Here is a 55511-nt window from a genome sequence, read left to right as displayed (position 1 = left end):
GATGACGTCGGGCTCGATGCCGAGGTGGGCCAGGTGCAGCTTGGCGTTCGGCTCGTACTTGGCGGTGACGACCATGGTGCGGCCGCCGCGCTCCCGTATCGCCTCGATCGCCTCGCGGGCGCCGGGCATGGCGAGGGTCGGCTCGATGGCGTACGCGGGGTACATCGCGCGGTAACGGTTCACCATGGCAGGCACGTCGGCGGGCGGGAACCAGTTCGCCAGCTCGTCCTCCAGCGGGGGACCCAGACGGCTCACCACCAGGTCGGTGTCGATCGGGGTGCCCGTCTCGGCGACCAGGGCCTCGTAGACGGCCTTGATGCCGGGGCGGGAGTCGATGAGCGTCATGTCCAGGTCGAAGCCGACCGTGAGGGGTGAGGGGGTCATGCCCCCATTGTGCCGGGCCGGCCGTCGGCCCCGGGGCCCCGGTGCGGCGGCCCGGGGCGGGCTCCGGCCGGCGCCGCCGCTACCTCCGCCGTGCGCGCCACACCAGGAACAGGGCTGACGCCACCGCTGCGGTGCGTACCGTCACCGGCCATACGTCGCCCAGCGCGTCCCGCATGCCGTGCTCCGGGATCGGGGTCCCCCAGCGGCCGTCCATGCGGCCCCAGAGCCAGACCAGGGTCCCCGCCGCGACCGCCCCGGGCAGGCCCATCGCGGCCCACTTCGCTTCGGCGCGGGACAGTTTGCGGGAGCTGTACGCGAGCAGCCAGCCGCCCGCGAGGGCGAGCAGGGAGCCCATCACCGCGCCCACCACGAGAAGGGCCGCCGCCAGCAGCAGTACGGGGTGGCCGAAGCCCCGGCGGGGGGCATCCCGAGGAGCCGCCGGCGCCGGGCGGGCACGGCGGAGCCGCCGGCGCGCCTTCTCCGGGGGCGCCTCCGGCTCCGCCTCTTCCGGGGCCTCGTCCTCCGCTTCCTCTTCCGGCTCCTCGTCCGCCTCCGCCTCCGGCGGCCGGAGCAGCGCCGGGATCTCCACGCCGCCCCGGAACCCCGGCACCTCCGTGCCCGGACCGAACTCGCCGAACGCCCCGGGGCCGGTCTCACCGAACGGCCCGGGTTCGTCACGCCACCAGTCGCCGTCGCCCGCGTCCGGGCCGAGCTCGTCCATGCCCGCCCGGTGCGGGGCGGAGTCGTCCCGGTCCGCCCGGTCCCGGAGGGAGTCGTCCGGGGCCTCGGCGTCCCGGTCCGCCCGGCGCGGGGCGAAGGCCCCCTTGCCTCTCCGGCGCGCGGCCGAAGCGCCCTTGCCCGGGCCGCGCGGGGCGTCGGCGTCCGGGTCCCGGCCGGGAAGACTCGCGCGGCGCGGTTCGGGGATTTCCGGGGGGTCCGGCGGCTCCGACGCCCCCGCCCGGGCCGCCGCCGCGACCAGTTCGTCCGGGGTGCCCAGGGTGCCGATGATGCGGCGGACCTGGCCCGGGGTGTGCGCCCGCTGGGCCGTGCGCCGGCGGTCGATCTCCGTCCGGAGCTCCGCCACCAGCCTCATCCGGGCGCCGGACGGCAACTGTTGCTGCTGGGCCAGGTCGCCGACCCGGCTCAGGTAGTCGTAGACGAGCTGGTCGCTCTCGATCGCCACGCGTCGCTTCCCCTCGGTTCCCCGCCACCGGCCTGCACCGACGGTAGCGCCCTCAGGGCTGTCCGGAGCGGCTACCGTGGGTCGGATGGGGACGACCACACCACCGCGGACGCTCGCCGAGGCACTGCGCGCCCGGGACGACGAGTCACTGGCCGGGCTGCTGCGGGCGCGGCCCGATCTCCTCTCCCCGGTGCCGGGCGACATCACGCAGCTCGCCACGCGCGCGGGCACCCGTGCGTCCGTCGTACGCGCCCTGGAACGCCTGGACCGGTTCGCGCTCCAGGCCGCCGAGGCGCTGGCGGTCGCGCCCGACCCGGCACCGTACGGGACGCTGCTCGGGCTGCTGACCGGGGACGGGCAGGACGACGGCGAGCAGCGCGACGACATGGGCGCCGCGATCGTGGCGGCGCTGCCCGGCGCGGTCGGCACCCTGCGCGAACAGGCGCTCGTCTGGGGCGAGGACGACCGGCTGCGGCTCGTACGCACGGCGCGCGAGCTGTTGTCGCCGTCGCCGCAGCACCCCTCCCCCACCGGGCTCGGGCCGACCGTCGCCGAGGCCACCGCGGGGATGTCCCCCGGCCGGCTCCAGGAGATCCTGGCCGCCGCCGGGCTGCCCGCCACGCACGACCCGGTCTCCGCGGTGGCGGCCCTGACCGGGCTGTTCACCGACCGGGCCCGGATGGGCGAGCTGCTGGACACCGCGCCGACGGAGGCCCTGGCGGTCCTGGACCGGCTGGTGTGGGGGCCGCCGTACGGGGAGGTGACGCCGAATCCGGCGCCGCCCGTGAAGTGGCTGCGGGACCGGGGGCTGCTGCTGCCCGTCTCGACCCGGACCGTCGTACTGCCGCGCGAGGCGGCGCTGCATCTGCGGGCCGGGCGCGCCCACCGGACGCCGGAGCCCCGGCCGCCGGCCGTGGCCGCCGTCGCCGAACGCGATCCACAGGCTGTGGACAGCGCGGCGGCCGGCCAGGCGTTCCTGGCGGTGTCCACCGTCGAGGAGCTGCTGAAGCACTGGGACGGCGGCGGCCCGGCCGTCCTTCGCGCCGGCGGGCTGAGCGTCCGCGAGCTGCGGAAGACGGCCGCCGCGCTGGACGTCCCGGAGCCCGTCGCCGCGTTCTGGGTGGAGCTCGCGTACGCGGCCGGGCTACTGGCGTCCGACGGCGAGGCGGACGAGCGGTACGCGCCGACGCCGGCGTCCGACGAATGGCTGGACCTGCCCGCGCAGGAGCGCTGGGTCTCCCTCGCGACGGCCTGGCTCACCGCCACCCGGACCTCCGGCCTGGTCGGCGGCCAGGACGCGAAGGGGCGGGCGCTGTCCGCCCTCGGCCCGGACCTGGACCGTTCCGCCGCGCCCGAGGTGCGCCGCCGGGTCCTCGCCCTGCTCGACGCGCTGCCGGCCGGCACCGCGCCGGACCCCGAGTCCGTGCTCGCCCGGCTCCGCTGGGAGCGCCCGCTGCGCGGGGCCGCCGCCGAGGGGGCCATGGATCTGCGGTCCCGGATCGCCCTGTGGACGCTGAACGAGTCGGAGCTCCTGGGCGTCACCGGGCGCGGGGCGCTCGCCGCCCAGACCCGCGCCCTGCTCGCCGAGGGGCCCGCGAAGGCCGCCGCCCTGCTCGCCCCGCTGCTGCCGGAACCGCTGGACCACGTCCTGCTCCAGGCCGACCTGACGGCCGTCGCGCCCGGCCCGCTGGAACGCCCGCTGGCCGACCTGCTCGGCACGCTCGCGGACGTCGAGTCCAAGGGCGGGGCGACGGTGTACCGCTTCACGCCCGGGTCCGTCCGCCGCGCCCTGGACGCCGGGCGGACCGCCGCCGACCTGCACGCCTTCCTCGCCACGCACAGCCGTACGCCGGTGCCGCAGCCGCTGAGCTATCTCATCGACGACGTGGCCCGCCGCCACGGGCACCTCCGGATCGGCGCCGCGTCCTCGTACGTACGGTGCGACGACGAGGCGGTGCTCGGCGAGATCCTGGCCGACAAGCGGTCCGCCGCGCTGCGGCTGCGCCGGATCGCGCCCACGGTGCTGGCGGCGTCGGCCGATCCGGCGTCCCTGCTCGACGGGCTGCGCGAGATGGGGTACGCCCCGGCCGCGGAGTCCGCCGACGGCGACGTGCTGATCACCCGGACCGGCGCCCACCGCACCCCGCCCCGCTCCGCGCCCGCCCCGGTCCCCGAGGGCCCGCCCGTGCCGGACACCACGCTGCTCGGCGCGGCGGTCCGGGCGATCCGGGCCGGGGACGACGCGGCGACGGTGGTCAAGGCCCAGCCGGAGAACGGGCCCGCCCGGCCGCCCGGCGCGCTGCCCCGCACCACCGCGGCGGAGACCCTGGTCACCGTCCAGGCCGCCGCGATGACCGGCTCCGCGGTGTGGATCGGCTACGTCAACGCGGAGGGCACGGCGAGCCAGCGCGTGATCGCCCCGGTCCGTGTGGAGGGCGGTTACGTCACGGCGTACGACCACACGGCGGACGAGATCCGCACGTACCCCTTGCACCGCATCACGGGCGTGGCGGAACTGGCGGAGTAGGCCCACCGTCCGCCCCGGCCCGGTCCGCGCGCCCACGAGCCGCCCGCACAAAACCAAGCCCGTCCGGCGCTTGAGGACGGAACCTTCCGCCCCGGACCGGGCGCACCGGTTCCGTCCTCGAACGCCGGACGGGCTGGGTTCGCCGGGCCCGGGGCACCGCGCAAGGCCCCCCGGTCCGCACCGGGCCAACGACACACCCGCCACCGATGCGGCACACTGGAGGTTTCCCCCGAGCCGGAAGGGCCAACGCGCGTGAGCGGACCCCTCATCGTCCAGAGCGACAAAACGCTCCTCCTGGAAGTCGACCACGAGCAGGCCGACGCCTGCCGTCGGGCCATCGCGCCGTTCGCCGAGCTGGAGCGGGCGCCCGAGCACATCCACACGTACCGGCTGACCCCGCTCGGACTGTGGAACGCCCGCGCGGCCGGGCACGACGCCGAGCAGGTCGTGGACGCGCTCGTGACGTACTCCCGCTACCCGGTACCGCACGCGCTGCTCGTCGACATCGCCGAGACGATGGACCGTTACGGCCGCCTCACCCTGTCCAAGCACCCCGTGCACGGGCTCGTCCTGACGACGACGGACCGGCCCGTACTGGAGGAGATCCTCCGGTCGAAGAAGGTCCAGCCCCTGGTCGGCGCCAGGATCGACCCGGACACCGTCGCCGTGCACCCCTCCGAGCGCGGCCAGGTCAAGCAGACGCTGCTCAAGCTCGGCTGGCCCGCCGAGGACCTCGCGGGCTACGTGGACGGCGAGGCACACCCGATCGAGCTGAACGAGGACGGCTGGGCGCTGCGCCCGTACCAGCAGCAGGCCGTCGACGGGTTCTGGCACGGCGGGTCCGGCGTCGTCGTGCTCCCCTGCGGCGCGGGCAAGACGCTCGTCGGCGCGGGCGCGATGGCGCAGGCCAAGGCGACCACCCTGATCCTGGTGACGAACACCGTCTCCGCCCGCCAGTGGAAGCACGAGCTGGTGAAGCGGACCTCGCTGACCGAGGACGAGATCGGCGAGTACAGCGGGACGCGCAAGGAGATCCGGCCGGTCACGATCGCCACCTACCAGGTGCTGACGACCCGCCGGAAGGGCGTCTACCCGCACCTGGAGCTGTTCGACTCCCGCGACTGGGGCCTCGTGGTCTACGACGAGGTGCACCTGCTCCCCGCCCCCGTCTTCAAGTTCACCGCCGACCTCCAGGCCCGTCGCCGCCTCGGCCTGACCGCGACCCTGGTCCGCGAGGACGGCCGCGAGTCGGACGTCTTCTCGCTCATCGGTCCGAAGCGGTTCGACGCCCCGTGGAAGGAGATCGAGGCGCAGGGCTACATCGCCCCGGCGGACTGCGTCGAGGTCCGGGTCAACCTCACGGACTCGGAGCGCCTCGCGTACGCGACCGCCGAGGCCGAGGAGAAGTACCGGTTCTGCGCGACGACCGCGACGAAGCGGAAGGTCACCGAGGCGCTGGTGCGCAAGCACAAGGGAGAGCAGACACTTGTCATCGGGCAGTACATCGACCAGCTGGACGAGCTGGGCGAGCACCTGGACGCCCCGGTGATCAAGGGCGAGACGAGCAACGCGCAGCGCGAGAAGCTGTTCGAGGCGTTCCGGCAGGGCGAGCTGAACGTGCTGGTGGTGTCGAAGGTGGCGAACTTCTCCATCGACCTGCCGGAGGCGACGGTCGCCATCCAGGTGTCGGGGACGTTCGGTTCGCGCCAGGAGGAGGCGCAGCGCCTGGGCCGGGTGCTGCGGCCGAAGGCCGACGGGCACGAGGCGCGGTTCTACTCGGTCGTCGCGCGCGACACGATCGACCAGGACTTCGCGGCGCACCGCCAGCGGTTCCTGGCCGAGCAGGGCTACGCGTACCGCATCGTGGACGCGGACGAGCTGCTGTCGGAGAGCTGAGCGAGGGGCGGGGGTGCGGTCAGCGCCGCCGCACCCCCGCCTCCTCCGCGTACTCGCCGAGGACGACGACGCCGAAGGCGGCCTGCGCGAAGACCTTCACGGCACGCAGGGCGCCGGAGGCGCGGTTGTGGGGGTGACCGGGGGCCGCGGTGGCGCCGGTCCTGCTCGGGTCAAGGGTGACGGTGCTCATGTATCCATGGTGCTCCGGACGGGTGCGCCGGGGCGTCGGCCCGCAGACGGAAGCCGGAAGCGGCCCGCGTACGCCTCCGGTCGCACGGCATCCCCTACGGGAGGGACGGGCGCGGACCCTCGGAGCCGTAAGAAGCGACGCACCCCGGTAAAACCATTCGCGCCCACCCCCCGCCCGCCGGTACACTCCCCGGTCTGCCCGCCTCCCGCACCGTGGTACCGGCGGCCCCGGAGGGGCCCTGCCGGCAGCCGGGGGAGCGCCGCCGACCGGACGGAAACCGGCCGACAACCGTACGCACGATCGATCCCCGAGCGGACCGCACACCCCTGAGGGTGAGACGCGGTCCGCCGTCCTGCGTTGAATGCCGGAGGCAACACCGTGCCCGCGCACGAATTCGAGAGCGACACCACCACCGACCCCCTCGGCCATGAGCGCGCCCATCTCGCGGCCTCGCGCGCCGCGCTGCGCGCCATGCGGGAGGACGCCCAGGCCCTGGACATCCGCGACGTCACCGCGAACTGGGTGAACGCGGCGGTGCTCCAGGCGCAGATCGACGAGCGGATCAAGTCGCTCGCGGACCTGGCGCACACCCCGCTGTTCTTCGGGCGCCTGGACTATCTGCACGTCGTCGGGGCGGAGCAGGCCGAGGGCGCGGAGGGGGAGCAGTTCTACATCGGGCGCCGCCATGTGCACGACGCGCAGGGCGACCCGATGGTGATCGACTGGCGCGCCCCGGTCTCCCAGCCGTTCTACCGCGCGTCCCGCAAGGACCCGATGGACGTCGGCCGCAGGCGCCGCTTCGGCTACACCGGCGGCGACCTCACCGCGTACGAGGACGAACACCTGACCGACCCCGCCGAGGCCGAGCAGACCAGCAAGCTGCTCCAGGCGGAGATCGAGCGCCCCCGCGTCGGCCCGATGCGGGACATCGTCGCCACGATCCAGCCGGAGCAGGACGAGATCGTCCGCAGCGAGCTGGGCGGCACGGTCTGCGTGCAGGGAGGCCCCGGCACCGGGAAGACCGCCGTGGGCCTGCACCGGGTCGCGTATCTGCTGTACGCGCACCGCGAGCGCCTGGCCCGCACCGGCACCCTGGTCGTCGGGCCGAACCGCTCGTTCCTGCACTACATCGAGCAGGTGCTCCCGGCCCTCGGCGAGCTGGAGGTCAAGCAGGCGACCGTCGAGGACCTGGTGACCGCGCAGATCGAGGTCAGGGGCACGGACGAGGCCCCCGCCGCCGTCGTGAAGGGCGACGCCCGCATGGCGGAGGTGCTGCGGCGCGCCCTCCGCTCGCACGTCACACCGCCCACCGAGCCGGTGATGGTGGTGCGCGGCTCGCGGCGCTGGCGCGTCCCGGCGTACGAGATCGAGGAGATGGTCCAGGAACTGCTGGCCCGGGACATGCGGTACGGCGCCGCCCACGAGGCGCTGCCCCAGCGCATCGCGCACGCGGTCCTGGTGCGGATGGAGCAGGCGGGCGAGGCGCCCGACGACCGGGTGCAGAACGCGGTGGCCCGGAACACGGCGGTGAAGGCGGCCGTGAAGGCGATCTGGCCGGCCGTCGAGCCGGCGAAGCTGGTCCTGCGGCTGCTGTCCGACCCGGAGTTCCTGGCGGAACACGCGGACGGGCTGCTCTCCGAGGACGAGCAGAAGGCGATCCTCTGGGCCAAGCCGGCCCGCAGCGTGAAGACCGCCAAGTGGTCGGCGGCGGACGCGGTGCTGATCGACGAGGCGGCCGACCTGGTGTCGCGTACGCACTCGCTCGGCCATGTCGTGATCGATGAGGCGCAGGACCTCTCCCCCATGCAGTACCGCGCGGTCGGCCGCCGCTGCTCGACCGGTTCGGCCACCGTCCTCGGCGACCTGGCGCAGGGCACGACGCCGTGGTCCACGCAGAGCTGGGAGCAGGCGCTGCACCACCTGGGCAAGGCGGACGCGGTCGTGGAGGAGCTGACGGCCGGCTTCCGCGTGCCGCGCGATGTGATCGCGTACGCCTCCCGGCTGCTCCCGGTGATCTCGCCGGGGCTGACGCCGGTGGAGTCGGTGCGTGAGTCGCCGGGCTCGCTGGCCGTGCGCGAGGTGGCGGATGCGGCGGAGCTGGACGCGGCCGTCGTCGCGGCCTGCGAGGAGTCCCTGGCGCACGAGGGGTCGATCGGCCTGATCGCCGCCGACGCGCGCGTCCCGGCCCTGGCCGGCGCGCTGACGGCGGCCGGTCACACGTATCTCTCCCCCGGTCGGGAGACGACCGCCGAGACCCGGCTGACCCTGGTCCCGGCGTCGCTGGCGAAGGGCCTGGAGTACGACTACGTGGTGCTGGACGAACCGGCCGCCGTGGTCGACGGCGAACCGGACGAACGCACGGGCCTGCGCCGCCTGTACGTGGCGCTGACCCGTGCGGTCTCCGGTCTGACGGTGCTTCACTCGGCGCCGCTGCCGGAGGAGTTGGCGTAGGAAGTGAACGGGGGCGGGGGGACCGTTGTCCACCCCCGCCCCCGCCCGGTCATCAGCCGGACGTGCAGGCACGTCCGTTCAGCTTCACCGTGCCCGGGTCGGCAGCCGGGCCCGTGACGCTGCTGTTGAACCCGAAGTCCACGGAGGCCCCGGGCGCGATGGTCCGGTTCCAGGACAGCGGCGCGGCCGTCACCGTCCTGCCGTACTGGTCGATCTCGGCGCTCCACGTGTGGCTGAGCTTCTGGTCACCGGGCAGCAGCCAGGTCAGCGACCACGGGGTGACGGGCTCGGTACCGGTGTTCTTCACCGTGACCGTGGTGGTCGAGCCGGTGCTCCACGGGTGCGAGGAGTACGTCACCTCGCAGGTCCGGTCCGGACCCGTGGCGTCGCCCGCGTCGTCCAGGTAGGAGGCGATGTAGGCCAGCGGGGCGTTCCAGTTGATGGCGACCTCGTTGGTGGCGTACGAGCCGTTGTCGTCCAGGTAGCACATCGCCGCCGCGCACCCCATGAGCTTCGAGGCGGCCTCCGGGTCGCCCGAGGTCGGGGCGGTCAGGTTGGGCCCGCCCGCGAGGGACCCGGCCGGCGGGTGCGGCAGGGACGGGTCGGGCTCGTGGGCCCAGAACCGGTGGTGCTGGTTCTGCGAGTACCGCTCGCCGTAGCCGGTGACGTACGACTGGTTGAGCGGGTTGCGCCCGAACAGGTAGTCCGCGCCGCGCAGGACGGCGTCCCGGTAGCCGGTGTCACCGGTGAGGTCGGCGGCCGTCGCCATCACGATCATGTTGTTCAGGACCTGGCTGTTGGAGCCCCAGGCGTAGTTCTGGCCCTTGGGCGCGTACGGCACGCCGTACAGCTGGTCCTCGGTCTGCGCCCGGTACCGGTCGGCGGCCGTCGTCACGACGCTCCGTACGTCCGCGAGCTGGTCGGCCGTCAGGTCGTTCGGGACCGTGGCCAGGGTCAGCACGCCGAGCCCGGCGGTGCCGCCCCACCAGATGCCGCCGTCGGCGGGGAAGGCCGCGTCCACGTCACCGTGCAGCGGCGAGTCCAGCAGCGCCTGCCGGTACGCGTCCTTGCCCGTGGTGGTGAACAGCTCGGCGGCGGCCCAGTAGAACTCGTCGCGCACGTCGTTGTCCTCGTACGTCCCGCCCCCGACACCGTCCGCCGGGCTGGCGAGCACGTCCGGGTGCGCCTTCGCGGCGGCCCACGCCGTCTCGGCGGCGGTACGGCACTTGGCCGCGAACTCCGCGTCGAACGGGGCGTAGAGCCGGGCGCACTGGGCGGCCGTGGCGGCGAGGTTCAGGGTCGCGGCGGTCGTCGGCGGGTGCAGTTCGCGCTGCTCCGGGTCGAGTTCGGGCCGCATCGGCAGACCGGTCCAGTTGGCGTCGTGCACCTTGTGGTGCGCCATGCCGGCCAGCGGCTCGCCGGCCGGGACCTGCATGCGCATCAGGAAGTCGAGCTCCCAGCGCGCCTCGTCCAGGATGTCCGGCACGTCGTTGCCGTGCTCGGGCACCCGCAGCGCGCCGTCGCCCAGCTCGGCCGCCTCCGCGCCGTCGGCGGTCAGCGTGCGCTCGTAGGTGTCCATCAGCTCGGCGACCGCGATGCCGCCGTTCACGACGTACTTGCCGTGGTCGCCGGCGTCGTACCAGCCGCCGCGCACGTCGAGCCGGTAGTCGCAGACGCCCTCCTGGCACGGCACGTCCGTGTCGCCCTTGTTCGGCGCGACCCCGAGGTGCCCGGCCGGGCGCGCGTACTCCTCGCCGACCAGGTCCGCGTCGATCGCGATGCCGCTGCGGTTCTGGTAGAAGTACGCGAGCGAGTCGGACCGGAGGCTGTCGTACAGGTCCGCCCGGATCGAGAAGGGCTCGCTGACCTGCCCGTCCGCCTCGATCGTGAAGCCGTCGCCGGTGGTGGTGGCGGCGCTGAAGTCGAAGGTGTGCACGTTCTGCCGCGAGGTCGGGTCCTCGCCGCCGGGCGTGGTCGTCCCGCTCGCGACGGTCGCCCCGTCGGCCGCCTTCAGCGTCCACGGCAGCGGATCGGTCGCGTCGGTGACCAGGGTGCCGGTCTTGGGGCCCTTGGGCAGGTAGCCGACCTGGTTGACGCGGACCGGCGACCCGGTGTCGGGCACGTACACGGGCGGCTCGGCGCCCCCGCGCAGCGACACGTCGTCCACGCAGAAGGTCGCCGCCTCCGCGCCCCCGCCGACCTGGAACGCCACCTGCGCGCCGTCCAGGTCCGCGGCGGCGGTGAACACGTGCGTGTAGGCGGTGGCCTCGGCGCCGATGTGATCGGTCGCGGAGAGGTCGGTGGTGTACGGCTCCGTCGCCATCTGCACGTTGGTGTGGATGGACAGCGGTACGGTCGAACTCGCCGTGTACGACAGCGTGTACGCCTCACCGGCGACGAGCGGGATGTCGTTCTGCCCGATGATCGCGTCCCACGGGTTGGCGGTCCCGCCCGGCACGTCGGCGCACAGCCGCCCGTCCACGACGGCGACGGGCGCGTTGGCCGTCGACCACCAGGGCGCGGTCCCCGCGGAGAAGTCGCCGTTGGTGATCTGTTCCGGAGCGGGGTCGCCGTCGGCGGCGACGGCACCGGGGGCGGTGAGGATGCCGCCGCAGAGGGCGGCGACGGCCAGTACACCGAGCGCACGGCGTCTGCGCCGCACGGGGGACGGGGGCGGGGAGGCGTTCACCAGGGGCCTTTCGTCGTGGGGACGGAAGAGGGTGATGGGAGCGCTCCCACGACAGACGGGCATGCCGGGGAGGCGCGCCATGGGAGCGTTCCCATCACCGCGAGGCCATTGTGGGACGAGGGGCGCCGGTTGCGCCAGGGCCATGACAGACGGACGTTCCACCACACCCGATTCCGGCCGCGCCGCCGGTCCATTCCGGACGCACCGGCCCTTCCAGCCCCTCCGGCGTTTGAGGAGCGGGAGTACGGGGGCAGCGCCCCCGCGACCACAGCGCGCCTCGGGGCGCGGCAGGCCCCCCGGCAGCGCCCCCGAAACCACGCCGCGCCACGGGGCGCAGCAGGCCCCCGCCCAGAGGCGCTACGCGTCCAGCACCCCCCGCCACTCCCGCACCGCATCCGCGGAAACCGGCCCCGCCCAGCCGCCGGGCCGCGCCGCACCCCCGATGTGGACGGCGTCGATCCCCGCATCCAGGAGCGCCGGCAGGTGCTCCAGCCGCAACCCGCCCCCCACGAGAATCCGCGGCTCGTACCCCGGCTCGCCCGACCGCCCCGCCTCGGCCACCAACGTCGGTATCCCCGCGTCCACCCCGGCCGCCGCCCCGGCCGTCAGATACGTGTCGAGCCCCGGCAGATCCGCCAGCGCCTTGCGGAGCCCGTCCCGGTCCGCCGCCCGGTCGATCGCCCGGTGGAACGTCCACCGGCAGCCGTCCAGCACGGCGACGAGCCGCTCGACCGCGACCAGATCGGGGTGCCCGTCCGCGTCCAGGAAGCCGAGCACGAACTCGTCCGCACCCTCCGCCCGCAGCTCACGCGCCTTGCGTACGAGTATCTCGATGTCACCGGCCGCGAAGCCGTCGGCGACCCTGAGCATCACGCGCAGCGGAATGTCCACCGCGGCGCGGATCGCCGCGAACGTCGCACAGGACGGGGTGAGGCCGTCCGCCGCCATGTCGGTGACCAGCTCAAGCCGGTCCGCACCACCCGCCTGGGCGGCGACCGCGTCCTCCGCGTCGAGAGCGATCACCTCCAGGACTGCACGGTTGCTCATGGGAACCCAATCCTCCAGGAAGCAGCTATAGGTCTAGTCCAATGGCCAGCCTACGGGGCGGTAGGCCGAGGGCGCAGCCCTGACCGTGAACGTGAAGATACGCGAGGCCGAACGGACGCCGGGCGACCGACCGGCGCGCCCCACGCGCCCGCAAAGGACCACCCTTGCTTCGACATAGGGGGTGGGGGTATACATGACCGTAGAAGAGATACCCCCAGGGGGTACCTGGAGCCCGGTACCCGGGACGGGGTACCCCGGACCACGAGGAGGGCCCCGTGTCAGCGCACACCGCGCACACCACACACACCGCAGAGGCCGAGGTCGAGCTGGCCATCGGGGGCATGACCTGCGCCTCCTGCGCGGCCCGCATCGAGAAGAAGCTCAACCGGATGGACGGCGTGACGGCCGGCGTCAACTACGCCACGGAGAAGGCCCACGTGACCTACGACGGCGCCGCCGTCTCCGTACAGGACCTCATCGCCACGGTCGAGAAGACCGGCTACACCGCGCACGAACCCGCACCCCTGGCGCGTAAGGCCGAGGACGGCGCCGAGCAGGCGGCCGTGCCCGCCGCGCGGGAGGCGGACACCCTGCGGCAGCGGCTGGTCACCGCCGTGCTCCTCGCCGTGCCGGTGATCGCCATGTCGATGGTCCCGGCGCTCCAGTTCGACAACTGGCAGTGGCTCGCCCTCACCCTCACCGCGCCCGTCGTCACGTACGCGGGCTGGCCGTTCCACCGGGCCGCGTGGACCAACGCCCGGCACGGCGCGGCGACGATGGACACGCTCATCTCCCTCGGCACCTCGGCCGCGTTCCTGTGGTCACTGTGGGCGCTGTTCTTCGGCACCGCCGGGATGACCGGCATGACGCACCCGTTCGAGCTGACCATCGGCCGCACCGACGGCGCGGGGAACATCTATCTGGAGGCGGCGGCCGGCGTCACCGCGTTCATCCTCGCCGGGCGCTACTTCGAAGCCCGGTCGAAGCGGAAGGCGGGCGCCGCGCTGAAGGCCCTCCTCGAACTGGGCGCCAAGGAGGTCACCGTCCTGCGCGACGGGCGCGAGGTGACCGTGGACACGGCGGACCTCCACGTCGGCGACCGCTTCCTGGTGCGCCCCGGCGAGAAGATCGCCACGGACGGCACGGTGGTCGAGGGCTCCTCGGCGGTGGACGCGTCCATGCTCACCGGCGAGTCCGTCCCGGTGGAGGTCGGCGTCGGCGACACGGTGACCGGCGCGACGCTCAACGCGGGCGGCCGCCTCGTGGTCGAGGCGACCCGCGTCGGCGCGGACACCCAGCTGGCCCGGATGGCGAAGCTGGTCGAGGACGCGCAGAACGGCAAGGCGGCGGCGCAGCGCCTCGCGGACCGGATCTCGGCGGTGTTCGTCCCCGTGGTCATCGCGCTCGCCCTCGGCACCCTGGGCTTCTGGCTGGCGGACGGCGCGGGGCTCACGGCAGCGTTCACGGCGGCGGTGGCCGTCCTGATCATCGCCTGCCCCTGCGCGCTGGGCCTCGCCACACCGACCGCGCTGATGGTCGGCACCGGACGCGGCGCCCAGCTCGGCATCCTGATCAAGGGCCCCGAGGTCCTGGAATCCACCCGCCGCGTCGACACCATCGTCCTGGACAAGACCGGCACCGTCACCACCGGCCGGATGACCCTCCAGGCCGTCCACACCGCCCCCGGCACCACCGAAACCGACGCCCTCCGCCTCGCCGGCGCCCTGGAACACGCCTCCGAACACCCCATCGCCCAGGCGGTGGCGACCGGGGCCGCCGAACGCACCGGCGCACCCCTCCCCACGCCGGAAGACTTCGTCAACGTCCCCGGGCTCGGCGTCCAGGGCGTGGTCGACGGCCACGCGGTCCTCGTCGGCCGTGAACAGCTGCTCGCGGAGTGGGAGATCCGCCTCCCGGCCGGCCTGGCCGCCCGCAAGGCCGAGGCGGAGGCCGCCGGCCGCACGGCGATCGCGGTCGCCTGGGACGGCGAGGCGCGCGCGGTGGTCGAGGTGGCCGACGCGGTGAAGGACACCAGCGCGGAGGCGATCACCCGCCTGCGCCGCCTGGGCCTGACGCCCATCCTGCTGACCGGCGACAACCGGGCGGTGGCGGAGTCGGTCGCGGCCGAGGTCGGGATCGGCGAGGTGTACGCGGAGGTCATGCCGCAGGACAAGGTGGACGTCGTCAAGCGCCTCCAGGCGGAGGGCCGCTCGGTGGCGATGGTCGGCGACGGCGTGAACGACGCCGCCGCGCTGGCCCAGGCCGACCTGGGCCTGGCGATGGGCACCGGCACGGACGCGGCCATCGAGGCGGGCGACCTGACCCTGGTCCGGGGCGACCTGCGGGCGGCGTCGGACGCGATCCGCCTGGCCCGCCGGACGCTGAGCACCATCCGGACGAACCTGTTCTGGGCGTTCGCGTACAACGTGGCGGCGCTCCCGCTGGCCGCGGCGGGCCTGCTGAACCCTATGATCGCGGGCGCGGCGATGGCGTTCTCGTCGGTGTTCGTGGTCGGCAACTCGCTGCGCCTGCGCGGGTTCGCCCCCAGCCGGACCGCCACCCCCAGCCCGTCCGGCGTTTGAGGACGGAACCGTGCACGGGGCGTCCCCGAACTCACGGGGGCGCCCCGTGAAGCCGCCTACGCACCCCCCACCCGCGCCTCCAGGCGCCCCCGCACCTCCGGCCACTCCTCGGCCGTGATGGAGAAGATCGCCGAATCCCTCAGCCGCCCCTCCTCACCGGGCACATACGACCGGGACCAGTTCCGCAGGACGCCTTCCAGCGTGGCGCCCACCGACTCGATGGCGGCCCGCGAACGCCGGTTGCGCGCATCGGTCTTGAGGTCCACCCGCGAGACACCCCACTCCTCGAACGCGTGCCGGAAGAGCAGGTACTTGGACTCGGTGTTCACCCCGGTGCCCTGCGCGGACGCGGCGAGCCAGGTGAAGCCGACCTCGATGGCGGTGAGGCTGCCGTCGTCCGCCCAGTAGCGCGGCTCCCAGTACGCCGTGGCCCCGATGACCTGCCCGGACGCCCGGTCCACCTGCACGTAGGGCACCAGCTTCCCGTCGGCGGCCCTTCCCAACTGGGCGTCGATGTAGCCCTCGACCTCCCCGGGCCCGGGCACCCAGGTGTATCCGTACGAGGTCCGGTTCTCCTGCCCCGCGCGCAACAGCCCCTCCGCATGGTGGTGTCCGAGCGGTTCGAGCCGCACCCGGGAACCTTCCAGAACCGGTCCTGCCAGCACGAAAGTCATCGCTCACCCATCCAGTCGGAAGCAGGGAATCAACGGGCCCGGGCCCGCACGCAGATTCCCAGAGCCCCGCCCCGATGTCGCGCGAATTTGGCCGCCCGGACCCACCGCCCCGGCCCCGACCCCCGGCCCCGACCCCGTGTCAGTCCCCCCGTCTACGCTCGCCGCATGACGTTCATCGACAGTGCGTGCGCATTCCCCCAGCACGAGGTCAACCTCGTGTTCGCCCGGGGCCTGTCCCGGTCCACGCTCGTCTCGGGCCTGCGCGAGCAGCGGCGGGAGCCGCTGGCTGACGGAGAGGCGGGGGGCTGGGCCTGGGCGGTGCATGACATGGCCAACTGGGAGATCGAGGACTACGACAACATCGATTACACGCGCCTCTGCGCCTCCGGGGGCGAGATCGTGGTCATCGTGACCGAGCCGTGCAGCGCCAAGGCGCACGGCCCGGACTTCACGTACCTGCGCGACGGGAAGTGGATCGTCCACTTCAGCTTCGAGGACGTGGAGCAGCGCGTCGGCGACAACCCCGATCACATGTCGGCCGAACTGCTCGCCGCGAACCTCATAGGCCCCGACGCGGAATGCCTCGCCTGGGAGACCGATCCGGGCCACGACTGCTACGAGCAGCACGACTCCGACAAGGAGGAGCGGATCGTGCGCGCGATAGCCGCGTGCTTCGGTCTGCCCTCGCCGCCGCTCGCCCGGGAGGTGGCGGCGCTGTGACCGCGTCCTTCATCGCCCCGGACACGTTCGTCACGTACGCCAGGGGCCTCGACCTTCCCGCCCTGAGCGGGATCTACGCGGACTTGGGCCTCCCCGCCCGTACGGAGGGCGCGGCCGACGGCTGGGTCTGGCTGACGCACGACGCGGCCACGCACGCCGGCGGCGACCTCGCGACCCGGGCGGGCGACCTCACCGGATTCCGCTACGAGGAACGCTTCGGCAGCCCCAACCCGCTGGAAACCGTGTTCCTGGCCTCCACCCCGGCCTGCGAGTGCCCGCACGGGCAGCACTACCTGGTCCCGCACTGCGAGGCGCACCCGTTCCACTTCATCCACAGCAGGCGCGGCTTCCCGACCACGTACTTCAACATCGGCGCCCGCCGCGAGTCCCGCCGCCACGGCGACCTGCTGGTGCGCGAGCTGCTGGCGGCCGGGATCGTCGGCCGGGAGACCCCGCGTGATGAGGCCGAGCCCGGGTTCAACGCGGACGGCGCCGTGACGCTGCGGATCATCGCGGACCGTTTCGGCCTACCCTCGTCGGCATGACGGACGACCGCGCGCAGGACGAGGAAGCGCTCCGCACCCGCTGGCACGACGCCCTCGTCGCGGCCCGGGGCGGTGCGGACGGCCCCGATCCGCTTCCGTACGCCGACAACCTCCTCGCCCGTTGGGCCGAGCCGCAGCGCAAGTACCACACGACCGCCCACCTCGCGGCGGTCCTGGACCGCGTCGACACGCTCGCCGGGCACGCCGCGGACGCGGACGCCGTACGGCTGGCGGCCTGGTTCCACGACGCCGTGTACCGGCCCGACCGGTCGGAGAACGAGGAGCGCAGCGCGGTGCTCGCCGAGCGGGCGCTCCCGGAGGCCGGGGTGCCGGACGCGGTGACCGAGGAGGTCGCGCGGCTCGTCCGGCTCACCGTCACGCACGACCCGGCCGCCGGCGACACCAACGGCGAGGTGCTGTGCGACGCCGACCTGGCCATCCTGGCGGCGCCGCCGAAGGAGTACGGGGAGTACGCGGCGCAGGTCCGCGAGGAGTACGGGTTCGTGCCGGAGGAGGCGTTCCGGGAGGGCCGGGCGGCGGTGCTGCGGCAGCTCCTGGGGTTGCCGCAGCTGTTCCGTACGCCGTACGGGATGAGGGAGTGGGAACCGAGGGCACGGCAGAACCTGCTGACCGAGCTGGAACTGCTCGCGCGCTGACCTGGGAATGTCAGGAACGTTTCCGCTGTTGCCACCTGTCATGCCTGACTCCGCCGTGCGCGCCCCTTCCCGTATGCCCCTGGCCGTCTACATCCTCGGCCTCTCGGTCTTCGCCCTGGGCACGAGCGAGTTCATGCTCTCCGGGCTGCTGCCCCCGATCGCCGACGACATGGACGTGTCGATTCCGCGCGCCGGACTCCTCATATCCGCGTTCGCCATCGGCATGGTGGTCGGCGCCCCGCTGCTCGCCGTGGCGACGCTGCGGCTGCCGCGCCGCACCACGCTCATCTCGCTGATCTCGGTCTTCGGCCTCGGTCAGGTCGCGGGCGCGCTCGCGCCGACGTACGAGGTGCTGTTCGCGTCCCGCGTGGTCAGCGCGTTCGCGTGCGCCGGTTTCTGGGCGGTCGGGGCGGCCGTCGCCATCGCGATGGTGCCGGTGAACGCGCGCGCCCGCGCCATGGCCGTGATGATCGGCGGGCTGTCGATCGCGAACGTGCTGGGCGTGCCGCTGGGCGCGTTCCTCGGTGAGAACCTGGGCTGGCGGTCGGCGTTCTGGGCGGTCGGCGCGGCCTCGGCGGTGGCCCTGGTCGGGGTGGTGACGCTGATCCCGCGCATCCCGCTGCCCGAGGAGAAGCCGCAGCTCAAGCGGGAGATGGGCATCTACCGCGACCGCCAGGTGTGGCTGTCGATCGTGATCACCGCGCTCGCGGCGGGCGGCGTCTTCTGCGCGTTCAGCTATCTCGCGCCGTTGCTGACGGACGTCGCCGGGCTCGACTCCGGCTGGGTGCCGACCGTGCTGGCGCTGTTCGGTGTGGGCGCCCTGGTCGGTACGACGATCGGCGGCCGGGTCGCGGACGCGCACCTCTTCGGGGTGCTGCTGAGCGGCATCACCGCGTCCACGGTCTTCCTGGCGGCGCTGGCGCTGTTCGCGTCGAACCAGGCGGCCGTGATCACGCTGTCGTTCCTGCTGGGCCTCTCGGCGTTCTACACCGCGCCCGCGCTCAACGCCCGGATGTTCAACGTGGCGGGCGCCGCGCCGACGCTGGCGGGGGCGACGACGACCGCCGCGTTCAACCTGGGCAACACGGGCGGGCCCTGGCTGGGCGGCACGGTGATCGACGCGGACTTCGGCTTCGCGGCGACGGCCTGGGCCGGGGCGGCGATGACCGTGGCGGCGGTGGTGGCCGTGGTCTTCTCGCTGCGGCTCCAGCGGGCGCACGGCTCGGCGGCCTCCCGGCTGGTGGCGCGGGGGGCCGCGGCGCCCAAGGGGGCGCCGGCGGAGTCGACGGAGTGCGCGACGGGCTGAGCCGTACGGCCGGTGCGCGACGGCCGGGGGCGCGACGGCTGGGGGCGTGCGGCTAAGGCTTCGGCGCCGGTCGCCCCTTGGGCCTCCGCAGGCCCGCTTCCGTGAGCCGCCGGACCAGCTCCTTCGAACCGATCTCCCGGGCCCCGGCCCGCACCGCGTCCTCGTACCGCGCGGCCGGGATGTCGTAGTGGTCGCGCTCGAACGCCCGCGCCGGGGCGCCGATGGACGCCGCGAAGGCGTGCAGCTCCTCGAAGGACACATCGCTGACCAGGTGCGACCAGAGACGCCCGTGTCCGGGCCAGGTCGGCGGGTCGATGTAGAGCGTCATCGCCTCACCGCCGGAGTATCCCGCCGAGCGCGCCGACCGGGGCGACCGCCACCGCGGACTTCGCGCAGACCCAGTGCGGGTGCGGCCCGAGCTCCGGCTCGACCTCCAGCGCGTGCGGGTCGCCCGCGTCGCAGACCGGGCAGAGCGGCCAGCGGCCGTACCGCTCCAGGAGCGCGTCCTGCACGTCCTGGGCGACCAGGCCGGTGACGAACTCCGCGCCCTCCGGCCACTGCTCCACCCACCAGCGGCGGTGCGTCACGGCGTCCTCGACCATGGACACGATCTGCGCCTCCGCGACGTTTCCGGCGGCGAGATCGGCCATGACGAGGGCGCGGGCGGTGTGCAGCGCCTGCTCCAGGCGGTCGGGCCGGTCGGACTCCGGCGGATAGTGCTCCATGCAGCCATTGTCCACCCGTCCGACGACGTCAACGGCTTCCGCCAAAGGTCACACCAAAGAGGGTTGACGGGCCCAAGGCTTGAAAATATCTTTCAAGGGTGACCAATGACCTGAAGGAAAGTTTCAGTACGGACTCGCCGCCGGCCCCCGCGGCCCTCGCCGCCAAGGTGCGGACGCTGTCGCCGTCCATGACCCGCTCGATGCAGCGCGTCGCCGAGGCCGTCGCCGGCGACCCGGCGGGCTGCGCCGCCCTGACGGTCACCGGTCTCGCCGAGCTGACGGGCACCAGCGAGGCGACGGTGGTCCGCACCGCCCGCCTCCTGGGGTATCCGGGCTATCGGGACCTGCGCCTCGCGCTCGCCGGTCTCGCCGCCCACCAGGAGTCCGGCCGCGCCCCCGCCGTCACCGCGGACATAGCGGTGGACGACCCCATCGCCGACGTGGTCGCCAAGCTGGCCTACGACGAGCAGCAGACCCTCGCCGACACCGCCGCCGGGCTCGACACGGTGCAGCTGGGCGCCGCGGTGGCCGCCGCCGCCACGGCCCGCCGGATCGACATCTACGGGGTGGGCGCGTCCTCCCTCGTCGGCCAGGACCTGGCCCAGAAGCTGTCCCGGATCGGCCTCATCGCCCACTCCCACACGGACCCGCACCTCGCGGTGACCAACGCCGTGCAGCTCCGCTCGGGCGACATGGCCATCGCGATCACGCACTCCGGCTCGACGGGCGACGTCATAGAGCCGCTGCGCGTCGCCTTCGACCGGGGCGCGACGACGGTCGCGATCACCGGCCGCCCCGACGGCCCCGTCACGCAGTACGCGGACCACGTGCTGACGACGTCCACGGCGCGCGAGAGCGAGCTGCGCCCGGCCGCCATGTCCAGCCGCACCAGCCAGCTCCTGGTGGTCGACTGCCTGTTCATAGGGGTCGCCCAGCGTACGTACGAGACGGCCGCCCCGGCCCTCGCCGCCTCCTACGAGGCGCTGGCCCACCGCCACACCCCGCGCACCCGCTGACCGTCACCCGGACGCCCTCCGGCAGCGCCCCGCTCCCGCCCCGCACCCGCACGCCGTACGAGAAAGCAGAGCCGCCCTCCATGACCTCCCTCACCGACGCCGACGCCACTCCCGACGGATACGGCGAGCTGCGCGCCCAGCTCGCGACCCTCACCACCGAGGCGTTCCGCCCGGAGCTCGCCGAGATCGACCGGCTCGCCACCGCGGAGATCGCCCGGATCATGAACGGCGAGGACCAGACCGTCCCGGTCGCCGTCACCGAGCGGCTGCCCGAGATCGCCGCCGCGATCGACGCCACCGCCGAGCGCATGGCCCGCGGCGGCCGGCTGATCTACGCGGGCGCGGGCACCGCGGGACGGCTGGGCGTGCTGGACGCCAGCGAGTGCCCGCCCACGTTCAACACGGACCCGGCCGACGTCATCGGCCTGATCGCGGGCGGCCCGTCCGCCATGGTCACCGCCGTCGAGGGCGCGGAGGACAGCAAGGAGCTGGCCACCGCCGACCTGGAGGCGCTGGAGCTCACCGCCGACGACACGGTGGTCGGCATCTCCGCCTCGGGCCGCACGCCGTACGCGATCGGGGCCGTGGAGCACGCCCGGGCGAAGGGCGCCCTGACCCTCGGCCTGTCGTGCAACGCGGCCTCCGCGCTGGGCGCCGCCGCCGAGCACCCGCTGGAGGTCGTCGTCGGCCCGGAGCTGCTGACCGGCTCCACCCGGCTCAAGGCCGGCACGGCGCAGAAGCTCGTGCTCAACATGATCTCGACCATCACGATGATCCGCCTCGGCAAGACGTACGGGAACCTCATGGTCGACGTGCGCGCCTCCAACGAGAAGCTGCGGGCCCGCTCCCGGCGCATCGTCGCGCTGGCCACCGGCGCGCCCGACGAGGAGATCGAGGCGGCGCTCGCCGCCACGGACGGCGAGGTGAAGAACGCCATCCTGACGATCCTCGGCCAGGTCGACGGCCCCACGGCCGCCACGCTCCTGTCCGAGTCGGACGGCCACCTCCGCGCCGCGCTCGCCGCCGCTCCCCGCACCACCTGACCCACCCCTGCACCACCTCCCCCGCACAGCAAGGCACCACGCACCATGGCTACAGAAGACAAGAACCGCGCCACTGCCGCCGCGATCCTTCCGCTCGTCGGTGGCGCCGCGAACGTCAGCTCGATCGCCCACTGCATGACCCGGCTCCGGCTCGGGCTGCACGACCGTTCGCTCGTCCAGGACGACGCGCTGAAGGCCGTCCCCGCGGTCATGGGCGTGGTCGAGGACGACACGTACCAGATCGTCCTCGGTCCCGGTACGGTCGCCCGCGTCACGCCGGAGTTCGAGAAACTGGTCGAGGAGGGCCGGGCCGAGGCCCCCGCCCCCGCTCCGGCCGGCGCCGCCCCGCTCACGGCGGAGGAGCTGGCCGCGCAGGGCGCCGAGATGAAGGCGGCCCGCAAGGCGAAGAACGCGACGCCGTTCAAGCTGTTCCTGCGCAGGATCGCCAACATCTTCGTGCCGCTGATCCCGGCCCTGATCGGCTGCGGCATCATCGCCGGGCTCAACGGCCTGCTGGTCAACCTGGAGTGGCTGCCCTCGGTCACCCCCGCGCTCGCCGCGATGGCCTCCGGCTTCATGGCCCTGATCGCGGTCTTCGTCGGGTACAACACGGCGAAGGAGTTCGGGGGCACGCCGATCCTGGGCGGTGCGGTGGCGGCGATCATCGTCTTCCCGGGCGTCGCGAACATCGAGGCGTTCGGCCAGAAGCTCTCCCCCGGCCAGGGCGGCGTCCTCGGCGCCCTGGGCGCGGCGGTGCTCGCGGTGTACGTCGAGAAGTGGTGCCGCCGCTGGGTGCCCGAGGCGCTGGACGTGCTGGTCACGCCGACGCTGACGGTCCTCGTCTCCGGCCTGGTCACGATCTTCGGTCTGATGTACGTGGCGGGTGAGGTCTCCACCGCGATCGGCGACTTCGCCGACTGGCTGCTGTCCAACGGCGGCGCGGGCGCGGGCCTGATCCTGGGCGGCTTCTTCCTCCCGCTGGTCATGCTGGGCCTGCACCAGGCCCTGATCCCGATCCACACCACGCTGATCGAGCAGCAGGGCTACACGGTCCTGCTCCCGATCCTCGCCATGGCCGGTGCCGGGCAGGTCGGCGCGGCCATCGCCACGTACGTCCGCCTCCCGCGCAACGAGTCGATCCGCAAGACCATCAAGTCCGCCCTGCCCGCCGGTTTCCTGGGCGTCGGCGAACCCCTGATCTACGGCGTCTCGCTCCCGCTGGGCCGCCCGTTCATCACGGCCTGCGTGGGCGGTGCGTTCGGCGGCGCGTTCGTCGGCTTCTTCAACCAGCTGGGCGACGCGGTCGGCTCCACCGCGATCGGCCCGTCCGGCTGGGCCCTGTTCCCCCTGCTCGACGGCAACCACGGCCTGGGCGCCACGATCGCGATCTACGCGGGCGGCCTCGTCGTCGGCTACCTCGCGGGCTTCCTGGCGACGTACTTCTTCGGTTTCAGCAAGGAGCTCCTGGCGGAGTTCAACGTGAGCCAGGAGAAGGCCGCCCCGACGGCGACCCCGGACCCGGCCACGCCTTCCGAAACGGCGAAGGCGCCGGCGACGGTCTGAGACACGCGCGGAACGCAGCGGCGGCCCCCTCGGGTGAGGGGAGCCGCCGCTTTGCCGTATGCCTCAGACCGGAAAGCCGTCCGTGGGCAGCGTGACGTCGAAGGGCGCGGGAAGCGCGAGCGGCTTACCGAACGGCACCGCGTCCGCGTGCTTGTACGTGCCGTGCTCGCCCGGCTCCGTGAACAGGGTGGCCATGGCACCCCGGGTGTCGAACCGGTCGATCAGCAGGTACATCGGCACACCGGCGCGGGCATAGGCGCGGTACTTCTTCGTACGGTCCTCGCGGGCGTTGCCCTTCGAGGTGATCTCCACGACGAGGAGGGCCTCGGAGGCGTCCATGGGGGCGCTGACGTCGGGATCGGCGGCGTCGATCAACTCGGACGGCATGACCACGAGGTCGGGGACGTAGAGCTTGTCGAGCGGGGCGACGTGCACGCCCAGCGTCTGGTAGATCTCCAGTACGTCGGGCAGGTTCCCGTAGAGGCAGCGCTGCACCTTGGCGGCGATCCCGTTGTGATGTGCGTGCGGCGGCGGTACCAAGACGATCTGCCCTTCGTCGATCTCGGCGCGCCATCCCTCGGGCACGTCCAGTTCCTGCCAGGTGCGCAGGAGGTAGTCCCACTGGCGGCCTTCAGGGTCCTGCTGGTGTTCGACCATCGCGGCGGTCATCGCGGGTCCCTTCTTCTGAAGCCTGTCCGGGGAGCGTAGATCGACGGTTTCGCGGCGCGAGCCCGCTTTCCTCAGCGTCCCACGTTCGTGTGAGCGACGCACCGAGCGCCGCTCACCGTTGCTCCTGAGCCAGCCCCAACAGCACCCCGTGCGTCTCCCGGTCCGCAGCCACCACCAAGCCGCCCGCACCCTGGTCCACCGGCAGCCCGTCGATCCCGGTCACCACGCAGCCCGCCGCCTCGCAGAGCGCGATGCCCGCCGCGAAGTGGACGCTGTCCAGCCGCAGGCCGGGCCCGCCGTCGGTGACGTACGCGGCCCTGCGCCCCGCCGCCACCCACGCGACGGCCACCGTGCTGGACACGACGCGCGGCCGGAACCCGGCGACGAACTCCGGCGCGGCCATGAGCTCCACCGCCCGGAACGCCGGCGCGTGCGGGAACGGCGGGTCCAGGTTGACGTCCACCAGCCGGGAGCCGGCCGAGGGTATGAGCCGTTCGTCCCGCCCGTCCTCCCGCCGCACCCAAGCCCCCGCACCGTCCGTCCAGAAGACCTCGCCGCTGAACGGATCGGCCGAGGCCGCCGCCGTGACGCGGGAGGCGTCCCGCAACGCGACGTTCACCGCGACGAGCATGTTGCCCACCGCGTAGTTGAGCGTCCCGCACAGCGGGTCCACCAGCCACCGCCGCCCCGCCCCGGCCGCCCCCGTGGCCCCGCTCTCCTCACCCGTCACCGCGTCCTCGGGCCGGGCCGCGCGCAGTACGTCGAGCACGGCCTCCTCCGCCGCGATGTCGGCGGCCGTCGCGAAGTCACCGCCGCCCTTCTCGTACCGCGCCAGCGACGCCCCGTACATCTCGCGCACGACGGCCGCCCCCGCCGACGCCGCCCGAAGGGCCACCTGCGCGTCGCTTTCCATGTCCATGGTCACCATCCACGCAGGCTAACGGTCACTCCGCGAGGCCCCGGCGGCTTTGCGCGGAACGGCGCCGAGCCGCCGCCCCCGGGGCAGTGACCGACGCGCACCCGTGCCCGCCCGACGGCACGTCATCGCGGCAACTGCCCTTCCCGGTTGATCTCCGTCACCCGCGCCCGCAGCACCGCCCCCGGCGGCGCCTGGCGTACGGACTCCGCCGGGCAGTCCCACGCCGGCCCGCCGCCCGGCGGCCGAAGCCGCACGTACGGCCCGACGCGCCCCATCACCCGGCCGATCCGGCCGTCCCGTACATCCACGGCGAACGACCCCGGCTCCGGCGTACAAGCCTCCAGGCCGTCCCCGCCCGTCATGAGGCCGCCGCCTTCTCGTCCAGCACCCTGCTGAGCTGCTGCGCCGCCGCGAGGTTGCAGCGCCCCAGGTCCACCAGCACCGCCGGGTCGTCACCCGCGCACGAGGCCAGGTCGATGCGCAGCGAGGGCAGCTTCACCCCGGCCCGCGCGAAGCCCTCCTTCAGCAACGCCACCACCTCCTCGGCCTCCCGAATCTTCGCCACCGCAGCCCTGCGCCGTTCCGTTGTCGTCATGATCCATTCCTTCCACACTGAGTAACGACGATGCATACCCAGAGTGGTGATTCTCTCGCTAGCCTGGAAGGGGCGCAGGCCCAACAAGCGCACGTGTGTAACAGGGAGTTGTCATGCCAGGTCCCAGAAAGCTCGACCCCTCGTCCTCCCCCCGAGCCCTCCTGGGCGCCGAACTCCGCCACCGAAGAGAACGCGCGGGCCTCTCCCAGACCGAATTGGGCGCCCCGATGTTCGTCAGCGGCTCGTTCATCGGCCAGCTGGAGTCCGGGGTCCGGCGCATGCAGATGGACCAGGCGGTCAAGTTCGACGAGATCCTGAGCGCGGACGGCTTCTTCAAGCGCAACTGCGCGGCGCTGAAGAAGTCGAAGTACCCGGATCACTTCGCGGAGGCGGCCGAGGCGGAGGCCCGCGCGACGGAGATCAAGCAGTACGCGCCGCAGCTCATCCCGGGCCTCTTGCAGACGGAGTCGTACGCGCGAGCCGTGTTCCGGGAGTACCAGCCCACGGCGGTCGAGTGCGTGATCGATGAACTCGTGGCAGCCCGTCTCGACCGAACACGACTCCTCGCCGATCCAACACTGCCGATGTTGTGGGTCGTTCTGGACGAAGCTGTGTTACGTCGGAGGGTGGGCGGACCCGCATGCATGGCAGGGGGCCTCCGCCACATCGCCGACCTGATGAGACAGCACCGAATCATCGTGCAAGTGCTGCCCTTTTCCGCAGGTGCCCATGCCGCCCTGACCGGCTCTCTGAAGCTGATGTCGTTCGCCGACGAGCCACCACTCGCCTACGTGGACGGCATGGGCATCGGCCATCTGCAAGACGATCCGGCAACGGTCCGTCAGTGCGAACTGACCTACGATCTGGTCGTGGCCAGCGCGCTCTCACCGGCAGCGTCCCTGGCGTTGATCGAGTCGGTGGCGGAGGATTACGAGCATGAAGCGCAGCGGTTCTGACTACGACCTGTCCACGGCCACTTGGCGGAAGTCCTCGTACAGCGGCGGCGACGGCGGCAACTGCGTAGAGGTCGCCACCTGGCGCAAGTCCACGTACAGCGGCGGCGACGGCGGGGACTGCCTCGAAGTCCTCGACGGCATCCCGGACGTCGTCCCCGTCCGCGACTCCAAGGTCACCGACGGCCCGGCGGTCGTCTTCGCATCGGCCGCCTGGCAGCAGTTCGTCACCGACCTCAAGCACGGCTGACGCGACGCGGCGAGAACCGGGCGCCGGTACCAGCGACATGCGCGGTGGTACCGGCGCCCTTGACCTCAACCTCACTTGAGGCCGGACGATCTCGTCCATGCAGACAGCCACAGCCACAGCCACGGAATGGATCAGCAAGAACTCCCACACGCTCACCGCGAGGAAGCCCGACGAGCCGTTGGATGATCTGCGGCCACTCGCCCCTCTGGTGCGCGACGCCAAGATCGTGGCGCTGGGAGCCGCCAGCCGGCAGACACGCGAACTGTCGGAGACGGCGCACCGGATCGTCCGCCTGCTGGTGGAGGAGGAGGAATTCCGGAGCGTCGTCCTGGAGGGCGACGCTCCGGGCCGACTCGGCCTGGCGGCGTACGTCGCCACGGGCGAGGGTGACCCGGCGGCCATGCTGGCGGAGGCGCGGTTGTTCTGGCGGACGGCGGAGATCCTCGCACTCGTACGGTGGATGAGGTCCTACAACGAGCGCCACCCGGACGACCCGGTGCGTCTCGCGCAGCCACCGGCCGAACCGGTGCGCGACGCCACGCGACTCGACGGGCTGGCCCAGGTGGAACGCACACTCGCCGACGGGGCGGCCTGGTGGCAGCGGCACACGGGCGACAAGGTCGTCTACTGGGGCGGCATGGCGCACACCGCAGTCGGCTCCCCGCGCACCGTGTCCGTAGGCCCCGCCGAGCCCCCGCAAACGCACAAGAACATGGGCGGATACCTACGCGAGTGCATGGGCCCGGACTTCCGGTCCGTCGGACTCACCTTGGCTCACGGTTCCATCGGCCTGCCCCTGCCCCTGCCGGTTCCGGGCCCGGACTTCATCGACAACGTGCTGAGCGAGGCCGCCGGGGCCAGACCGGCCTACCTCCTGGACCTGGCCCTCCCCCGCCCCGAGCCGGTGCGCCGCGTCCTCGACGCCCCGACCCGCATCCGACTGATCAGCCCGCTGTACGACCCCCGGCACGACGAGGCCCACCACATGTCGGGTGCCGCCCTCACCACCTGGTTCGACGCGGTCGTCCACACCCAGGAGGTAACGCCTGCCCGGCCCTTGTCCTGAGTGCCGGGCCTCGCCGGTGGGGGGGTGCCGTCAGTGCGCGATGCCGTCGATCACGTCGCGGGCGCCCTGACGGAGGAGGGCGACGGCGACGGACGTGCCGAGCGTGGCCGGGTCGAGCCGGCCCGCCCACTCGTGGGCGTTGAGGACGGTCTTGCCGTCCGGCGAGAACACGCTGGCACGGAGGGACAGTTCGCCGTTGCCCTCGGCCCGGGCGAAACCGGCGATCGGGCTGTTGCAGTGGCCTTGCAGGACGTGCAGCAGCGTCCGCTCGGCCTGCGTCTCCCGGTAGGCGTCGTGGTCGCCGAGCGGGCTGACGACGTCGATCAGCTCGTCGTCGCCTTCGCGGCACTGGAGCGCGAGGACCCCGGCGCCGATCGGCGGCATCATCGTCTCGGTCGAGAGGATCTCGGTGATGACGTCGGTCCGGCCGATCCGGGCGAGGCCGGCGGCGGCCAGGAGCAGCGCGTCGGCGTCGCCCGCGTCGAGCTTCGCCAGGCGCCGGTTCGCGTTCCCGCGCATCGGTACGCAGGTGAGGTGCGGGTGCGAGGCGCCGAGCTGGGCGACGCGGCGCACCGACGAGGTGCCGATCCGCGTACCGGCCGGGAGCGCGTCGAGGGTGAGGCCGCCGGGGTGGATGAGCGCGTCCCGGATGTCGTCCCGCTTGAGGAAGGCCGCGAAGGTCGTGCCGGCCGGGAGGGGCCGGTCCGCCGGGACGTCCTTGACGCAGTGCACGGCCAGGTCGGCCTCCCCGGCGAGGAGGGCGGCGTCGACCTCCTTGGTGAAGGCCCCCTTGCCCTCCACCTGGCTGAGGTCGCCCATCCACTTGTCACCGGTCGTCTTCACCGGAAGGACGGCGGTCCGGATGCCGGGATGGAGCACGGCCAGCTCGGCACGTACGCGCTCCACCTGAGCGAGTGCCATCGGAGAGTCACGGGAAACGATGCGAATCAGTTCAACCGGCATAAGGGCACGATAGGCCCGGCAGATCCGGCAACTCCATCTTCCAACGCGCCTTCTCGGGGCTCAAGCCGCGAGTTCCGAGCGCTCTTTGAGTGGATTGGTTGGGCGGGCCTGTACCCGCCCACCCGCCCCCGCTACCCGCAAGGGTTCACTTTTCGCGATCAAGTTGCGACGGAGGGTAGGCACGCTTTAGCTTCAGCACGGACATAGACCACAAGACGGCCCCCGTCGGTGCGCGAACACCGCCAGGGGCCTGACCACCTCGATCGAAAGCTGAGGAGACGATCAGATGGCTGACGCCCAGTCTAGTAGCGCACCCTTCCCCGGCCACCCCATGGCGAACCCCGGTTACGGCAAGCGTTCCGCCCCGGACCAACGCCCGCGTACGGGTCAGGACTTCACGCACCTCAACCCCCGTGACGCGGCCATCGCGGCCTACATCGACGGACTGTGCGACGGCGCGGACATCTCCGTGAAGACGCTGGCCAAGACGCTCCCGTACGGGCAGTGCGCGATCCGCACATCGCTGAACCGCCTTCAGGAGGCGGGGCACCTGCGCCGGGGCAGCGAGTGCGTGGCGAGCGGGGAAAACCTGCTGTGGGTGACCCGGACGTTCTTTTCCCGCACCGCGCGCGACGACACCTGGTGGGCGGGCTTCAGCCGGGGCGACGTACCCGAGGAGAGCAAGCGGGAAACGCGCTCGCGGGCGTTCATCCTGCTCGCGGCGCTGGGCCGCGAGGCCCCCGTGCTGTCGCTGTCGCACCGGGAGTGCGTGGCGCTGGAACCGCAGGTGACGGAGTGGCTGCGCCGGGGTGCCACGGAGACCGAGGTCTTCCGGGCCCTCACCTCCGGGCTCCCGGACCCCGTCCACCACCCGGCGGCCTTCGTGGCCAAGCGCCTCCAGACGAAGCTGCCCCCGGACCGCGAACCCCGCCCGGTCCTGCGCACCCTGGAATGCAGCGAGTGCCGCGCCCCCGGCACCGCCGACGCGCTCCCGGGCGGCAAGTGCCGCCCCTGCTCGGGCAGGCCCGCCCGCGACACCCCCACTCTCCCCGCCCAGCAGGTCAGGGCCCAGGCCCGGGCCGTACGGGCGGGCCTGATCCCGAAATCGGACCGCCCGGGCCGCTGACGCGCCCGCAGGCGGCCGCTACGCCGTACGCACCTCCGCGAACACCCCCCGCACCTCCACGTCCTCCGGCGTGCGCCACGGGCCGGACACGTGGCCCGTCGCACCCGCCGGGGCCTCGGCGGCCGGTCGCAGGACGCGGTTCACGTGGAGGGTGGTGCCGGTGGCGGGCAGGTCCGTGCCCTCCGGGGTGTCCGACGCACGGGGGACCGCGGCGCCGAAGGGGGCGCCCGTGTGGGAGTGCGTGATCGTCGGGTCAGGGGCGTCGCTGACGCTCTGGGCCTGGGGTTCCGCACGGCCGTCCAGCAGGGCGAACAGCTGCGCCACCAGGACCGGGTCGTGGCACCCGTCATACACCCAGCGCTGCCCGAGCACGCCGTGCGTGGTCGTGCCGATGAGGGCGTCCTCCGCGCCTTCGAGCGCGGCGCCCCGGTAGGTGAGCGGCACGAAATACGGCACCGGCTCGGCGCCCGAGGCGTCGGTGACCACCATGAACTCGATGCCCACCTCGCCCTGCGGGTCGTCCAGGCGGAAGCCGCCGGACCTGACGAGGGACGGGCCGGCGGAGCCCGCGTACCAGGGGCGGGTCGGAAGCCAGGTGGCGAGCAGTTCGAGCTTGGTCGGCGACAGGGTGGTGCGGTGGATGACGGCCATGCCGGATGACTCCCGTGGGTCGCGTGAACAGCTGGTTTCCCCGCGCACAGGGGCCGTTGTCGGACCCGCGCGCTACGTTGAGCCTATGACTTCGGGAACCGGCACCACCGTGCGCATCAGGCCGCAGCAATTCCACGAGACCGCCGGCCTGAACGACTGGCGCGTCGTCGGCGAGGGCGCGTGCGCCCACTTCCGCACCGGCGGATCGTTCGCGACCGGTACGCGCTTCGTCCGGGCCATCGGCGAACTGCCGGACCTCGGCGACGACCACCCGGACATCGACGTGCGGCGCGACGGCGTGACCGTACGGCTGATCGCGCTCACCGATGACTACTTCGGGATGACCGGCCGGCATGTCGAGGTGGCCCGGCGGATATCGGAGACGGCCCGCGCCCTCGGCCTCACCGCCGACCCGTCCTTCGTGCAGACCGTGCAGGTCACCGTCGACGCGCTCGACGGCCCCGCCGTGGTCGCGTTCTGGCGCGCCCTGCTCGGCTACGAGCACCGCGCCGGCAGCCCCGAGGACCTGGTCGACCCGCGCCGGCGCGGCGCCCCCTTCTACTTCCAGCGGATGGACGCCCCGCGCCCCCAGCGCAACCGCGTCCACGTCGACGTATGGGTGCCGTACGACCAGGCCGGGGCCCGGATAGCCGCGGCCCTGGCCGCCGGGGGACGGCTGCTGAACGACGCGGACGCCCCGCACAACTGGGTCCTCGCCGACCCCGAGGGCAACGAGGCGTGCGTCGGGGTGGCCGGCCCGCCCGGACCGGCCACCGACTAGGAGCCGCGCCTCACCACGTGGAGGGCGCCGGGGGCGGGACCACCTCCGGGCGGTCGTCGCAGGTGATCGTGTTGGGCAGCAGCCACGGCGCGAGCCAGCCGCCGTCGTTGCCGCCCAGGTCCGTCAGACCGAACTCCGAACCGGTCGACGGGAAGTGGAACGAGCCGCAGTTGTTGACGCCCACCGCGCCCACGTTGCGCGCGTCCACGTTTTCGAAGGTGGCCCCGCCCGCCGCGCGGGCGCTCAGCACGGAGGTGCCGGTGCCGTCGACCCGGACGTCCTTGAAGTGGATGTTCTCGATGACGTACCGGTCCTTCACCGCCCAGTCCGAGACCAGCATGATCGCGTTGTACGTGCTGTCCAGGAAGTCGTTGCCCGTGACCCGGATGTCCGCGCCGTCGATGCTCCGGTCCAGGGCGAAGACCCACAGCGCCCCGAGCCCGATCTTCCAGTTGAGCTCGAACGTGCCCGCGCGGACCGTGGTGTTGCGGGCGACGTCCACCTTCCCGGCGAAGGGCTCGGCGCCGAAGCGGGAGCCGAGGTGCAGAGCGCTGCCCTCGCGGACCGGGTCGGCGACGAGGTTGTCGGAGACGGTGATGTCGCTGCCGCCGTAGATCGCGATGCCGTTGGCGAGGACCGGGGTCTGCACCGTGTTGTGGTCGAAGGTGTTGCGGGCGTTCGTGGTCTTCTCCGCCCACATGGCGAGGCCGTCGTCGCCGGAGTTGCGTACGAAGGTGTTCGTGACGCGCGAATCCGTCACACCGGTGTGGAAGTTGATGGCGTCCGCGATCTGGTCCACGATCACGGTGTCGGAGACCTTCAGGTTCCGCATCGGGCCGTCGAACCACATGCCGACCTTGGTGTGGCTGATGTGCAGGCCCTTGATGGTCGAATCGCTCATCGCGCCGCCGATCGCGTTGACCTGGTCGGTGTCGATGCGCTCACGCACGTCGCCCTCGATGGCGAAGCCGGAGAGATGGACGTTGCGGCTGCCGCCCTCGGCCGCGGACTTCCCGTAGAAGCCGACGCCGGTGTGCGTGGACCCGTCGGCGGCGGGCTCGGCGAGCGCGACCTCACGGCCCTTGATCTTCGTGTACCAGTTGCCCGCGCCGACGATCGTGACGTCGTCCACGAGGATGTGCCGGTCCACCCGGTACGTCCCCGGCGGGATGTACACCTTCAGATGGGCGCGCCGGGCGAACGCGATCGCCTTCTCGATCGCCCCCGCCGCGTCCCGCCGCCCGGTCGGATCGGCCCCGAACGCAAGGACGTTGGCGGCGAACAGCTCGATGTGCGGCAGCCCCACCCGCTCGGAGTCCAGCAGGTCGATCGCCGTCCACGCGGCCCGGCTCCCGGCCGGCACGGTCAGCCGCACGGTGGCGCCCGCGCGGTACGTGCGGCCGAGCAGGAGCCGCTGCTCGTCGTAGAAGTGGCTGGGCCGGAACGGCTTGTCCACGACCGGGGCGGGCGTCGTGTCGGCGGGCACGCAGCCGCACTCGGTGATCCACCAGTCGGGGTGGAGGAGCCCGGCCCCCGGGTCGTTGGAGAACGGGTACTGGTTGTACAGCCAGGAGTACTGCGAGGTCAGCGTCATCGTGGACCGCTTGGAGCCGTTCACCGAGACGTCGAGCGGCGCCGTGATCCCGCCGCCGCCCGGCGCGTCCGGGATGCTGTAGCGCACGGTGATCGCGTCGGCCGCCGCGGGCAGCGTGAACTCCACGTGCTGCCCGGGCGCCAGCTTGACCGCCCGACGCCCCGACGCCTCGGACGGCAGCGTGTACGCGTCCCGGTCCGGCCCGATCACGGTCCCGTCGGTCACCGCGTTCTCGGCCTCCTGCTCCGCGAACGCCACCTTCGCGCCGCGCCCCTGTACCAGCGCGGGATCGAGGGCGGCGCGCGTGACGACCGGGGCCGGAGCGGCGGCGGGCCGGGGCCCGGCGAGCGCGGGCGCCCCGGCCAGCACCCCGAACCCGACGGCGACCGCGGTCACCGAGGCGACCGCGGACGCGTACAGCCCGGCCCGGCGCGGTCTTCGCACCGCCGCCGCGACGGCGGCGTTCTTCCGTGACATCGCATGCCCGTTTCTCTGAGGGAACGACGGGGCTCAACGGCCGTGCGCGCGTGGGGAGGCCGCCACCGTCATGAGTGAAGCGACAGTAGGGCGCGCGTCACCACTCCCACAAGATGCACGCGGGATGTTTCCACTTTCGCATGGAAGAAGTGCGTCGCGATGTCATGTTTTTGCGCAAGCGACGCAACCGCCACCGCGTCGGTCCTACCCGGTCGTCCCCACCGGCAGCGTCAACTCCGAGTCCGCGTGCACCGTCACCCGTACGGGGACGAACTCCGTCGCGTCGATCCGGGGCTCCCCCGTGCCCGGGTTCAGCGCGTAGCGCGGGTGGGGGGCGGGGCCGATCTGCCAGCGGAGGCGGTGGCCGGGTGCGAAGCGGTGGGCGGTGGGGGTCATCGGGACCGTCACGTGGACGCCGAGGCCCTCGCGACGGCCGGGCGGCCCGTCACCCCCGACGCCGTGTTCGACCGCTTCCTCAACCGCCTCGTGGACGGCCTCGACGCGGGCTGAGCCCGTACCCGTACACACGACGACACCGGCCCCCGGGGACGCATCCCCGGGGGCCGGTGTCTCGGTACTGCTGGAACTGCCGATCCGTCAGGGATCAGAAGTCCATGTCACCGCCCGGCATGCCGCCCGGAGCGGCCGCGGCGGCCTTCTCCGGCTTGTCGGCGATGACGGCCTCGGTGGTGAGGAACAGCGCGGCGATCGACGCGGCGTTCTGCAGCGCGGAGCGCGTCACCTTCGCCGGGTCGAGGATGCCCTCGGCGATCATGTCGACGTACTCGCCGGTCGCGGCGTTCAGGCCGTGGCCGACGGCCAGGTTGCGGACCTTCTCCACGACGACGCCACCCTCGAGACCACCGTTGACGGCGATCTGCTTGAGCGGGGCCTCCAGGGCGAGCTTCACGGCGTTGGCGCCGGTCGCCTCGTCACCCTCGAGCTCCAGCTTCTCGAAGACGGCCGAAGCCTGGAGCAGAGCCACGCCACCACCGGCGACGATGCCCTCCTCGACGGCGGCCTTGGCGTTGCGCACCGCGTCCTCGATGCGGTGCTTGCGCTCCTTCAGCTCGACCTCGGTCGCGGCACCGGCCTTGATGACGGCCACGCCGCCGGCCAGCTTCGCCAGGCGCTCCTGGAGCTTCTCGCGGTCGTAGTCCGAGTCGGAGTTCTCGATCTCGGCACGGATCTGGTTGACGCGGCCCTGGACCTGGTCGCTGTCACCGGCGCCGTCGACGATCGTCGTCTCGTCCTTGGTGATGACGACCTTGCGGGCGCGGCCGAGCAGGTCGAGACCGGCGTTCTCCAGCTTGAGGCCGACCTCCTCGGAGATGACGGTGCCGCCCGTGAGGATGGCGATGTCACCGAGCATGGCCTTGCGGCGGTCGCCGAAGCCCGGGGCCTTGACGGCGACGGACTTGAAGGTGCCGCGGATCTTGTTGACGACCAGGGTCGACAGGGCCTCGCCCTCGACGTCCTCGGCGATGATCAGCAGCGGCTTGCCGGACTGCATGACCTTCTCCAGCAGCGGAAGGAGGTCCTTCACGTTGCTGACCTTGGAGTTCACGATCAGGATGTACGGGTCGTCCAGGGACGACTCCATGCGCTCCATGTCGGTGGCGAAGTACGCCGAGATGTAGCCCTTGTCGAAGCGCATACCCTCGGTGAGCTCCAGCTCCAGACCGAAGGTCTGGGACTCCTCGACGGTGATGACGCCTTCCTTGCCGACCTTGTCCATGGCCTCGGCGATGAGCTCGCCGATCTGGGTGTCGGCGGCGGAGATGGAGGCGGTCGAAGCGATCTGCTCCTTGGTCTCCACGTCCTTGGCCTGCTCCAGGAGGGCGGCGGAGACGGCCTCGACGGCCTTCTCGATGCCCCGCTTGAGAGCCATCGGGTTCGCACCCGCGGCCACGTTGCGCAGGCCCTCGCGGACGAGCGCCTGGGCGAGAACGGTGGCGGTGGTCGTACCGTCGCCGGCGACGTCGTCCGTCTTCTTGGCGACCTCCTTGACCAGCTCCGCACCGATCTTCTCGTACGGGTCCTCCAGCTCGATCTCCTTGGCGATGGACACACCATCGTTGGTGATCGTGGGGGCGCCCCACTTCTTCTCGAGGACGACGTTGCGACCCTTGGGGCCAAGGGTGACCTTGACGGCGTCGGCGAGCTGGTTCATGCCGCGCTCGAGACCGCGCCGGGCCTCCTCGTCGAACGCGATGATCTTGGCCATGTGAAGTGGTCCTCCCGGACAGGGGTGGATTGCTCCGGACCGAGTGGCGCCCGCGACGGACGGCCTGCGTGCCCTGCGGTTCCTTCCCCGCCTGGCCTGCGGGCCTCACCGGCCCGGTCCAAATTCTGTCACTCTCACCTGGAGAGTGCTAAGCCCAATGATTAGCACTCGACCCCCGAGAGTGCAAGCGCCTTCGGCCGGAGTGTGGACATCCCCGGACCGCCCCGGGCACGCGACCGGCACGCCACGGGCACGTACGAAGGGCCCGTACCCCTAGGTACGGACCCTTCGTACGTGCGTGGCGTCGCGGCCGACGTGCCGTGCCGCGCTTCAGCCGACGGCGAGCTTGACCATGTCCGCCTGCGGCCCCTTCTGGCCCTGCGAGATTTCGAACTCGACCCGCTGACCTTCTTCGAGGGTGCGGTACCCGTCCATCTGGATCGCGCTGTAGTGGACGAATACATCCGCACCACCGTCGACCGCGATGAAGCCGTACCCCTTCTCCGCGTTGAACCACTTGACGGTGCCCTGAGCCATGCCTAACTCCCCTGTAACGTGTGTGCGCCGAAGCGCGTCGACCGCGGCTGAATGTATCTGCCCAACTGCCCTGTGCAACAGGTCAATCGGACGACAATTCTGTGCAGCGCCGATCGCCCGAATATGAGGAATTCATGGGTTTGCGGGGCAAGTCGGGCCCGACAAAGGTGACTTAAGGCGCATGAGGCGCAGGCACATTGGCTGCTTCTGATCGTGGCGCGGCGCATTTTCATATGCGGGGCGCACGGGCAGCGAAGGGGACTTCCCACACTCTACCCCGCTCAACCATGCAGAATTGCCCCCTCCGCTTCTCTCGCGGAGGGGGCAACTGGGGTGACGCCGAGGAGTCGTTGACTCAGCAGCCGCCGGCCACGGCGGGGATGATCGAGACGCCGGCACCGTCCGGGGTGGCCGCGTCCAGGCCGCCCTCGAAGCGCACGTCGTCGTCGTTGACGTACACGTTGACGAAGCGGCGCAGCTTGCCCTGGTCGTCCAGCACGCGGGCGGCGATGCCCGGGTGGTCCTTCTCCAGCGAGGCGATGACCTCGGAGAGGGTCGCGCCCTCGGCCGGAACCTCGGCCTGGCCGCCGGTGTAGGTGCGGAGGATGGTGGGAATGCGGACCTTGACGCTCATGGCGGTGCCTTCCTGGAGTCTCGGGTGGTCAGCTGGTGGCGAGTCCGGCGGCGCGGAAGGCGTCCAGGCTCGGGCGGATCGTGGCGGTCGCCTGCGAGGTGTCGGCCACCGCGTCCAGCGTCTTGAGGCCGTCACCCGTGTTCAGGACGACGGTGGTGAGCGCCGGGTCGAGCAGGCCGGCGTCGATCAGCTTCTTGGTCACGCCGACGGTCACCCCGCCCGCCGTCTCGGCGAAGATGCCCTCGGTGCGGGCCAGCAGCTTGATCGCGTCCACGACCTGCTCGTCGTTCACGTCCTCGACGGCGCCACCGGTGCGGCGGGCGATGTCCAGGACGTACGGGCCGTCGGCCGGGTTGCCGATCGCGAGGGACTTGGCGATCGTGTTCGGCTTCTGCGGGCGGACCACGTCGTGACCGGCCTTGAAGGCGGTCGAGACCGGGGAGCAGCCCTCGGCCTGGGCGCCGAAGATCTTGTACGGCTTGTCCTCGACCAGGCCGAGCTTGATCAGCTCCTGGAGGCCCTTGTCGATCTTCGTGAGCTGCGAGCCGGACGCGATCGGGATGACGATCTGGTCGGGCAGCCGCCAGCCGAGCTGCTCGCAGATCTCGTACGCGAGCGTCTTGGAGCCCTCGCCGTAGTACGGACGCAGGTTGACGTTGACGAACCCCCAGCCCTCGCCCAGCGGGTCGCCGATGAGCTCGGAGCAGAAGCGGTTGACGTCGTCGTAGTTGCCCTCGATGCCGACCAGCTCGCCGCCGTACACCGCGGCCATGACGACCTTGCCCTGCTCCAGGTCGTGCGGGATGAACACGCAGGAGCGCAGGCCCGCCCGGGACGCGGCGGCGCCGACCGCGCCGGCCAGGTTGCCGGTCGAGGAGCAGGAGAGCGTGGTGAAGCCGAAGGCGCGGGCGGCCTCGACGGCGATGGCGACGACGCGGTCCTTGAAGGAGTGCGTCGGGTTGCCCGAGTCGTCCTTCACGTACAGGCCGCCGGTCACACCCAGCTCGCGGGCGAGGTTGTCGGCCTTGACGAGCTTGGTGAAGCCGGGGTTGAGGTTGGGCTTGTCGGCCACGTCGGCGGGCACCGGCAGCAGCGGCGCGTAGCGCCAGATGTTGTTCGGACCGGCCTCGATGCGCTTCTTCAGCTCGTCGGGGGAGCCGCTCGGCAGGTCGTACGCCACTTCGAGCGGCCCGAAACAGGACGCGCAGGCGAAAATGGGACCCAGTGCGAACCGTTCACCGCACTCGCGGCAGGAAAGAGCCGCGGCGGGACCCAGGTCCACGGAAGATTCGGTGTTCGCTGCGACAGTCTCAACAGCCATGATGGCGAGGCCCTTTCTCCTCATCTTCCTCACGACGCGTTTCGCCGCGAGACGGAATTGGCACCTTCCCCACCTGACCTCGCGGTCGGCAGGAGGGTTGCCGGGACTTCAACGGGCCGTTCCCTCTGTCCCTCTGGATGAGCGCTGTGGCGACGGATCTTGGATGATCCGCGCATTTGTCGGCGGACCGACCCCGGCATGCGATGGCCGTCCGCGTTGTTCAAGACTGTAACCGAAGGACCGGACGGGTGAGATAGCCGTCCGTACCGCGAGATGGATCACATACAGGGAGTATCGACCGTGCTCGAAGAGGTCGAACGCTGGCTGACCAGGCGTTCCTGGTCGGCCGCCGACCACCCGCCGGCGAGCGTGCGGACCGCCGCGAACGGTACGGGCGTCAGCGTCGTTCTACCGGCCCTCAACGAAGCCGCGACCGTCGGGGACATCGTCGCGACGATCCGGCGGGAGCTGATGGAGCGCGTTCCGCTGGTGGACGAGCTGGTCGTGATCGACTCGGGCTCCACGGACGCCACCGCCGAGGTCGCCCGCCGCGCGGGCGCCCGGGTCGTCCACCGCGACGCGATCCTCCCCCGCCTCCCCGCCGCCCCCGGCAAGGGCGAGGTGCTGTGGCGGTCGCTCCTGGTGACCAGCGGCGACATCCTGTGCTTCGTCGACGCGGACCTGAAGGACTTCTCGGCCGACTTCGTCTCCGGCATCGTCGGCCCGCTGCTCGCCGACCCCGAGGTGCAGTTCGTCAAGGCGATGTACGACCGGCCGCTCGGCGAGCTGCCCGGCCAGGGCGGTCGCGTCACCGAGCTGGTGGCCCGCCCCCTGCTGAACCTGCACTGGCCGCTCCTCGCCGGCTTCGTCCAGCCGCTGGGCGGCGAGTACGCCGTCCGCCGCTCGCTCCTGGAGCGGCTGCCGTTCCCGGTCGGTTACGGGGTCGAGCTCGGCCTGCTCGTGGACGCGCTGCACACCGTGGGCCTCGACGCCCTCGCCCAGGTGGACGTCGGCGTCCGCGTCCACCGCCACCAGGACGGCCAGGCGCTCGGCCGGATGGCCGCCGCGATCTACCGCACCGCGCAGGTGCGGCTCTCCCGGGGCCATCTGGTGCGGCCCTCGCTGACCCAGTTCGAACGGGGCCCGGACGGATTCGTTCCGCGCACCTACCCGGTGGACACGCAGGAGAGGCCGCCGATGTGCGAGATAGAGGAGTACCTGGCACGCCGCGCGGCGTGATCACGACTTCACTCCGTCCGACTTCGTACGTTTGGGCGGATCGGGTTCGGGCTAGATTCCGGCCATGGTCTCCGAGCACGCCCCCCAGCCCGCTGCCCAGGTCCTCGTCGCGTCCAACCGCGGCCCCGTCTCGTACGCCCTGGGCGACGACGGCACCCTCGAAGCGAAACGGGGCGGGGGCGGACTCGTCTCCGGCCTCAGCGCCGTCGACGACAAGATGTGGGTCTGCGCCGCCCTCGGCGACGGCGACCGCGAGGCGGTGCGCCGGGGGGTCGGCGAGCCGGGCGTCCGGATGCTCGACATCGACGCCGGGGTACACGCCGACGCGTACAACGGCATCGCCAACTCCGTGCTGTGGTTCGTCCACCACATGCTGTACCAGACGCCCGTCGAGCCCGTCTTCGACGCGGAGTTCCGCAGGCAGTGGGCGTCCTTCGAGACGTACAACCGCGCCTTCGCCGAGGCGCTGGCCGAGGAGGCGGGCGAGGGCGCGGCCGTCCTCGTGCAGGACTACCACCTCTCGCTGGTCCCCGGCATGCTCCGCGAGCTCCGCCCCGACCTGCGGATCGGCCACTTCTCGCACACCCCGTGGGCGCCCGTCGACTACTTCCGGCTGCTGCCCGACGACATCGCCGAACAGCTGCTGCGCGGCATCCTCGGCGCCGACCGCGCCGCCTTCCTGACCCGCCGCTGGGCGGACGCCTTCATCGGCTGCTGCACGGAGATCCTGGGCGGCACCGGCCGGACCCGCGTCGGCGTCCACGGCCTGGGCGCCGACGCCGGATTCCTGCGGTGCCGGTCGCACGAGGCGGACGTGGACGAGCGGATGGCGGCCCTGCGCGAGCAGATCGGACCCGACCGGAAGACCATCGTCCGGGTCGACCGCACGGAGCTGTCCAAGAACATCGTCCGGGGCCTCCACGCCTACCGCACCCTGCTGGACGAACACCCCGAGTGGCGCGAACGCGTCGTGCACGTCGCCTTCGCCTACCCCTCGCGCCAGGACCTCGCGGTCTACCGGGAGTACACCGCCGAGGTCCAGCGGGTCGCCGACGCGATCAACAAGACGTACGGCACGGACGCCTGGACCCCGGTCGTCCTGCACGTGAAGGACGACTTCGCCCGCTCGCTCGCCGCGTACCGGCTGGCCGACGTCGCCCTCGTCAACCCGATCCGCGACGGCATGAACCTGGTCGCCAAGGAGGTCCCCGTCGTCTCCGAAGAGGGCTGCGCACTGGTCCTGTCGCGGGAGGCCGGCGCGTACGAGGAGCTGGGCGAGCACGCCTTCACGGTCAACCCGTACGACGTCTCCGCCACGGCGGACGCGCTGCACGAGGCGCTGACGCTCCCGGACGACGTGCGGGCCGCCCGCACGGAGCGGCTGGCCGAGGCGGCCACCGCGCTGCCGCCGCAGCAGTGGTTCCTGGACCAGCTGGAGGCCCTGCGGCGCGGTTAGGGCCTGTCCTCAGGCGAGGCGGCCGGCGAGGTCCCGCAGGTACTCCACGACCGCGCCCGGCCCGGGCAGGGCCAGGTCGGCGCGCTCGGCGAGCTCCGGCACCTCGCCGCTCCCGCTGCAGACCAGCAGCCCGGGCACGGGGTTCGCCTCGTCCGTGCGCAGCCTCTCCACCGCGGCGTACGCGGCGAGGTCGCCCAGGTCGTCGCCCGCGTACAGCACGGACGCGGCGTCGATCTCGCGCACGTACTCGGTGAGCGCGACGCCCTTGTCCATGCCCGGCGGGCGCAGTTCCAGGACCAGCCGCCCCGGTTCGACGATCAGCCCGTGCCGCGCGGCCAGCTCGCCGAGGGGCCCGCGCAGCGCGTCGAACGCGGCCTGCGGGTCGGCGGCGCGCCGGGTGTGCACGGCGAGGGCGCGGCCCTTGTCCTCGGTCCAGGTCTCCTCCTGGAGGCCGGACCCGGCCAGCACGCCGGGGAGCCCGGCGCGCACGGCGTCCACCCCGGGGTGCGGGGCGGGGGCGTGCACGGTCCCGGTCACGGCGTCCCAGCGCTCGGCGCCGTAGTGGCCGAGCACGACGAGGTGGTCGAGCCCGGCGACGCCGGCGACCCCGGCGTACCGCACGGCGACGTCGGCGGGGCGCCCGGTGATCACGGCCACGGACGCGACCTTCGGCGCGAGGGCGGCGAGCGCCTCGACGGCTCCGGGGTGCGCCCGCGCCTGCTCCGGGTCCGGCACGATGTCCGCCAGCGTCCCGTCGAAGTCGAGCGCCACGAGGGCCTCGGCCGGGCGGGCGAGGATGGCGTCGAGCCCGGTGCGGCCCGCGGCTGTCTGTGGAGGGGTGCCCATACGGTGAGCGTATCGCCGGGCACCGCCGATGCGGGGGCGCTGCCCCCGTACCCCCGCTGCTCAATCGCCGCAGGGGCTTGGTTTCGGGGCTCTGCCCCGGACCCCGCGCCTCAAGCGCCGGCGGGGCTGGATTTGGCCGCGGTGGTGCCGAAACCTACCCGCAGGCATGCAGCGACCGAGGCAAACCAAGCCCCTGCGGCGATTGAGCAGCGGGGTCCGGGGCGGCGCCCCGGTTTCGGGAAGGGGCGGGGTGGGGAACTGGCCCGCCGCAGGCGCGGCGCAGACGTACGCGCCCGCGCCCGCTACCGCCTCCCCCGCCGAGCCTCCCGTACGCGCCGGAGGCGGTTCACCGTCACCGGGTCCTCCTCCAGCGCCCGCCGGTCGTCCAGCAACGCGTTCAGCAGCTGGTAATACCGCGTCGGCGACAGCCCGAGCCGCTCTCGGATCGCCCGCTCCTTCGCCCCGGCCCCCGCCCACGACTGCCGTTCCACCGCCAGCACCGCGCGATCGCGGTCGGACAGCGGCGCGGACTCGGCAGGGCCGTTCGGGGGGTGGGCGGTCATATCAGCCAATATATGGCGCGTCCCGCCCCCGCGGAACGCGGAACCTACTCCGCCGCCTCCGCCTGCACCGCATCCCGCGATATCCGCGCCAGCACACTCTCCGGGTTCGCCCCCGGCTGCACCGCCTTGCCGATGTTCTCCTTGATCGACTCGCTCGCCGCCGCCCAGGACGTCTTACCGAACGGGTAGAACTCCGACTCCGGCAGCGCCGCCAGGAACTGGTGCAGCGGCTTGTACTTGGCGTCGTCCTCCATCGCGGCGGACGCGCTGCCCGTGACCGGCAGCAGGTCGTACATGTCGGCGAACTCGATCACGTTCTTGTCGGTGAACAGGTAGTCGAAGAACTTGCCGATCTCGACGCGGTGATCGTTCTGCTTGAAGCCCATGATCCAGTCGGCGACGCCCATCGACCCCTCGGTGGGGCCCTGCTCGCCGGGCAGCGGGACCATGCCGACCTGGACGCCCTGCTGCTGCGCCTCCTCCATCAGCGTGGGGTGGCCGTTGAGCATGCCGACCTTCCCCTTCGAGAACTCCTCGAACGCCTTCGCGCGGTTCAGCTTGCCGGGGGCGACCGGTCCGACGAGGCCCTTGTCGACGAGGTTCGACTGAAGCCACTCGAACGTCTTGATGTTCTCCTCGGAGGCGATGTTGTACGAGCCGACCTCGTCGGTGTAGCCGCCGCCTCCGCTGAGCATCCACATCAGGGTCTCGGCCTGGGACTCCTCCGGGCCGAGCGGCAGCGCGAAGGGGTAGGACACCCCGCGCTGCTTGAGCGCGGTGGCGTCCGAGGCGATGTCGCTCCAGGTCTTGGGGGCGTCGAGACCGGCCTGCGAGAAGAGCTTCTTGTTGTAGAAGAGCAGCCGGGTGGAGGCGACGAACGGCAGCCCGTACTGGATGCGGTTGACCTTCCCCGCACTGGTCAGCTTCGGCAGGAAGTTGGCCTGGGTCGGAATGCTCAGCATCTCGTCGGCGGAGTAGAGCTTCCCGGCCTTCGCGTAGTCCGCGTACGCGCCGATCTGGGCGATGTCGGGGGCCTTGCCGTCCTTGACCATCTCGGCGACCTCGCGGTCGATGTCCGTCCAGGGCAGGACGGTCACGTCGACCTTGATGCCGGGGTGGGACGCCTCGAAGCTGCGGGCGATGCCGTCCCAGTACTTGTCGGACTTGTTCGCCTCGCTCGTGCCGTAGTCGGCCGCGACGATCTTCAGCGTCACATCGCCGGAGCCGCCGTCCGCGCCGCAGCCCGACAGCGTCGCCGTCATCCCCAGTACGGCGACAGCCGCCGTCAGTCCCAAGTAACGCCGCTGCACAGCTCAGTCCATCCTCGTCGATCGCACGGCCCGCGGCTACCGCATCGGTACGGGGCACTCCGGGTGAGCTGCGATTTTCCCCGCCACCGGCGTAGAGGTCTACACCACGGAGGTATCGCTTCCACAACGCAGCAGCATTGCACGGTGCCTGCGGCGACTGCTAAGTAGGTCTCGATGGACGGGCCTTAATGGTCCAGACCTTTAATCGACGGTTCGTCAGATCGCGTACGGGTCCGTCCCGTCACGTCCTCCCCGTCACGTCCGACCGATCCGCCCAGCCCGAGGAGCCGCTCCGCATGTCGCGTACCGCATCTGAGATTGCCACCCAGCCCAGCTGCTGGCGGCGTGCCGCGCAGGCGGGCGCGGAGTTCGAGGGGCTGCCGAAGCCGGGCGAGCGCGTCGCCGTCACGGGCTGCGGCACCTCGTGGTTCATGGCCATCGCGTACGCGGCCCTGCGGGAGGCCGCGGGGCAGGGCGAGACCGACGCGTACGCCTCCTCGGAATTCCCGGTGGACCGGCCGTACGACCGGGTGGTCGCGATCACCCGCTCCGGTACGACGAGCGAGGTGCTGACGCTCCTGCGCGCGCTGCGCGGGAGGACCGCGGCCGTCGCGCTGACCGGCGACCCGAAGACGCCCGTCATGGAGGCCGCCGACGCGGTCGCGGTGCTGGACTGGGCGGATGAGGAGTCAGTGGTCCAGACCCGGTTCGCGACGACCGCGCTCGCCTTCCTGCGGGCGGGCCTGGAGGCGGCCGGTCCGCTTCCGGCCGGCGTGAAGACGGTCGCCGAGGCGGCGGTCGACGCGGAGCTGGCGGTGACCGAGCCGCTGGACGAGGCGGTGGTCGCGGCCGAGCAGTGGACGTTCCTGGGGCGCGGCTGGACCTACGGGCTCGCCCAGGAGGCCGGGCTGAAGATGCGCGAGGCGGCCGGCGCCTGGACCGAGGCGTACCCGGCGATGGAGTACCGCCACGGCCCGATCGCGATCACCGGCCCGAACCGGGTGGCCTGGGTCTTCGGCGCGCTGCCCGAAGGGCTGGCCGGCGAGGTCGCGGCGGTCGGCGGGACGCTCGTCGCCCACGGCACGGCGGACCCGATGGCCGACCTGGTCCGCGCACAGCGGCTCGCGGTGGCCCTGGCCGAGTCGAAGGGGTACGACCCCGACCACCCCCGCAACCTCTCACGCAGCGTGATCCTGCCGGAGTAGGCCCTCCGCCGGCCCGGGATCGGGCCCGGGATCGGGCAGGCGCCGCACCCTTCCCGGGCGGCCTTCTCGACAAACCGGGCCCTTCCCCGTAACCGGTACCGGGATTTTGTATGGATGCGCAACAAACAGCACTAGTGGACTAGACCTTTTGGGTCGCTCGGGCGAAACTGTTCCACGTGAAACACGTCATCGCCCTCGATGTGGGCGGCACCGGAATGAAGGCCGCACTGGTCGGGGCCGACGGCGCCCTGCTCCACGAGGCACGGCGCGCCACCGGCAGGGAGCGCGGTCCCGACGCCGTCGTGGAGTCGATCCTCACCTTCGCCGCCGACCTGCGCGCGTACGGCGAGGAGCACTTCGGCGAGAGCGCCGTCGCGGCCGGTGTGGCCGTGCCCGGCATCGTCGACGCGGAGAAGGGGATCGCCGTCTACGCGGCGAACCTGGGCTGGCGCGACGTGCCCATGCGCCGGCTGCTCGGCGAACGGCTCGGCGGGGTGCCCGTGGCGCTCGGCCACGACGTCCGCACCGGCGGGCTCGCCGAGGGCCGGATCGGCGCCGGTCAGGGCGCCGACCGCTTCCTCTTCATCCCGCTCGGGACCGGGATCGCCGGGGCCATCGGCATCGCCGGGGCGATCGAGGAGGGCGCCCACGGCTACGCGGGCGAGATCGGCCACATCGTGATCCGGCCGGACGGCCCGGACTGCGGCTGCGGCCAGCGCGGCTGCCTGGAGACCCTGGCCTCCGCCTCCGCCGTCAGCCGCGCCTGGGCGGCCGCGTCCGGCGACCCGAAGGCGGACGCCGCCGACTGCGCCAAGGCCGTCGAATCCGGCGACCCGAAGGCCGTCGAGGTCTGGCAGAACGCCGTCGACGCGCTCGCCGCCGGACTCGTCACCGCGCTCACCCTGCTGGACCCGCGCACGCTCATCATCGGTGGCGGGCTCGCCGAGGCGGGGGAAACCTTGTTCACACCACTCCGTGCGGCCGTCGAGGAACGCGTCACGTTCCAGAAACTGCCCCACATCGTCCCGGCGGCCCTCGGGGACACCGCCGGATGCCTGGGCGCAGGGCTGCTCGCCTGGGATCTACTCTCCACGGAGGTATCCGCCTGATGGCCGGACGCGCAGACAGCACCGTTCTCGCAGGGGCCCGGGTGGTACTGCCCACCGGCACCGTCGAGGACGGCCGGGTGACCGTCGAAGGCACCCGCATCTCCGGCACCCAGGCCGAGAACGCCCCGGTCCTGGACCTCTCCGGCCACTGGATCGTCCCCGGCTTCGTGGACATGCACAACCACGGCGGCGGCGGCGCGTCCTTCACCTCCGGCACCGTGGACGAGGTCCTGACCGGTGTCCGCACCCACCGCGAGCACGGCACCACCACCCTCGTCGCCTCCACGGTCACCGGCGAGATGGACTTCCTCGCCGAGCGCGCCGGCATCCTCTCGGAACTGGTCGAGCAGGGCGACCTCGCCGGCATCCACTTCGAGGGCCCCTTCATCTCGCCCTGCCGCAAGGGCGCCCACAGCGAGGCCCTGCTGCGCCACCCGGACCCGGCCGAGGTCCGCAAGCTGATGGACGCCGCGCGCGGCACCGCGAAGATGTTCACCCTCGCCACCGAGCTGCCCGGCGGCATCGAGTCCGTGCGGCTGCTCGCCGAGCACGGCGTCATCGCGGCCATCGGCCACACCGACGCCACGTACGAGCAGACCGTCGAGGCGATCGACGCCGGTGCCACCGTCGCCACGCACCTCTACAACGCGATGCCCGGCATCGGACACCGCGCGCCCGGCCCGATCGCCGCCCTCCTGGAGGACGAGCGGATCACCGTCGAGCTGATCAACGACGGCACGCACCTGCACCCGGCCGCGCTCGAACTGGCCTACCACCACGCGGGCGCCGACCGCGTCGCCCTCATCACCGACGCCATGGACGCGGCCGGCTTCGGCGACGGCCGCTACCAGCTCGGCCCGCTCGCCGTGAACGTCGAGAACGGCGTCGCCCGGCTGGTCGAGGGCAACTCCATCGCCGGCTCCACCCTGACCCTGGACACCGCGTTCCACCGCGCCGTGACCATCGACCGCATCCCCGTCGAGGACGTCGTCACCTCCATCTCCGCCAACCCGGCGCGGCTCCTCGGCGTGTACGACAAGGTCGGCTCGCTGGAGCCCGGCAAGGACGCCGACCTGGTCGTCCTGGACGAGGACTTCCGGCTCAAGGGCGTCATGCGCAAGGGCCAGTGGATCGTCCGGCCCGAGGCCGCGACGCGCTGAAGATCTACGTAACGAAGAGACGGCGGTTGGCCCCGAGGTCTGGGCCGACCGCCCCCTCTTTGACATGATCGCCTGGGAAACCAGCACGGAAAGCGCGTTCCGGCGAGGAATCAGCGCGCAGCACGGACCGAACGCGAAAGGGCGGCCGCGGTGATCCTCACGGTCACGCTGAACACGGCACTCGACCTCACCTACTCCGTTCCCGCCCTCGTACCGCACTCCAGCCACCGGGTCACCGACCTCTCCGAGCGCCCCGGCGGCAAGGGCCTCAACGTCGCCCGCGTCCTCACCGCTCTCGGCCACGACACCGTCGTCACCGGCTTCGCCGGCGGCGCCACCGGGACCGTCCTGCGCGACCTGCTCGCCGCGCTCCCCCGGCAGAGCGCCACCCTCACCGACGCGCTCGTCCCCGTCTCCGGCGACACCCGCCGCACCCTCGCCGTGGCCGACGCGGCCACCGGCGACACCACCCAGTTCAACGAGGCGGGACCGCACGTCACCGCAGGCGAATGGGCCGCCTTCCTCGACACGTACGCCGGTCTGCTGAAGACCGCCGACGCCGTCGCCCTGTGCGGCAGCCTCCCGCCCGGCATCCACGTCGGCGCGTACGGCGAACTCGTCCGGCTGGCCCGCGCCTCCGGCGTCCCCGTCCTCCTCGACACCAGCGGCGAACCGCTGCGCCGGGGCATCGCCGCCCGCCCCGACCTGATCAAGCCGAACGCCGACGAGCTCGCCCAGCTCACCGGCTCCCGCGAGCCCCTGCGCGCCACCCGCGACGCCCGCCGCCGCGGCGCCCACGGCGTCATCGCCTCGCTCGGCCCGGACGGCATGCTCGCCGTCACCCCGGACGGCGTCTGGCGGGCCACCCCGCCCGCACCCGTCAAGGGCAACCCGACCGGAGCGGGCGACTCCGCCGTGGCCGGACTGCTCTCCGGTCTCGTGGAGTCCCTGAGCTGGCCGGACCGGCTGCGCCGGGCGGTGGCACTGTCGACGGCGACCGTGCTGGCCCCCACCGCGGGCGACTTCGACCGCACGGCGTACGAGGAGCTGCTGCCGCGCGTCGCCATCGAGGAACACGCAGCGGGGGCGGCCTGAGCGCCGCGCCCCGCCCCGCACCGGGCCCGCCCGCCGGGGCCGGAGAAACGACAGAGGTCAGCAATGCCGCTCGTCAGCACCGGTGAACTCGTCTCCGCCGCCCAGGCCCGGGGACACGGGATCGCCGCCTTCAACGTCATCACCCTGGAGCACGCGGAGGCCATCGCCACAGGCGCCGAACGGGCCGGCGCGCCCGCCGTCCTCCAGGTCTCCGAGAACGCCGTGAAGTTCCACGGCGGCCGGCTCACCGCCATCGCCGCGGCCGCCGCCGCCGTCGCCCGGACCTCCTCCGCGCCGCTCGCCCTGCACCTCGACCACGTCGAGTCCGTGGACCTGCTCCACCGGGCCCACGACGAGGGCTTCGGCTCGGTGATGTTCGACGCCTCCAAGCTCTCCTACGAGGACAACGTCCGGGCCACCGCCGAGGCCGTCGCCTGGGGCCACGAGCGCGGCGTCTGGATCGAGGCCGAACTCGGCAAGGTCGGCGGCAAGGAGGGCGAGGCCCCGCTCGACGCCCACGCCCCCGGCGTCCGTACCGACCCGGACGAGGCCGCCGCGTACGTCGCCGCGACCGGCGTGGACGCCCTCGCCGTCGCGGTCGGCTCCTCGCACGCCATGACCGAGCGCACCGCCGCCCTCGACCACGAGCTGATCGGCCGGCTCCGCGCCGCCGTCCCCGTCCCGCTCGTCCTGCACGGCTCCAGCGGCGTCCCGGACAACGAGATCCGCCGGGCCGTCGCCGCCTCCGGCATGGTCAAGATCAACGTCGGCACCGCCCTGAACACCGCGTTCACCGGCGCCGTCCGCGCCCACCTGGCCGAGAACACCACGGGCGTCGACCCCCGCAAGTACCTCGCCCCCGGCCGCGAGGCCATGGCCGCGACGGTCGCCGCCTTCCTCGCCCTGATGAGCTGAACGGACGGGAAACGCACCGGCCCCCTCACCCTGAGGCGAGGGGGCCGGAAAGTCGTACGTCGTACGGTCAGCGGGTCTGGTGACCGGCCTCCAGCGACAGCTGGTCCAGATTGGCGTCGCACTGATCGCCCTCGTTGCACGAGATCATCAGCGTGTTCTGGCCCTTGACCAGGTTGACGTAGGCGTACGTCGTCGTCCAGCCCTTCTCCAGGTCGCCCTCGGGGGCCTTCGCGAAGTTCTCCATGTTGATGGAGCGCGGGGCCTCCTGGTTGACCGTCAGGGAGGTCTTGGCGTCCTTGCCCGGTACGCCGTACGTCACGAACAGCGTGTACTCACCGGCCTCCGGCACCTCGACCGTCCAGGTCGCCGACCGGCCCACCTCGTTGAGGTTGATGTACTGCCCGTTCGCGCTCTTGGCGCCCTTCACGGAGTTGTCGAGCCGCGCCGTGCCGCCCAGGTGGAGCGACGCCGCGTCCTGCTTCGGGAGCTCCGCCGGGGCCGACGAGCTCGGGGAACTCTCCGGGGTCGGGGACTGCTCGACCTGCTTGCCCGGGCCCTCGGACGCCGTCGCCTCGGCCTTCTTGTCCTTGTCGCCGTCGCTCGTCATCAGCGCCGCGCCGATGCCGACGAGCACCACCGCGACGACCGCGACCGCCGCGATCAGCAGGCCCTTGGTGTTCGGACCGCCCTTGCCGGAACCGCCGCGCCCGCCCGGCTGCGGCACCTGCGTGGTGGCCGCGCCACCGGGATACGTCTCGGGAGCGGCGTACTGCGGGTTCGGCCGGCCGTACGCGCCGGCCTGCTGGCCGTACTGCCCGTTCGGCTGGCCCTGGGGCGGGTAGCCGTACCCCTGCTGCGGCGGCACCTGCTGCCCGTACTGCCGCTCGCCGACGGTCCGCACCTGGTTGTACGAGGTCCTGGGCACACCCGGCTGGGCGGCGGGACCCGGGTAGCCGTAGCCGCCCTGCCCCGGAGGCTGCGCACCGGCCGCCTGCCCGTCCTCGTAGAGGTAGCCGAACGGATCGTCGTCCTCGGGTGTGCTCGCGCCGTTGTTCCCGGCCATCCCTGGGTCACTCCTCACCATGTCGCCAGCCGTCGCCGAATCTCGCCAGCCCTCGCCGACCGGCCGAGCCTACCCCGAATGGACGATGTCAAGAATTGACCAGGAGCACGGCGGGAACCCGGGCGGGGACGCGCGGAAGAACGTCAGCCTGCCCTGCGGTGAACCTTCGACCGCGACCGCTTCTCCACGTACATCCGCTGGTCGGCGGAGCGCAGCACCTCTTCCGCGGTCATTCCGCAGGCCGCCCAGCCGATGCCGAAACTCGCCCCCACACGCACTGCGCGGCCGTCGACCCGAATGGGCGGAATGATCGCATTTCGCAGGCGAACGGCCAGGTCAGCCGCGTCCGCCGCACCCAGGCCGTCCGCGAGGACGACGAATTCGTCACCCCCGAGCCGGGCGACGGTGTCCCCGTCCCGGACACAGGTGGTCAGCCGCCGGGCCACCTCGATGAGCACCACGTCACCCGTGTGGTGCCCGAAGCGGTCATTGATCGACTTGAAGCCGTCCAGGTCGCAGAAGAGGACCGCGAGGCCCTTCGCCCCGTCGTCCCGCGATGTGTCCGGCGCCACCGCGTGCACGTGGTGGTCGAACGGGTGCGCCCCCGGACCGGTGAGCGGGTAGTGCCCCCGCGACTCGTCCACGTCCCCGTACGCCGCGTCCAGCGCCTCGACGTCGGTCGTCGCCGCCGCGTCCGGGCGGGCGCACAGCCGGGCGCCGAGCCGGGTCCTCAGCTCCGCGCTGTTGGGCAGCCCGGTGAGCGCGTCGTGCGAGGCCCGGTGGGCGAGGTTCAGCTCATGGCGCTTGCGCTCCTCGATGTCCTCCACGTGCGTCAGCAGGAAGCGCGGCCCGTCCGCCGTGTCCGCGACGACGGAGTTGCGCAGCGACACCCACACGTACGAGCCGTCCCGCCGGCCCAGGCGCAGTTCGGCCCGGCCGCCCTCGGCGGAGGTACGGAGCAGGGTGCCGATGTCCTCGGGGTGGACCAGGTCGGCGAAGGAGTAGCGGCGCAGCACCGACGCGGGGCGGCCCAGCAGCCGGCACAGCGCGTCGTTCGTCCGCAGCAGCCGCCCCTGCTGGTCGCCGCCCAGCTCGGCGATCGCCATGCCGCTGGGGGCGTACTCGAATGCCTGGCGGAAGGATTCCTCACTGGCCCGGAGCGCCTGCTGCTCGCGCTCCAGCCGGACCAGGGCCCGCTGCATGTTGGCCCGGAGCCGGGCGTTGCTGATCGCGATGGCGGACTGCGAGGCGTACATGTGGAGCGCCTCGCGGCCCCAGGCGCCGGGGCGGCGTCCGTTGCGCGGGCGGTCGACGGATATGACGCCCAGGAGGTCCGAGCCGCCGCCGGACGCGTACATCGGGGCGTACAGCCGGTCCTGCGGGTGCCACTCGTCCTCGAAGCGGGGCTCGGGGCCCTCCGTGTGCCACTGCGGTACGTCGTCGTCGAGCAGGACCCAGCCCTCGGTGTGCGGTATGAACCGCAGCCCGTCCCACGCCTCGCCCATGAGGAGCCGGCGCTCCCAGGAGGCGCGCGAGCCGACCCGGCCGGTGATCAGGGCCTCGGCGGCGTGGTTCCCGGCGAGGGCGGCGACGACGAGGTCGCCGTCGGGGCGGACGAGGTTGACGCAGGCAAGCTCGTAGCCGAGATTGGCGACGATCCCGTCGGCCACGGTCTGCAGTGTGTCGGCCAGGCTCCGCGCCGTGTTGAGATCGGCGACGGCCTGGTGCAGCTGCCGCATCGTCGCGAGACGGACGTATGGCTCCGACTCGGCGTCCATCGCTCGCACTCCCCGAGACCTCGACAGCACTCCAGAATTCATATCGACGTACGTGACGTACTTACTGCAGTGTCCCGGCCACTGAATCACAGCGAGCTGTGCACCCGGTACACAGGGTCAGCAAATATTGCACTCTGTGACTCAAGTCACAAACGAGTGGGAAGAGGTCACGGCAGGTCAGCGGGGTGGCGGAACCCGGCGGTCCTAGGACCCGGCTGGTCCCCTGGCCCGATGCGGCGGGCCCGGACGCGCGGCTAGCGTTCCCGGTGTGTTGCAGACGAAACCCCCCACCCCGCGTACCGAGCCCGTCCCCCATGCTGAGGGGGTGAGCAACGAAGAGTTCCGTGCCGCCCTGTCCCGGCTGGCGGCCGGCGTGGTGCTGGTCACCGCTCAGGAGCCGCCGCTCGACGAGGGCGGGCGCGGTGAGGACGTCGGCATGACCGCCACCGCCTTCATGTCCGTGTCCCTGGACCCGCCGCTGGTCATGGTGAGCCTGCGCAACGACTCCCGGATGGACGACCTGCTCGCGGAGCAGCCGCTGTGGGCGGTGTCCGTGCTGGCGGAGAGCCAGCGGCACATCGCGGGCCGGTTCGCGATGAAGGGCCGGATCAGCGACCGGCTGCTCTTCGAGGACATCCCGTACGTACGCGGCGAGGTCACCGGCGCCCCGCTGGCGGGCGGCGCGCTCGCGACGCTGGAGTGCCGCACCGAGCAGCGGGTGGTCGCGGGCGACCACACCCTGGTGATCGGCCGGGTGCTGGCGGCCCGGGTGCCGAGCGGGGACGGCGGGCCGCTGACGTACTTCCGGGGCAAGTACCGGCAGCTGGGCTGAGGGCGCCGGCGGTGGCCCGCCGCATCCGGGACCGCGTTACCAGTCGCGCCCCGCGCGACCCCGCTTCGTATCGCTGCGCTGCTTCTTCTCGCGCAGCCGGCGTTCGTTGATCCCCCGGGGGACCTTCTTCTTCACGCGCGGCCTGGGCGGCGGGGCGGACGCCTCCGCCAGGAGCGCCGCGAGGCGTACGGCGGCCGTCTCGCGGTTGCGCCACTGCGAGCGGTGCTCGGAGGCGCGTACCGCGATCACCCCACCGGTCAGCCGGCCCGCCAGCCTCTCCAGCGCGCGCTCCTTCCACACCGCGGGCAGCGCCTCGGTGGCCGCGAGGTCGAAGCGCAGTTCGACCTGCGAGTCGCTGGTGTTGACGTGCTGGCCGCCCGGCCCGGAGGACCGCGAGAAACGCCACATCAGCTCGGCCTCCGGCAGGGAGACCGAACCACGGATGACATAGGGCCCGGACATGACACCCATGTTCCCCGCCCCGGCAGCTGTCCGTCACCTCTTTTTGCGGCGCCCCGGCCTCGCTTCGGCAAAGAAAGTAAAGGCGCGCGGAACCTCGCGGTCCCCTGTCGGCGTTATGACCTGTGACGGTAGCTTCGTGACCGCGAAGCCCGCACCCGACAGATGAAAGGGACTTCCCATGGCAGTAAGCCTGTCCAAGGGCGGCAACGTCTCCCTCACCAAGGAGGCCCCCGGCCTCACCGCCGTCACGGTCGGCCTCGGCTGGGACGTCCGTACCACCACCGGCACCGACTTCGACCTCGACGCCTCGGCGATCGCGGTCAACACGGGCGGCAAGGTCTACTCCGACGCCCACTTCGTCTTCTTCAACAACAAGGCGACCCCGGACCAGACCATCGTGCACACCGGTGACAACGTCACGGGTGAGGGCGAGGGCGACGACGAGCAGATCAACGTCAACCTGGCGGGCCTGCCGGCCGACGTCGACAAGATCGTCTTCCCGGTCTCCATCTACGACGCCGAGACCCGCAGCCAGAACTTCGGCCAGGTGCGCAACGCGTACATCCGCATCCTCAACCAGGCCGGCGGCGCCGAGATCGCCCGCTACGACCTGAGCGAGGACGCCGCCACCGAGACCGCCATGGTCTTCGGCGAGCTGTACCGCAACGGCGCCGACTGGAAGTTCCGCGCCGTGGGCCAGGGCTACGCCTCGGGCCTGCGCGGCATCGCCCAGGACTTCGGCGTCAGCCTCTGACACCGGCAAGCCCTTCCGAGGAGCCCCCGGCCGAACGTCCTGCGGCCGGGGGCTCCCGCATGTCCGGACATCCGGTCATGACTGATCGAAGGCCGCCGGATAACGGACATGACATCGCCTCAGTCGGACAAGAAGTGGTCAAAGAAATGTGAGGTATTTGTTGGTACACCGTCAATAACGCTCATTCGATGGCAGGCTCCCCGCTCGTAACCCCCCACGGAACGAGCAACGGAGCTTGTATGACCGTTCCTATTCAGTGAGCAGGAGTGAGTCTTGGACCCATTCCTGTTCGCTGCGGACATCCCGAACGGTGTTGGGTGTCCTGGTCGCCCGCGTTCTCGCCGCGTCCGGCGGCACGGATCGTGTCCGTGGTCCGGGGATACGGGGGCGGGGTCCCTCACGCCCTGGGGCACCTGGTGCGGCCTGGACGGTCCGATGCCCGTGCGCATCGCTCTGGTGCGCACGGGGCGGTGTCGTCCGACGCCGGATCGGGTGTCCGAGGGCGCGTCGCCCGATCGCGATGCCGGCGGCATCGTGACGGGACATCTTCCGGTGCGGGGTGGTCAGTGGCTTCTGCCAGTGCTGACCACCCCACCGCGAGGTGTAGGCCGGGTCGACCGCGATGATCGCGAGACCATGTTCGGCGGCCATGGAGACCAGGCGTGCCTTGAGCCTGCCGGTGGGCATACCGGAGATCAGCTGCCGGAAACGCTTCCTCCGGCCGTGCTTCTCCCGCGTCTTCTCCGCGCTGAAGTCGAGGTCTTCGATGGCGATCGCCGTGACACCGGTCTGCTTCGCCCAGTGCAGGAGGCGGGTGAGGGCGTGGCGGACCTGCGCGTCGCGATGTGCGGTCCTTCCGGACAGGTCGTACGGAAAGCGGTGGGGTTCGCCGACCGGGTTGCCGTGGGCGTCGAGGCGGTAGGCGGCGAAGTGGCCGGCGTTGGTGTCCACCCCGATCACACCCCCGGCCCTCGCGGCTTCCAACGGGACCGTCTGCACAACTGGTTTCTGCCAGGACGCGGTCAGGTACCAGCGGTCCCGGCCGGTGTCGTAGTGGATGCGGTAGGCCACAGCACGGTTCGCCTCAATACGGTCGGCCCACTCCGCACCCCGGTGGACGAATACCACCGGCGTGGTGAGGGTGTAGCGGCCATGCTTGCTGTTGGCAAGGTGGGCCAAGGGGGCAGGGAGCTTGATGCTGACCCGGCCGTCCGGGGTGACGCGGATGGTCTCGTTCCCGTACCGCTTGCCCGACTCGCCGTCCGCCGCCAGGAACCACCGTTCCGCCTCCCACCGCCCCCGCCACTCATCCTCGCTCAGCCCGGCCTCGGTCAGGTGATGGCGGGTGTTCAACAGGCGTCTCCCGCCACGCACGACCCGGGCCCGCCCCGACCGCCAGTCCGCGACAGCAGCCGCAAGCCGGTCCTCCAGCGCCCTGAGGCGACGCGACTTCTGGAACCACTCACCCCGGGACCCGTAACCACCCGCCGCGTTCTTTGTCCCCTTGGTCCCGACCGGCAGCGACAGTCGGTGCCGCAGGGTCTGGATCCCGGCCTCAAGGCTGCGGATGTGCGCGGCCTGGCCCCGCCTCGCCAGCGCCCACTGATCATGTGACGCCTTCGTGACCGCCCCCGCCCATCTGGACGACGACTCGCCCGTCAGGCCCCGTTTACGGGCCGCCCATGAGGCGCTGGAGTGCTCCAGGCCCTCAGCGCAACGCGCTTTGAGGTCCATCGAGGCGAGCGAGCCCAGGTGCGCACTCAC

General features: G+C 72.3%; 52 protein-coding genes, 1 pseudogene and 1 riboswitch (1 of these 54 running past the window's edge). Of the genes and pseudogenes, 26 read left to right on the top strand and 27 right to left on the bottom strand.

Annotated features, from left to right (window positions below; genetic code table 11):
• Both ACFUJY_RS11005 and ACFUJY_RS11000 read right to left on the bottom strand, forming a co-directional pair.
• Nucleotides 1-384, bottom strand: partial view of an HAD family hydrolase gene (locus ACFUJY_RS11005; RefSeq protein ID WP_383297563.1) — the 5' portion only. The gene continues 243 nt to the left of window position 1, outside the view; only the first 384 of its 627 coding nucleotides appear in the window; the start codon lies at nt 382-384; the stop codon falls past the left edge of the window.
• Between the two features lie 79 nt (nt 385-463).
• The gene (locus tag ACFUJY_RS11000; protein WP_383297561.1) at nt 464-1567 is read right to left on the bottom strand and encodes a hypothetical protein; all 1104 of its coding nucleotides are present in this window, start codon (nt 1565-1567) and stop codon (nt 464-466) included.
• An 85-nt stretch (nt 1568-1652) separates the two neighbouring features.
• On the opposite strand from ACFUJY_RS11000, the gene ACFUJY_RS10995 reads away from it, so the two are divergent.
• Nucleotides 1653-4094 carry a helicase C-terminal domain-containing protein gene (locus ACFUJY_RS10995; RefSeq protein ID WP_383297559.1) on the top strand — a complete coding sequence of 814 codons (2442 nt, stop codon included), beginning with the start codon at nt 1653-1655 and terminating at the stop codon, nt 4092-4094.
• A gap of 252 nt (nt 4095-4346) precedes the next feature.
• Entirely contained in the window at nt 4347-5990 is a 1644-nt protein-coding gene (locus tag ACFUJY_RS10990; protein WP_383297557.1) for a DNA repair helicase XPB, read from the top strand.
• 19 nt (nt 5991-6009) lie between these two features.
• Here the strand turns inward: ACFUJY_RS10990 and ACFUJY_RS10985 are convergent, their stop codons facing one another.
• Nucleotides 6010-6180: a hypothetical protein gene (locus ACFUJY_RS10985; protein ID WP_203600378.1), complete on the bottom strand. Its 171-nt coding sequence runs from the start codon at nt 6178-6180 to the stop codon at nt 6010-6012.
• A 378-nt stretch (nt 6181-6558) separates the two neighbouring features.
• On the opposite strand from ACFUJY_RS10985, the gene ACFUJY_RS10980 reads away from it, so the two are divergent.
• Nucleotides 6559-8631 carry a HelD family protein gene (locus tag ACFUJY_RS10980; RefSeq protein ID WP_383297555.1) on the top strand — a complete coding sequence of 691 codons (2073 nt, stop codon included), beginning with the start codon at nt 6559-6561 and terminating at the stop codon, nt 8629-8631.
• A 52-nt stretch (nt 8632-8683) separates the two neighbouring features.
• On the opposite strand, the gene ACFUJY_RS10975 is transcribed toward ACFUJY_RS10980, so the two are convergent.
• Together ACFUJY_RS10975 and ACFUJY_RS10970 are read right to left on the bottom strand one after the other, a co-directional pair.
• Complete coding sequence (locus tag ACFUJY_RS10975; RefSeq protein WP_383297553.1) at nt 8684-11320, bottom strand: glycoside hydrolase family 9 protein; 2637 nt, start codon at nt 11318-11320, stop codon at nt 8684-8686.
• 357 nt (nt 11321-11677) lie between these two features.
• The gene (locus ACFUJY_RS10970; RefSeq protein ID WP_383297551.1) at nt 11678-12367 is read right to left on the bottom strand and encodes a copper homeostasis protein CutC; all 690 of its coding nucleotides are present in this window, start codon (nt 12365-12367) and stop codon (nt 11678-11680) included.
• 275 nt (nt 12368-12642) lie between these two features.
• On the opposite strand from ACFUJY_RS10970, the gene ACFUJY_RS10965 reads away from it, so the two are divergent.
• On the top strand, nt 12643-14949 hold the full coding sequence (locus tag ACFUJY_RS10965) for a heavy metal translocating P-type ATPase (RefSeq protein ID WP_383297549.1): 2307 nt from the start codon (nt 12643-12645) through the stop codon (nt 14947-14949).
• 56 nt (nt 14950-15005) lie between these two features.
• On the opposite strand, the gene ACFUJY_RS10960 is transcribed toward ACFUJY_RS10965, so the two are convergent.
• Nucleotides 15006-15623: a GNAT family N-acetyltransferase gene (locus ACFUJY_RS10960; RefSeq protein ID WP_383297547.1), complete on the bottom strand. Its 618-nt coding sequence runs from the start codon at nt 15621-15623 to the stop codon at nt 15006-15008.
• Between the two features lie 165 nt (nt 15624-15788).
• On the opposite strand from ACFUJY_RS10960, the gene ACFUJY_RS10955 reads away from it, so the two are divergent.
• The 4 genes from ACFUJY_RS10955 to ACFUJY_RS10940 all read left to right on the top strand — a co-directional run bounded on the left by ACFUJY_RS10955 (nt 15789) and on the right by ACFUJY_RS10940 (nt 18850).
• The gene (locus ACFUJY_RS10955) at nt 15789-16343 is read left to right on the top strand and encodes a hypothetical protein (protein ID WP_383297545.1); all 555 of its coding nucleotides are present in this window, start codon (nt 15789-15791) and stop codon (nt 16341-16343) included.
• Nucleotides 16340-16888, top strand: coding sequence for a hypothetical protein (locus ACFUJY_RS10950; RefSeq protein ID WP_383297543.1), 549 nt, complete (start codon nt 16340-16342; stop codon nt 16886-16888). The genes ACFUJY_RS10955 and ACFUJY_RS10950 overlap by 4 nt, the downstream gene beginning before the upstream one ends.
• On the top strand, nt 16885-17544 hold the full coding sequence (locus ACFUJY_RS10945; RefSeq protein WP_383297541.1) for a hypothetical protein: 660 nt from the start codon (nt 16885-16887) through the stop codon (nt 17542-17544). Before ACFUJY_RS10950 ends, ACFUJY_RS10945 begins: the two co-directional genes overlap by 4 nt.
• 73 nt (nt 17545-17617) lie before the next feature.
• Entirely contained in the window at nt 17618-18850 is a 1233-nt protein-coding gene (locus ACFUJY_RS10940; protein WP_383298064.1) for a Cmx/CmrA family chloramphenicol efflux MFS transporter, read from the top strand.
• Between the two features lie 52 nt (nt 18851-18902).
• Here the strand turns inward: ACFUJY_RS10940 and ACFUJY_RS10935 are convergent, their stop codons facing one another.
• Nucleotides 18903-19178, bottom strand: a complete 276-nt coding sequence (locus tag ACFUJY_RS10935; RefSeq protein WP_383297539.1) for a DUF4031 domain-containing protein — start codon at nt 19176-19178, stop codon at nt 18903-18905.
• Nucleotides 19179-19182: 4 nt separating this feature from the next.
• Nucleotides 19183-19575 carry a hypothetical protein gene (locus ACFUJY_RS10930; RefSeq protein ID WP_383297537.1) on the bottom strand — a complete coding sequence of 131 codons (393 nt, stop codon included), beginning with the start codon at nt 19573-19575 and terminating at the stop codon, nt 19183-19185.
• 98 nt (nt 19576-19673) lie between these two features.
• Here ACFUJY_RS10930 and ACFUJY_RS10925 point away from each other — a divergent pair, with 98 nt between their 5' ends.
• From ACFUJY_RS10925 to ACFUJY_RS10915, 3 genes are all read left to right on the top strand, one after another.
• Nucleotides 19674-20591 carry a MurR/RpiR family transcriptional regulator gene (locus ACFUJY_RS10925; protein ID WP_018101550.1) on the top strand — a complete coding sequence of 306 codons (918 nt, stop codon included), beginning with the start codon at nt 19674-19676 and terminating at the stop codon, nt 20589-20591.
• A gap of 80 nt (nt 20592-20671) precedes the next feature.
• Entirely contained in the window at nt 20672-21634 is a 963-nt protein-coding gene (murQ, locus tag ACFUJY_RS10920; RefSeq protein WP_383297535.1) for an N-acetylmuramic acid 6-phosphate etherase, read from the top strand.
• Nucleotides 21635-21679: 45 nt separating this feature from the next.
• Nucleotides 21680-23197 (top strand): PTS transporter subunit EIIC, encoded by a 1518-nt coding sequence (locus ACFUJY_RS10915; protein WP_383297533.1) that lies wholly within the window; start codon nt 21680-21682, stop codon nt 23195-23197.
• Nucleotides 23198-23260: 63 nt separating this feature from the next.
• Here ACFUJY_RS10915 and ACFUJY_RS10910 read toward each other — a convergent pair whose 3' ends face one another.
• The 4 genes from ACFUJY_RS10910 to ACFUJY_RS10895 form a co-directional block, all read right to left on the bottom strand.
• Nucleotides 23261-23866, bottom strand: coding sequence for a Uma2 family endonuclease (locus tag ACFUJY_RS10910; RefSeq protein ID WP_383297531.1), 606 nt, complete (start codon nt 23864-23866; stop codon nt 23261-23263).
• A gap of 112 nt (nt 23867-23978) precedes the next feature.
• Nucleotides 23979-24794 (bottom strand): inositol monophosphatase family protein, encoded by an 816-nt coding sequence (locus ACFUJY_RS10905; protein WP_383297529.1) that lies wholly within the window; start codon nt 24792-24794, stop codon nt 23979-23981.
• A gap of 113 nt (nt 24795-24907) precedes the next feature.
• Entirely contained in the window at nt 24908-25147 is a 240-nt protein-coding gene (locus tag ACFUJY_RS10900; RefSeq protein ID WP_383297527.1) for a hypothetical protein, read from the bottom strand.
• Entirely contained in the window at nt 25144-25380 is a 237-nt protein-coding gene (locus ACFUJY_RS10895) for a hypothetical protein (protein ID WP_383297525.1), read from the bottom strand. Before ACFUJY_RS10895 ends, ACFUJY_RS10900 begins: the two co-directional genes overlap by 4 nt.
• A 113-nt stretch (nt 25381-25493) precedes the next feature.
• On the opposite strand from ACFUJY_RS10895, the gene ACFUJY_RS10890 reads away from it, so the two are divergent.
• The 3 genes from ACFUJY_RS10890 (at nt 25494) to ACFUJY_RS10880 (ending at nt 27649) form a co-directional block, all read left to right on the top strand.
• Entirely contained in the window at nt 25494-26336 is an 843-nt protein-coding gene (locus ACFUJY_RS10890) for a helix-turn-helix domain-containing protein (RefSeq protein ID WP_383297524.1), read from the top strand.
• The gene (locus ACFUJY_RS10885) at nt 26317-26583 is read left to right on the top strand and encodes a DUF397 domain-containing protein (protein ID WP_383297522.1); all 267 of its coding nucleotides are present in this window, start codon (nt 26317-26319) and stop codon (nt 26581-26583) included. The genes ACFUJY_RS10890 and ACFUJY_RS10885 overlap by 20 nt, the downstream gene beginning before the upstream one ends.
• A gap of 97 nt (nt 26584-26680) precedes the next feature.
• Nucleotides 26681-27649 carry an erythromycin esterase family protein gene (locus ACFUJY_RS10880; protein ID WP_383297520.1) on the top strand — a complete coding sequence of 323 codons (969 nt, stop codon included), beginning with the start codon at nt 26681-26683 and terminating at the stop codon, nt 27647-27649.
• A 30-nt stretch (nt 27650-27679) separates the two neighbouring features.
• Here the strand turns inward: ACFUJY_RS10880 and hemC are convergent, their stop codons facing one another.
• Nucleotides 27680-28612, bottom strand: a complete 933-nt coding sequence (hemC, locus tag ACFUJY_RS10875; protein WP_383297518.1) for a hydroxymethylbilane synthase — start codon at nt 28610-28612, stop codon at nt 27680-27682.
• Between the two features lie 331 nt (nt 28613-28943).
• Between hemC and ACFUJY_RS10870 the strand changes: the two genes are divergently transcribed.
• Nucleotides 28944-29738: a hypothetical protein gene (locus ACFUJY_RS10870; RefSeq protein WP_383297516.1), complete on the top strand. Its 795-nt coding sequence runs from the start codon at nt 28944-28946 to the stop codon at nt 29736-29738.
• Nucleotides 29739-29756: 18 nt separating this feature from the next.
• Here ACFUJY_RS10870 and ACFUJY_RS10865 read toward each other — a convergent pair whose 3' ends face one another.
• Nucleotides 29757-30389 (bottom strand): 1,4-alpha-glucan branching protein, encoded by a 633-nt coding sequence (locus ACFUJY_RS10865; RefSeq protein ID WP_383297514.1) that lies wholly within the window; start codon nt 30387-30389, stop codon nt 29757-29759.
• Nucleotides 30390-30474: 85 nt separating this feature from the next.
• Here ACFUJY_RS10865 and ACFUJY_RS10860 point away from each other — a divergent pair, with 85 nt between their 5' ends.
• The gene (locus ACFUJY_RS10860; RefSeq protein WP_383297512.1) at nt 30475-31170 is read left to right on the top strand and encodes a VOC family protein; all 696 of its coding nucleotides are present in this window, start codon (nt 30475-30477) and stop codon (nt 31168-31170) included.
• Between the two features lie 10 nt (nt 31171-31180).
• Here ACFUJY_RS10860 and ACFUJY_RS10855 read toward each other — a convergent pair whose 3' ends face one another.
• Nucleotides 31181-33241, bottom strand: coding sequence for a glycosyl hydrolase family 28-related protein (locus ACFUJY_RS10855; protein ID WP_383297510.1), 2061 nt, complete (start codon nt 33239-33241; stop codon nt 31181-31183).
• Between the two features lie 204 nt (nt 33242-33445).
• Nucleotides 33446-33637 (bottom strand): hypothetical protein, encoded by a 192-nt coding sequence (locus tag ACFUJY_RS10850; RefSeq protein ID WP_383297508.1) that lies wholly within the window; start codon nt 33635-33637, stop codon nt 33446-33448.
• An 18-nt stretch (nt 33638-33655) separates the two neighbouring features.
• On the opposite strand from ACFUJY_RS10850, the pseudogene ACFUJY_RS10845 reads away from it, so the two are divergent.
• Nucleotides 33656-33751, top strand: a pseudogene (locus ACFUJY_RS10845) (TetR/AcrR family transcriptional regulator); the annotation flags it as partial.
• A gap of 94 nt (nt 33752-33845) precedes the next feature.
• On the opposite strand, the gene groL reads toward ACFUJY_RS10845, so the two are convergent.
• From groL to thrC, 4 genes are all read right to left on the bottom strand, one after another.
• Entirely contained in the window at nt 33846-35468 is a 1623-nt protein-coding gene (gene groL, locus ACFUJY_RS10840; protein ID WP_111336677.1) for a chaperonin GroEL, read from the bottom strand.
• 330 nt (nt 35469-35798) lie between these two features.
• Entirely contained in the window at nt 35799-36005 is a 207-nt protein-coding gene (locus ACFUJY_RS10835) for a cold-shock protein (protein ID WP_003967346.1), read from the bottom strand.
• Between the two features lie 355 nt (nt 36006-36360).
• The gene (locus tag ACFUJY_RS10830; protein ID WP_018101573.1) at nt 36361-36639 is read right to left on the bottom strand and encodes a MoaD/ThiS family protein; all 279 of its coding nucleotides are present in this window, start codon (nt 36637-36639) and stop codon (nt 36361-36363) included.
• A 28-nt stretch (nt 36640-36667) separates the two neighbouring features.
• Nucleotides 36668-37960 (bottom strand): threonine synthase, encoded by a 1293-nt coding sequence (thrC, locus tag ACFUJY_RS10825; protein WP_383297505.1) that lies wholly within the window; start codon nt 37958-37960, stop codon nt 36668-36670.
• A 17-nt stretch (nt 37961-37977) separates the two neighbouring features.
• Nucleotides 37978-38104, bottom strand: a riboswitch (SAM riboswitch).
• 156 nt (nt 38105-38260) lie between these two features.
• Here thrC and ACFUJY_RS10820 point away from each other — a divergent pair.
• Nucleotides 38261-39199, top strand: coding sequence for a glucosyl-3-phosphoglycerate synthase (locus ACFUJY_RS10820; RefSeq protein ID WP_383297503.1), 939 nt, complete (start codon nt 38261-38263; stop codon nt 39197-39199).
• Between the two features lie 64 nt (nt 39200-39263).
• A complete protein-coding gene (locus ACFUJY_RS10815) occupies nt 39264-40655 on the top strand; it encodes a trehalose-6-phosphate synthase (RefSeq protein ID WP_383297501.1) in 1392 nt (463 codons plus the stop codon).
• Nucleotides 40656-40664: 9 nt separating this feature from the next.
• On the opposite strand, the gene otsB is transcribed toward ACFUJY_RS10815, so the two are convergent.
• The 3 genes from otsB to ACFUJY_RS10800 form a co-directional block, all read right to left on the bottom strand.
• Nucleotides 40665-41501: a trehalose-phosphatase gene (otsB, locus tag ACFUJY_RS10810; RefSeq protein WP_383297499.1), complete on the bottom strand. Its 837-nt coding sequence runs from the start codon at nt 41499-41501 to the stop codon at nt 40665-40667.
• A gap of 302 nt (nt 41502-41803) precedes the next feature.
• The gene (locus ACFUJY_RS10805) at nt 41804-42064 is read right to left on the bottom strand and encodes a DUF3263 domain-containing protein (RefSeq protein WP_164401777.1); all 261 of its coding nucleotides are present in this window, start codon (nt 42062-42064) and stop codon (nt 41804-41806) included.
• A gap of 44 nt (nt 42065-42108) precedes the next feature.
• Nucleotides 42109-43326, bottom strand: coding sequence for an ABC transporter substrate-binding protein (locus ACFUJY_RS10800; RefSeq protein ID WP_383297497.1), 1218 nt, complete (start codon nt 43324-43326; stop codon nt 42109-42111).
• Between the two features lie 344 nt (nt 43327-43670).
• On the opposite strand from ACFUJY_RS10800, the gene ACFUJY_RS10795 reads away from it, so the two are divergent.
• The 5 genes from ACFUJY_RS10795 to ACFUJY_RS10775 all read left to right on the top strand — a co-directional run bounded on the left by ACFUJY_RS10795 (nt 43671) and on the right by ACFUJY_RS10775 (nt 48858).
• Nucleotides 43671-44579 (top strand): SIS domain-containing protein, encoded by a 909-nt coding sequence (locus ACFUJY_RS10795; RefSeq protein ID WP_383297495.1) that lies wholly within the window; start codon nt 43671-43673, stop codon nt 44577-44579.
• A 215-nt stretch (nt 44580-44794) separates the two neighbouring features.
• A complete protein-coding gene (locus ACFUJY_RS10790; protein WP_383298062.1) occupies nt 44795-45688 on the top strand; it encodes an ROK family protein in 894 nt (297 codons plus the stop codon).
• On the top strand, nt 45688-46848 hold the full coding sequence (nagA, locus tag ACFUJY_RS10785) for an N-acetylglucosamine-6-phosphate deacetylase (protein WP_383297493.1): 1161 nt from the start codon (nt 45688-45690) through the stop codon (nt 46846-46848). The genes ACFUJY_RS10790 and nagA overlap by 1 nt, the downstream gene beginning before the upstream one ends.
• Nucleotides 46849-46998: 150 nt before the next feature.
• A complete protein-coding gene (locus tag ACFUJY_RS10780; protein ID WP_383297491.1) occupies nt 46999-47943 on the top strand; it encodes a 1-phosphofructokinase family hexose kinase in 945 nt (314 codons plus the stop codon).
• Nucleotides 47944-48006: 63 nt separating this feature from the next.
• Complete coding sequence (locus ACFUJY_RS10775; protein WP_383297489.1) at nt 48007-48858, top strand: ketose-bisphosphate aldolase; 852 nt, start codon at nt 48007-48009, stop codon at nt 48856-48858.
• Between the two features lie 67 nt (nt 48859-48925).
• On the opposite strand, the gene ACFUJY_RS10770 is transcribed toward ACFUJY_RS10775, so the two are convergent.
• Together ACFUJY_RS10770 and cdgB are read right to left on the bottom strand one after the other, a co-directional pair.
• Nucleotides 48926-49921 carry a carbohydrate-binding protein gene (locus tag ACFUJY_RS10770; protein ID WP_383297488.1) on the bottom strand — a complete coding sequence of 332 codons (996 nt, stop codon included), beginning with the start codon at nt 49919-49921 and terminating at the stop codon, nt 48926-48928.
• A gap of 143 nt (nt 49922-50064) precedes the next feature.
• The gene (cdgB, locus tag ACFUJY_RS10765; RefSeq protein ID WP_383297486.1) at nt 50065-51699 is read right to left on the bottom strand and encodes a diguanylate cyclase CdgB; all 1635 of its coding nucleotides are present in this window, start codon (nt 51697-51699) and stop codon (nt 50065-50067) included.
• A gap of 325 nt (nt 51700-52024) precedes the next feature.
• Here cdgB and ACFUJY_RS10760 point away from each other — a divergent pair, with 325 nt between their 5' ends.
• Nucleotides 52025-52531 carry a flavin reductase family protein gene (locus ACFUJY_RS10760; protein ID WP_164401786.1) on the top strand — a complete coding sequence of 169 codons (507 nt, stop codon included), beginning with the start codon at nt 52025-52027 and terminating at the stop codon, nt 52529-52531.
• Nucleotides 52532-52567: 36 nt separating this feature from the next.
• On the opposite strand, the gene arfB is transcribed toward ACFUJY_RS10760, so the two are convergent.
• Nucleotides 52568-53002 carry an alternative ribosome rescue aminoacyl-tRNA hydrolase ArfB gene (gene arfB, locus ACFUJY_RS10755; RefSeq protein ID WP_383297484.1) on the bottom strand — a complete coding sequence of 145 codons (435 nt, stop codon included), beginning with the start codon at nt 53000-53002 and terminating at the stop codon, nt 52568-52570.
• Between the two features lie 169 nt (nt 53003-53171).
• On the opposite strand from arfB, the gene ACFUJY_RS10750 reads away from it, so the two are divergent.
• On the top strand, nt 53172-53747 hold the full coding sequence (locus ACFUJY_RS10750) for a TerD family protein (protein ID WP_383297482.1): 576 nt from the start codon (nt 53172-53174) through the stop codon (nt 53745-53747).
• A gap of 249 nt (nt 53748-53996) precedes the next feature.
• On the opposite strand, the gene ACFUJY_RS10745 is transcribed toward ACFUJY_RS10750, so the two are convergent.
• On the bottom strand, nt 53997-55511 hold a 1515-nt coding region (locus ACFUJY_RS10745; protein WP_383297480.1), incomplete at its 5' end, for an IS200/IS605 family accessory protein TnpB-related protein.

Source organism: Streptomyces sp. NPDC057249 (assembly GCF_042669245.1).
Classification (GTDB): Bacteria; Actinomycetota; Actinomycetes; order Streptomycetales; family Streptomycetaceae; genus Streptomyces.
Note: the sequence above shows the minus strand (reverse complement) of the source record. Positions and strands in the feature narration are given on the sequence as shown.

Coding starts and splice junctions, on each gene's coding strand:
- ACFUJY_RS10995 (WP_383297559.1), top strand. CDS start 1,653: ATGGGGACGACCACACCACCGCGGACGCTCGCCGAGGCACTGCGCGCC.
- ACFUJY_RS10985 (WP_203600378.1), bottom strand. CDS start 6,180: ATGAGCACCGTCACCCTTGACCCGAGCAGGACCGGCGCCACCGCGGCC.
- ACFUJY_RS10970 (WP_383297551.1), bottom strand. CDS start 12,367: ATGAGCAACCGTGCAGTCCTGGAGGTGATCGCTCTCGACGCGGAGGAC.
- ACFUJY_RS10960 (WP_383297547.1), bottom strand. CDS start 15,623: ATGACTTTCGTGCTGGCAGGACCGGTTCTGGAAGGTTCCCGGGTGCGG.
- ACFUJY_RS10955 (WP_383297545.1), top strand. CDS start 15,789: ATGACGTTCATCGACAGTGCGTGCGCATTCCCCCAGCACGAGGTCAAC.
- ACFUJY_RS10945 (WP_383297541.1), top strand. CDS start 16,885: ATGACGGACGACCGCGCGCAGGACGAGGAAGCGCTCCGCACCCGCTGG.
- ACFUJY_RS10940 (WP_383298064.1), top strand. CDS start 17,618: ATGCCCCTGGCCGTCTACATCCTCGGCCTCTCGGTCTTCGCCCTGGGC.
- ACFUJY_RS10935 (WP_383297539.1), bottom strand. CDS start 19,178: ATGACGCTCTACATCGACCCGCCGACCTGGCCCGGACACGGGCGTCTC.
- ACFUJY_RS10930 (WP_383297537.1), bottom strand. CDS start 19,575: ATGGAGCACTATCCGCCGGAGTCCGACCGGCCCGACCGCCTGGAGCAG.
- murQ (WP_383297535.1), top strand. CDS start 20,672: ATGACCTCCCTCACCGACGCCGACGCCACTCCCGACGGATACGGCGAG.
- ACFUJY_RS10915 (WP_383297533.1), top strand. CDS start 21,680: ATGGCTACAGAAGACAAGAACCGCGCCACTGCCGCCGCGATCCTTCCG.
- ACFUJY_RS10910 (WP_383297531.1), bottom strand. CDS start 23,866: ATGACCGCCGCGATGGTCGAACACCAGCAGGACCCTGAAGGCCGCCAG.
- ACFUJY_RS10905 (WP_383297529.1), bottom strand. CDS start 24,794: ATGGTGACCATGGACATGGAAAGCGACGCGCAGGTGGCCCTTCGGGCG.
- ACFUJY_RS10900 (WP_383297527.1), bottom strand. CDS start 25,147: ATGACGGGCGGGGACGGCCTGGAGGCTTGTACGCCGGAGCCGGGGTCG.
- ACFUJY_RS10895 (WP_383297525.1), bottom strand. CDS start 25,380: ATGACGACAACGGAACGGCGCAGGGCTGCGGTGGCGAAGATTCGGGAG.
- ACFUJY_RS10890 (WP_383297524.1), top strand. CDS start 25,494: ATGCCAGGTCCCAGAAAGCTCGACCCCTCGTCCTCCCCCCGAGCCCTC.
- ACFUJY_RS10885 (WP_383297522.1), top strand. CDS start 26,317: ATGAAGCGCAGCGGTTCTGACTACGACCTGTCCACGGCCACTTGGCGG.
- ACFUJY_RS10880 (WP_383297520.1), top strand. CDS start 26,681: ATGCAGACAGCCACAGCCACAGCCACGGAATGGATCAGCAAGAACTCC.
- hemC (WP_383297518.1), bottom strand. CDS start 28,612: ATGCCGGTTGAACTGATTCGCATCGTTTCCCGTGACTCTCCGATGGCA.
- ACFUJY_RS10870 (WP_383297516.1), top strand. CDS start 28,944: ATGGCGAACCCCGGTTACGGCAAGCGTTCCGCCCCGGACCAACGCCCG.
- ACFUJY_RS10865 (WP_383297514.1), bottom strand. CDS start 30,389: ATGGCCGTCATCCACCGCACCACCCTGTCGCCGACCAAGCTCGAACTG.
- ACFUJY_RS10860 (WP_383297512.1), top strand. CDS start 30,475: ATGACTTCGGGAACCGGCACCACCGTGCGCATCAGGCCGCAGCAATTC.
- ACFUJY_RS10855 (WP_383297510.1), bottom strand. CDS start 33,241: ATGTCACGGAAGAACGCCGCCGTCGCGGCGGCGGTGCGAAGACCGCGC.
- ACFUJY_RS10850 (WP_383297508.1), bottom strand. CDS start 33,637: ATGACCCCCACCGCCCACCGCTTCGCACCCGGCCACCGCCTCCGCTGG.
- groL (WP_111336677.1), bottom strand. CDS start 35,468: ATGGCCAAGATCATCGCGTTCGACGAGGAGGCCCGGCGCGGTCTCGAG.
- ACFUJY_RS10835 (WP_003967346.1), bottom strand. CDS start 36,005: ATGGCTCAGGGCACCGTCAAGTGGTTCAACGCGGAGAAGGGGTACGGC.
- ACFUJY_RS10830 (WP_018101573.1), bottom strand. CDS start 36,639: ATGAGCGTCAAGGTCCGCATTCCCACCATCCTCCGCACCTACACCGGC.
- thrC (WP_383297505.1), bottom strand. CDS start 37,960: ATGGCTGTTGAGACTGTCGCAGCGAACACCGAATCTTCCGTGGACCTG.
- ACFUJY_RS10815 (WP_383297501.1), top strand. CDS start 39,264: ATGGTCTCCGAGCACGCCCCCCAGCCCGCTGCCCAGGTCCTCGTCGCG.
- otsB (WP_383297499.1), bottom strand. CDS start 41,501: ATGGGCACCCCTCCACAGACAGCCGCGGGCCGCACCGGGCTCGACGCC.
- ACFUJY_RS10805 (WP_164401777.1), bottom strand. CDS start 42,064: ATGACCGCCCACCCCCCGAACGGCCCTGCCGAGTCCGCGCCGCTGTCC.
- ACFUJY_RS10800 (WP_383297497.1), bottom strand. CDS start 43,326: ATGACGGCGACGCTGTCGGGCTGCGGCGCGGACGGCGGCTCCGGCGAT.
- ACFUJY_RS10795 (WP_383297495.1), top strand. CDS start 43,671: ATGTCGCGTACCGCATCTGAGATTGCCACCCAGCCCAGCTGCTGGCGG.
- ACFUJY_RS10790 (WP_383298062.1), top strand. CDS start 44,795: ATGAAGGCCGCACTGGTCGGGGCCGACGGCGCCCTGCTCCACGAGGCA.
- nagA (WP_383297493.1), top strand. CDS start 45,688: ATGGCCGGACGCGCAGACAGCACCGTTCTCGCAGGGGCCCGGGTGGTA.
- ACFUJY_RS10775 (WP_383297489.1), top strand. CDS start 48,007: ATGCCGCTCGTCAGCACCGGTGAACTCGTCTCCGCCGCCCAGGCCCGG.
- ACFUJY_RS10770 (WP_383297488.1), bottom strand. CDS start 49,921: ATGGCCGGGAACAACGGCGCGAGCACACCCGAGGACGACGATCCGTTC.
- cdgB (WP_383297486.1), bottom strand. CDS start 51,699: ATGGACGCCGAGTCGGAGCCATACGTCCGTCTCGCGACGATGCGGCAG.
- arfB (WP_383297484.1), bottom strand. CDS start 53,002: ATGGGTGTCATGTCCGGGCCCTATGTCATCCGTGGTTCGGTCTCCCTG.
- ACFUJY_RS10750 (WP_383297482.1), top strand. CDS start 53,172: ATGGCAGTAAGCCTGTCCAAGGGCGGCAACGTCTCCCTCACCAAGGAG.